We start from the raw sequence: 56,193 nt of genomic DNA, 5'->3' as shown, positions 1-56,193 counted from the left end.
GGGATCCGACCTCCCGCGAGTCCTCCCGCAGCCAGATGAGTGGGTTGCCCGCGAGGAGGTCCGTATCAGCGATCCCGAGATTGTACGTCAGCTCCTACAGTCACTGCTGTTTGTAACACAGGCGCAAAACACACCGATTGTGTCTGAAGACAGTTATAGCGAAGTTGAGGAAGCATTGATCGATACTGTGGTCACAGGACTGTTTGCCGATGAGTCGATGGCATCACAGCCTTGAGCGGCCAGTCATGCTTCCGTACAAAATTTATACTTTTGCACAGTTAGTCATCGAATATGAAATCCACGCGAAAAGGGCTTCGTGACGGTGACTTGATTAAAGACACATATGAGCGATTAAACTGCGCTGCATGTGAGATGGTGTTAAAGAAGAAGACCGATTCGGCTGAAGTGTTTTCCGTACGCACTTGTCCCGAGTGCGGTAGTGAGTTCAAAGACCTCCGTTGAGTACACTAAGTGGTCCCACACTCTGCCTCGGTGAGTTAACTAACCCGCGGTCGACGAGTCGGACGCGTCGAACGGCGCTTAGTGCCCGTCGAGCGCGCTGCCCGCCGCGATTAAGAACCCGGTGATCGCGGTGATCAACGCGACGGTGCCGATCGCGACCGCGCCGATACGGAACGTGTCCCCCGAGAGCCGGTTCGCGATCAACAGCATGAACACGGTCGTGACGAAGCCGATGAGCACGAGCGTGCGCCCGAGTCGGCCGACGTCGATGCCGGGTTCGCTAGACACGGTTGAGAAGCTCCTTGAGGACGCCCTCGTACTCGTCTTCGGTCGCGGCGTTGCCGAGCGAGTGGATCGACTGACAGATCCACAGCCCGGCGGTGAAGTTGATGAACGCCGCCATGGAAACGATGCCGAGCTGCCCTTCGACGAACAGGCCCGACACGACGGCCCCAACGAACCCCACCGCCATGAGGCTGTGCGTGACCAACGAGCGGGTGCCAAAGTCAGCGAGCTGTAGGGAAAGACTAGTGCCAACGGCCATAACCGTCGTTGTGGCCGCGGATGTAAAGAGGTAGCGAGTCACAAACACTTCGTGCACTCGTTCGCTCGCTGAGACCCGGTCATCACCTGGCCCGTGCTCGATTCAATTTCGGGACGCGACCGAGCGCAGCCGGACCGCTAGCGACCCCCGCCGTTTTCACCGCCGTCGGTGTAGAGACTCGTAGATGAGCGACAGCGACCGAACGCACGACATCGTGGTGTGGGGCGCGACGGGCGTCGCCGGGCGGTTCACCGCAGAGTACCTCACCGAGCGCTACGACTCGGCAGACCTCGAACTGGCGATCGGCGGACGGAGCCGAGAGCGACTCGCCGACGTCGCCGCCGACCTCACTCGCCGCAGCGACGGGTGGGAGGACGTGCCCGTCGTCGTGGGCGACGCGACCGACCCCGAGAGCCTGCGCGCCATCGCGGAAGACACCCGAGTCGTCTGCACGACGGTCGGTCCGTACACGACGTACGGCTCGAACCTCGTCGCGGCCTGCGTCGACGCCGGTACCGACTACTGCGATCTCACCGGCGAGGTGAACTGGGTCCGCGAGATGATCGACCGGTATCACGAGGCCGCCGTCGACGCCGGCGCCCGGATCGTCCACAGCTGCGGGTTCGACTCGGTGCCGGCGGACATCGGCACGCTGCTCGTCCAGTCGTTCGCGACGGAGGAGTTCGGCGCGCCGTGTGAGACGGTCCGGATCTACCTCGAAGGCGGAAATGGGAGCGTCAGCGGCGGGACGCTCGCGAGTTTCGGCGAACTGTTCGAGGCGGTCGCGACCGACCCGCTCGCCAGGGAGACGCTCCGGAACCCGTACTCGCTCGCGCCCGCGGGCGAGCGGAGCGGTATCGACCCCGGCGAACAGCGGGGGCCGCGCCGAGACCCGCTGCGCGGGTCCTGGACCGCGCCGTCGCCGATGGCAGCCGTAAACGAGCGCGTGGTCCGCCGGAGCAACGCGCTCCTCGGGTACCCGTGGACCCGCGAGTTTCGGTGTTCGGAGGTCGTCCCCACGGGAACGGGGCCCGTGGGCGCGGCGACAGCGGGCCTCGTCGCCGGCGGGCTCGGCGCGTTCACTGCCGCCATGTCTATCAGACCGCTGCGGTCGGCGATTCAAAAGTACGTCTTCCCCGATCCGGGTGAGGGGCCGACGCGATCGGAAGCCGAGGCCGGCAGCTTTTCGATTCGGGTGTTAGGGCGCGGCGTGGCCCCCGGCGGTCGCTTCACCGTCGAGGCGGAGTTCGGCGCCGACCGGGACCCCGGCTACGGCGCGACCGGGCGGATGCTCGGCGAGTCGGCGGTGTGTCTCGCGCGCGGCGACCTCGACTCGCCGCACGAGGGCGGCGTGTTGACGCCGGCGTCGGGGATCGGGCTCCCCCTCGCGGACCGGCTCCGAGAGGTCGGGTTCACCGCGTCGGTACGACAGGTGTCGGACGGTAGCGCGTGAATCGCCGCGAACGGGAAGGAAAGCATCGGGATAGGGTGGGAAGAAGCGCCGAGACAGAGCGAGAAGAAGCGCCGAGACAGGGTGAAAAGAACGGGCGAGCCGCTTCAGATCACATGTAGCCGAGGTCGCGCAGGCGCTCCATCAGGTCTTCCTTGTCCTGGGCGCGGCCGGCGCGCTCGGTGGTGTCTTCGAGGTTCTGCAGCCACGCGGGCTCCTCGGTCGTCTTCTCGGTACTGACCTCGCTGCCGAGCGAGCGGAACCCGGCGAAGTACTTCGGCGAGATGGGGATGTCCTCCTGGGCGACGCCCTCGGGCAGGTCGTCGTCGGCCTGCGGGATGTACCCCTCGTCGGGGAACGCCTCGACGGTGTCCGGTACGACGAAGTTCCAGAACGCCTCCCACACGTCGGCCTCGGCGAACTGCAGGATGGGCTGGATGCGGTCGTGCGGCGGGAACAAGTCGGGGTCGTGGCGCGGCGAGAAGAACGTCTCGTCGGCGCGGGCCTCCTGCTCGTCCCAGCGCACGCCGGAGATGACGCCGTCGATGTCGTGTTCTTCGAGGGCGTCGTTGAGCGCGACCGTCTTCAGCAGGTGGTTCCCGACGTAGGTGTCGAGCAGGAACGGGAACGAGTCTTCCTCGAACTCTAGTATATTTCGGATGTGGTGCTGGTTGTGCTCCGAGAGCGCGTCGACGGGGATGTCGTCGCCGGGTTCGAGGCCGTGTTCGTCGACGTACGCGCCGACGTCCTCGTTGCGGGCGTACACCAGTTCGATGTCCCACTCGTCGGCCCAGTGTTCGACGAAGTCGGTGATGTCGTCGAAGTGCTGGAAGTGGTCGATGAACACCGCGGTCGGCTTCTCATAGCCGTACTCCTCGGCGACCTGGTTGATGAAGTACAGCGTCAGCGTGGAGTCTTTGCCGCCGGTCCACATCACCGCCGGGTTGTCGTACTGTTCGAGTCCACGGCGGGTGACCTCGACCGCCTTCTCGATTTTGTGCTGGATCGACGGGTAGTCGTCGGGAGTCTCGCCCTCGCCGTCGGTGTAATCGACGTCGACGCTCGCCGGGAAGTCGTCGGTCATACGCCGGATATGTGTTCGCCGGTGGGAATAGGCCTTCTGAATCGGTACGGCTTGTCAGGAGCCCCAGATACCGGCGTCACTCGCCAGAACACAAGCGATTTGTCGGCACGAAGTCACGCTGTAGGCATGGGACTGTTCGATCGGCTCCGCGGCGACGACGACGAGCGCGTGGTCTTTCTCGGCATCGACGGCGTACCGTACGACCTCGTACAGGAACACCCCGACGTGTTCGAGAACTTGACCGACATCGCCGCCGCAGGCTCTGCGGGCCGGTTGGAGAGCATCGTGCCGCCCGAGTCGAGCGCGTGCTGGCCGAGCCTCACGACGGGCGTGAACCCCGGCGAGACGGGCGTGTACGGGTTCCAGGACCGCGAGGTCGACTCCTACGAGACGTACGTGCCGATGGGCAAACACGTGTCGGCGACGCGGCTCTGGGACCGCGTCACCGACGACGGTCGCGACGCGACCGTCCTCAACGTGCCCGTCACCTTCCCGCCGTCGAGCCGGATTCAGCGGCAGGTCTCCGGGTTCCTCTCGCCCGGCCTCGACGCCGCCGCGAGCGACGACGCGGTCAGGCAGGTCCTCGAAGACCGCGACTATCGGATCGACGTGAACGCGAAACTCGGGCACGACGACGACAAAACCGAGTTCATCGAGGACGCGCACGCGACCCTCGACGCACGGTACGACGTGTTCACCCACTACCTCGCGGCGGACGACTGGGACCTGTTTTTCGGCGTCTTCATGAGCACCGACCGAGTCAACCACTTTCTGTTCGGCGACTACGTCAACGACGGCGAGTACAAAGAGGAGTTCCTCGAGTTCTATCGACAGCTCGACGAGTACATCGGCGAGATCCGCGACTCGCTCGACGACGACACGACGCTGATCGTCGCGTCCGACCACGGCTTTACCGAGTTGAAGTGGGAAGTGAACTGCAACCAGTTCCTCGCCGACGAGGGGTGGCTCTCGTACGACGGCGACGACCACGACTCGCTTGCCGACATCGACGACGAGACCCGCGCCTACTCGCTCATCCCCGGCCGGTTTTACCTCAATCTGGAAGGCCGCGAGCCCGAGGGAGTCGTTCCCGAGGCGGAGTACGAGGCGGTCCGCGAGGAGCTGCGCTCCGACCTCGAATCGCTCACCGGCCCCGACGGTCAGCAGGTGTGTAAACGAATCGTGGACGGTGAGGACGCCTTCGACGGCGCCCGCGACGAGATAGCCCCCGACCTCGTCGTCATCCCCGCCGACGGCTTCGACCTGAAGTCCGGATTTAAAGGGAAGTCGGCCGTCTTCACCGAGGGGCCGCGGAACGGGATGCACAAGTTCGAGAACTCGCTCCTGTATTCGACCGATCCCGACCTCGATATCGAGGGCTCGAACCTCTTCGACGTGACCCCGACGATTCTCGACCTGATGGACGTCGACACCGACGCGGCGTTCGACGGCGAGAGTCTCCTCGCGGACTGAGCCGCAACCGCCTTTTTAAACCCGTTCCGTCGGCGTCGAACACCGCATACAGAGCACGTCGCTGCCGGCCCAGTTGACGTCGTTCGCGCCGCAGTTCGGACAGCGATGGGTCTCGTTGCCGTACTCGGTCGTCCCGCGCGGCGCCGCGAGGTGACCGTCCGCCACCGCCTTCTCGACGAGTCCCCCGAAGCGCTGTCTTTTAAACCGGGCGCGGTGCGCGAGGAACTCGCCCGGCTGCGACGGGTCGGAACCGTGGAGATCCTCCCACTTGATCGCTATCTCGCCGTTCGCCTGCCCGCGAGCGACCTGCTTGATCGTCGCGGCCGCGGCGCCGAACAGCGGCGTGGTCGCGAGCGCCTGCGGCGAGTCGATGGCGTCGCCCGCGTCCCCGTAGCGCTCCGCGGCGTCGTCGTACGCGTTCGAGGCGCCGTCGAGGCCGCCGGCGACGCGAAAGTCGGCGACGAACTCCGCGAGACACGCGCCCTGACCGGGCGCGTCGAGGACGCGCTGGAAGTCGCGCGTCGCGGCGATCCCTTCGACCGCCCGCTGCGTGGCGCGGGCGTCGGCGCCGGCGACGCGGTAGGCGACGGCGGCCGCGCACAGCTGTTGGAGTCCCTGTCCGATCCAGCCCTTCTCGTCGGGCGTGAAGGGGTCGAGGTCCTCGCGAGGGTCGGCGAGGACGCGGCGTCCGCCGCGCGTGTACCGGTCGCCGGCCGTCTCGTAGTCGCGGGCCGCGAGCGCGTCGACCGCCGCGTCGTAGTGTCCGCCGTGCTGCGTGTTCATACCCGACTGAGGGACTTCAGCAAATTAGTGTTGGCGGGGACGGGACCCGAGAGGGGTTCGCGCGTCGTCGCCTTACGCCGCCGCGGAGTCGCCCCGAATCGACCGGTAGAACGCGACGGAGTACGTGGCGTAGAACGCGCCGACCACCCCGGTCAGGAGGACGTATCCGAGCGCGACCGCGGCGAGGACCGCGGTCGTCGGCTCGACCGAGGCGACAGCCGCGAACGGGGAGTTCGGCGGCTGCTGCGGCCCGAAGAGGAGCGAGCCGCCCCCGGCCAACAGGCCGACGACGGCGCCGCCGACCGTGAGCAGGGCCGTGTAGCCGAACACGCTCAGGAGGTTCGACCGGACGAGCCCCGCGCTCCGGCGGAACCCGTCGACGAGTTCGGCGTCGTCGAGGACGACGGCGTGGGCGTAGAACTGGACGAAGAAGGCGACGAGGAGGTACGCCAACACGAACACGACCGCGACGACGGCCACGACCACGAGCAGCGTGGGGTCGAAGCCGAGGGTCGGCGCGTCGACGGCCGCGGCGCCGTCGCCGCCCATCCCGGCGACCGACCCGCCGATGACCACGATGAGCGCGCCCATGAACGCGATGAACCCGAAGATCATGTTCACCGCGAGCAGGACGAAGTAGCCCAAGAGCAGCGAGACGTAGTTCGCCTTCCCGGTCGCGACCAGCGTTCCGAGGCCCGTCCCGCCGTCGAGCGCCTCGTCGGCCATTCCGAGCAGGCCGCCCTGGAAGAACGGGAGCACGAGGACCAGCACGCCGAACGTGACGAGCGAGATCGCCGACGCGAGCACCGGGCTCGTCGACTGCACGAGCAGGTTCGGAAGCTGTGACACGCCGAACAGCGCCGTGACGAGCACCAGGATCGGATTGCGAACGATACCACCGACTGCCGGGCGGAGGGCGTGGAGGGCCGCCATACCCCGTGATTCTGTCCGGGAGTAATAAATCGAGGTGATGTGACAGGTGGAACTGCGCTACCAGGTGAGCCCCTCGTAGGTCAGCCCGTCGCGCCGCTCGACGATCCGGCGGCCGTCGATCACGACGGGGTCGGCCATGGCGTCGAACGCGTCGTCGAGCGCCGCGAACTCGTCCCAGTCGGTCACGACGAGCGCGGCGCTCGCCCCCTCGATGGCGTCGGCCGCCGAGTCGGCGTACGCGAGGTCAGGGAAGCGCTCGCGCATGGCGTCGGTCGCGACGGGATCGTAGCCGACGACCTCAGCGCCGCGCGCCTGTAACGCCTCGATAATCGGAATCGCCCGCGAGCTGCGCACGTCGTCGGTGCCGGGTTTAAAAGCGAGACCGAGGACGGCGACGCGCTCGCCCGCGACGTCGACGTGGGAGTCGAGCAGTTCGAGCATGCGCTCCGGTTGGCCGTCGTTCACGGCGACCGCGGCGTCCAGCATCGGCGGCTCGTAGCCGGCCTCGCGGGCCGCCGCCCTAATTGCATCGACGTCTTTCGGAAAACAACTCCCGCCCCAGCCGACCCCCGACCGCAGGAACTTCGCCCCGATCCGGTCGTCGAGGCCGACCGCGTCCATCACCTCGTAGGCGTCGATCCCGAACCGCTTGCAGATGTTTCCAAGGTCGTTCGCCAGCGATATCTTCGACGCGAGGAAGGCGTTGTTCCCGTACTTTATCATCACGGCCGTCTCGGGGTCGGTCCGGATCACAGATACATCCGTGTCGGCCGCGGCGACGAGCGGTTCGTACAGGCGCTCTAACCGCTCCGTCGCCCAGTCGGACTCGGCCCCAAATACTAATTTGTCCGGGTGTTGGAAGTCGTCGACGGCCGACCCTTCGCGGAGGAACTCGGGGTTGGTCGCGAGTTCGACGCGGTCGGCCGCGTCGCCGGCGCCCGCTTCGAGCGCTTCGCGGACCGCTCCGACACCCGGCGGCGTGATCGTGCTCTTGACGACGACGAGGTGACGGGCGTCGCCGTCTGCTGCTTTCAGCGCCTCTCCGGTCATCTCGGCGGCCGCGGTGAGCGCGCCGAGGTCGATGCTCCCGTCCTCGTTCGACGGGGTACCGATCGCGAGGAACGTCACGTCGGCGTCGGGAATGCCGTCGTACTCGGTCGTCGCGCGGAGGCGGTCGCCCGCGTGTTCGGCCAGCAGGTCGTCGAGGCCCGGCTCGTGGATGGCCGCGTGGCCGTCGTTGATCGCCGCGACAACGTCCGAGTCGATGTCGATGGCGGTGGTGTCGTGGCCCGCGTCCGCGAGACAGGCCGCGAGAGTCGTTCCGACGTAGCCGCTTCCGACGACGGTGGCTCGCATATCGGAGAAGCGACCCCCGCACAAAAGAGCGTTGTGCGTCTCGGCGTCTGCGACTGCCTCCGGGCGATACTTACCTCCGGGGCTCCGATCTGTGGTATGTCCGAGGAACCGGAATCGGAGACGGCGAGGGCACGGCGCCGGGCCGCGGCGGACCGCGGTGAGCGCGTCTCTCGCCGGGTGGGATGGCTCCTCGTCGCTGCGCTGCTCGCGGTCCCGATGGCGGTGATCCCCGGAGAGAACCTCACGATCGTGAGCCTCTGGGGGTTCCTCAGCACGTCCGGGCCGGGACTCTTCGCGGGCGGGTACCCCGTGTGGGCGTACTTCGTCGAGCAGCCGCGGCCGTTCGGCGCGCTCCCCCCGTCGATACGCGCGTGGCCGCTCGCGATCGGGTTCTACGCCTTGGCCGCGGGCAGCGCGACCGCCGGGGTGACCTTCGGGCGCGAGGACCGGCGCGTCACCGGGGGCCTGCTCGTGCTCGCCGCCGCCGCGAGCCTCTGGGTCTCCGTCGGGGTCGCGTTCCGGTTCGGCGTCGGGACCACGGCGGGGTGGCTCGCCGTGGTCCCGGTCGGCGCGCTGGCGACGCTGGCGGTCGCGATCGGGGTGTACGGGAACGACCTGCGCGGGATCGTCACGGCGTGACCGGCCACCGGTCCGCGGGGGTCCCGTCCCGAGTGGCTCGCCGCTCGGTTCGCGATCGGTTCACGAGCGCGTGTGTCTCGCAGGCGAAGTCACTCGCCGTCGCCGAGGGCCGCCCGTCGTCGCCGACCGTCACAGACGGTGACACCAAGATAGAAACGTTAATCCGATGGGTGACGATCTGGGCGGTGTAATGTCGACAACAGGTTCCCGCGATCCGACCTCCATCGGTAGCGTCCGCGCCGCTCGTCGGTGTAGACGCGGTACGGGAGGACGTATAGCGACGACCCGCGCAGCGAGAGCGAATCGACGAGCGCCGTCGCGAGCGCGCGTATCGGACTCGACCATGCTCACACAGCGCGGAGGGCGGCGATGAGCCTCTACGCCGTCGACGCGATCGACGACGCGATCGACGCGACGAAGTCGTTCCTCTGGCCGTTCGACCGGGGACGGTGGCTCCGCCTGGCGCTTATTCTCCTGTTCGTCGGGGGAAGCAGCGGATTCTCGCCGTTTCAGTTCACCGGGGGCACGCCCACGGGGACCGGCTCCGACGTTTCGCTCCCGTCTGCGGCCCCCTCGCCGGAGTTCGTCGCACCCGGTGGCGGCGAACTCCTCGTGATCGTGGCCATCTTCGCGCTGATCGCCGCCCTCGTCTTCGGCCTCCTCTTCGTCGGGTCGGTGATGGAGTTCGTCTTCGTCGAGTCGCTCCGACGAGAGGCGGTGTCGATCCGCCGATACTGGGGCGAGTACTGGCGGATCGCCACCCGACTGTTCGGATTCCGGATCCTCTTCGGCGCCGTCACGCTCGCGCTCGTCCTCGCGACGCTCGCGCTCGCGCTGTCGCCGCTCGCCTTTGGAAGCGGCGGCGCCGCGGTCGCACTGGTGATACTCGCCGTCCCGGTATTCATCGTCATCAGTATCGTCAGCGGGCTCGTCGGCGCGTTCACCACGAAGTTCGTCGTGCCGATCATGCTCGTCGAGAGCCGCGGCGTCCTCTCGGCGTGGCGTCGGTTCTGGCCCACGCTGGTCGGGCAGTGGAAGCAGTACGCCGCCTACGCCCTCATCTCGTTCGTCCTCCAGATCGCGACGGGTATCCTCACGGCCATCGTCGTCGTTCTCGGCGCCGTCGTGGCCGCGATCCCATTCGGTATCCTCGGGGTCGCCGGCGCCGCGCTGCTCTCGGTGAGCGAACTCGGCGGGGGGGTCGTGATCGCCGTCGCCGCGTTGCTGTTCGTCTGTGCGGTCGTCGCGCTCGGGCTGATCGTGGCCGTGCCCGTCCAGACGTATCTCAGGTACTACGCGCTGCTCGTCTTGGGCGACACCGAAGCGGAGTTCGACCTGATCGCCGACCGGCGGCAGGCGATCCGAGAGGAGTAGTCCGGCCCCCGATTCCTACTCGTTGTCCGGGCTGCTCGGGTGGTAGCCGGTGTCGTACTGGCCGGGGGTGCCGTCGACGCGGTCGGGGTTGATTCGGCCCGCGAGCAGCATGAAGTCGAGGACGGTGCAGTACAGCATCGCCTCGACGACCGGGACGGCCCGCGGCGGGAGGACGGGGTCGTGGCGGCCGACGACCTGGACCTCCTTCTCCTCGCCCGTCTCCCAGTCCGCGGAGCGCTGCTTTTTCGGGATCGAGGTGGGCGCGTGCCACGTCGCCTCGCCGTAGATGGGTTCGCCGGTGGTGATCCCGCCCTGGAGCCCGCCGTGGTCGTTGCCGACCGGGACCGGGTCGCCCTCCTCGCTTTCGACGTGCTCGAAGGACTCGCCGTCGTCGAACGTCCAGTCCTCGTTGCGGTCGCTGCCGGCGACGTCGGTCGCCTCGTTGCCGAGGCCGTACTCGACGCCCGTCGTCGCCGGAATCGAGAACATGGCCTGGCCGAGTCGCGCGGGGAAGCTGTCGAACCGCGGCGCGCCGAGCCCGCGGGGGACGCCCCGACACTCGAAGTAGATGGATCCGCCGATCGAGTCGCCCTGCTGTTGGTACTCCTCGATCAGCTCCTGCATCTCGGCGGCCGCCTCGGGGTCGGCACAGCGAACGTCGTTCTCCTCGCTGTTCGCGAGGAGTTGCTCGAAAGTCACCGGGTCGGCTTCGACGTCGCCGATCTGGTTGACGTGGGCTTTGATCTCGACGTCGTACTCGGAGGCGTCGAGGACCTGCTCGGCGACCGCGCCGGCCGCCACCCAGTTCACCGTCTCGCGCGCCGAGGAGCGGCCGCCGCCGCCCCAGTTGCGCGTGCCGAACTTCGCGGAGTAGGTGTAATCGCCGTGCGAGGGGCGCGGCGCCGTGACGTACGGCTCGTACTTGCCCGAGCGCGCGTCTTTGTTCTGGATCACCATGCCGATGGGCGTGCCCGTGGTGTAGCCGTCCTGCACGCCGGAGTTGACGACGACCTCGTCCGGCTCGCCCCGCGAGGTGGTGATCATCGACTGGCCCGGCTTACGCCGGTCGAGGTGTGCCTGGATCGCCTCCTCGTCGAGTTCGACGCCCGCGGGGACGCCAGAGACGGTCACGCCCATCGCGTCGCCGTGGCTCTCGCCGTACGTCGTCAGCTGGAAGAGCCGACCGAACCGGTTTCCGTTCATACGAGACCGTATGGCCGAGGGCATATAGGGGTTGCAATCCGCGCAACGGCGTTCCGGGTCGCGGCCGAACGACGCCCCGTACCCGAACGCCACTCCACGCCGCGCCGCGACCGATGGGCGTTTAAAAGCGGGCGTCGTTTGTGCGCCCGTGCGCGAACGTCTCACCTCCGATCTGGGCGTCTACTCCCTCTCCGGGCTGTTCTCGCTCGTCGTGTTCGCCGTGGCGTTAGCGCTGCTCTCACGGACGCTGCCGGACGGGCTCGGCTCCCGGCAACTCGTCGGGCTCGTGGTCGGCTACCTGCTCTTCATGGGCGTTTACACCGTCGCGTGGTACATCTACGCCGAGATCGAGAGCCGCGAACAGACCTGAGTCGGCGCGCGAGCCGGACGAACGTCCGCCGCCCCCGAGTGCCGGCTGCCGAACGGTTTTCACGCCGCCGCGAGACGGGGCCGTATGACAGGCGAGGCGATTACTCTCGACGTCGACGACGACAGCGGCATGGCGACGATCACCGTCGACCGGCCGGCACAGCTCAACGCCCTCACGGTCGACGCGCTCGAAGCACTCGGCGACGCCCTCGACGAGGCCGCGGAAGCGGGGGCTCGCGCGTTGGTGATCGCGGGCGCGGGCGACGAGGCGTTCATCGCCGGCGCGGACATCTCGTACATGGTCGACCTCTCGACGCCGGAGGCGCAGGCGTACGCCGAACTCGGTCACCGCGTCGCGAACGCGATCGAGTCGTTCCCGGCGCCGACGGTCGCCGCAATCGACGGGTACGCGTTCGGCGGCGGCGCCGAAATCGCCCTCGCGTGTGACCTCCGGGTCGCCGCCGAGCGCGCGGTGATCGGACAGACCGAGATCGACCTCGGGATCATCCCCGGCTGGGGCGGGACACAGCGGCTCCCGCGGCTCGTGGGCGACGAGACCGCGCGACGGCTCGTCTTCCTCGGCGAGCGGATCGACGCCAGCGAGGCCGCGGATATCGGGCTGGTCGGCGAGGTCGTCCCGGACGACGCGTTCGACGAGCGGATCGCGGAGCTGTCCCGAGAGCTGGCCGCAAAGCCCGCCGTCGCGACCCGCGCCGCGAAGGAGGCGCTCGACGCGGCCCGCGACGGGGCGACCGAGACCGGTCTCGCCTTGGAGCGGCGGGCGTGGGCGGGGCTCTTCGGCACCCACGACCAGCGTGAGGGGATGGCCGCGTTCGTCGAGAAGCGAGAGCCGGAGTTCGAGTAGGGAGTTCGAGTAGGAGACGTCGCACACCGACTCGGGAGGGGCGAACCGACTTCCGAGGCGACTCACGGGACGCCGGTCGCGGCCCGTGCCATCGGGGTTCACGGGGCCGGACAATCGCCACGCTTTATTAATCCCCCCGAGTACCGGCGACATGGACCAGTTGCGGCAGTCGCTCCTCGACGCGCCCATCATCGAGAAAGGCGAGTACCAGTACTTCGTTCACCCGATCAGCGACGGGGTTCCGATGCTCAAGCCGGAACTCCTCCGCGAGATCGTCATCCGGATCATCCGGAAGGCCGAACTGGAGAACGTCGACAAGATCGTCACCCCCGCGGCGATGGGGATCCACATCTCGACCGCGCTCTCGTTGATGACCGACATCCCGCTCGTCGTCATCCGCAAGCGCCAGTACGGCCTCGACGGCGAGGTTCCGTTATTCCAGGAGACCGGCTACTCGGAGTCGGAGATGTACATCAACGACGTCGAGGAGGGCGACCGCGTGCTCGTGCTTGACGACGTGCTCTCGACGGGCGGCACGATGAAGGCCATCCTCGACGCGCTCACCGACGAGGTCGGCGCCGACGTCGTCGACGTGGTCGCCGTGATCAAGAAGGCCGGCGACAACGAGCTCGACGAGACCGACTACAACGTGAAGACGCTCATCAACGTCACCGTCGACGACGGCGAGGTCGTGATCGTCGACGCGCAGGGCGACGACTGAGACGCCCCTTTTACTCGCTTCGTTTCCTGAGGTCCGCCAGCACGCCGGCGGTGCCGTCCATGTACGACGCCGACACCACGGTGTCCGCGGCGTCGCGCGCGGTCTCGTCAGCGTTGGCGACCGCGTACGACTCGCCGGCGACCGCGAACGTCGAGGCGTCGTTCTCGCTGTCGCCGACGGCGACGAACGCGCCGGGGTCGAGACCGAGCGCGTCGGCGACCCGTTCGAGCGCGCGGCCCTTGCTCACGCCGGTCGATTTGACGTGATACGCGTAGCCGGTGTCGACGACCTCTACGTCGTCGGTGCTCGCGGCGGCCGCGCGCAACAGCGACTCGTCGGCGTCGAGCGACACCGCGACCTCGGTCTCCCGCCAGCGGTTGACCGTGTCTTCGGGCCCCCAGATCGGGTCGCCGCCTCGCTCGCGGAACGCCTCGACGACGGCCCGCGAAGCGGTCGGGTCGCCGAGGACCGTCGTCTCGCCGTCGACGTGGACGACGCCGCCGTTCTCGGCGATGACGGTCTCCGCGCGGCCGAGAAAGTGCGCCAGCGCGACCGGGTAGGGGAACGACTTCCCGGTCGCGAAGACGATCGGCGCGTCCCAATCGGGCAACAGTTCGAAGACGCGAGCGTCGATCCGACCGCTCGCCGTCGTCAGCGTGCCGTCGATATCCAGCGCGAGGGGCGGAACCATACGCCAAATTCGCAGACGGGGCCGAACAGTCTTGCGCTCGCGGCCGTTCGGCGGCCGGAAAAAAGCGGAACAGCCCGCCGCCCTACCACGTCGGGCGGTCGAACAGCTCGCGGAACACGAGCGTCGGGAACCGCGGGACGAGCCGGCTCGGCGGTCGCCCCTTGCCGTCGCTCCGCTTCGCGGTCACGCGTTCGAGCAGCCCGGTGTCCGCGAGCTCGTAGAGCACCCGGCGGATCGTCGAGGCCGACAGGTCGACCGATTCGCGCGAGGCGATCGTCTCCGTCGCCGCGCTCACCGAGGCGCGCTCCTCGTCGGAGAGCCGCACGAGTTCGTAGAGGAGTCGCCCGCGGCTCTCCGAGAGCGCGAGGACTCGTCCGAGGACGACCCCAGGACGCGGGACCGCCTCGATGCCCGTATCGAGGTCCTCCGGGCGCACGGTGGAGGCGCGTGCGCGCTCCGCGGTGATCGCCGCGCCGGCGATGGCCGCCAGCGCGTCGTGGGCGTCGCCGTCGGCCCACTCGCTGACCTCTCGGATCTGGTCGTGCGTGAGCGCGTCGCGCCCGAGGCCGGTCGAACAGCGACTCGTCAGGAGTTCGACGAGCACGTGGCGACGGTACGGCTCGAACTGGACCGTCTCGTTCGGCTCCCACTCGATATCGTCCGGCGGGTCGCGTCCCAGACACACCGGCACGATCCGGTCGCTGAGGGCGGAGAGCCACTCGACGACGGTCGTCGCGCTCGGCGTCTCCGGCTCGTTCACGTGGTCGACGGCGACGACGAGGTCGTGGCGGGCGTCGACGGCGCCCCGCAGCGCCTCGACCAGTTCGTCCGTCCCGATTCCGTGTTCGGGGACGGTGTCGTCGCTGACCGCGGCGAACGCGGCGTGATAGAGCCGGAACCGCGTCGACGCGTGTCTGGCGTCGACGTACACGAATCCGGGCGGCGTCGGCTCGACTGCCCGCGTCGAGGTCTGGATCGCTCGCTGCGGGCCGCTGTGCGACGAGAGCCCGTCGAAAAGCGCCGACGTGATCGCCGACTTCCCCGACCCCTTCGGCCCGTGGATGTAGGCGTCCGCGGGGAGCGAGCCGGAAAACGCCGGCTCGAAGAGGTCGAGGAGCCGCTCTATCGCTGGCCCCCGCCCCACCGGCGAGTCGGTGTGTGACACCGGCGAGACGGCGTCGATATCGACGAGGACCCCCGCCCCGACGTCGTAGCCGAGCCGTCGCTCGATCCGGTCGTCGATGTTCACGGCTGTCCCTCCATCGTATTGAAATAAAACCCGCGTGAATCGCGGTCGCTACCGGGTCCCGCTGGCCGTCGGCCGCATCGCGTGTGACGTGTCATTGGTTCGTCCGGCGGCTTGGTCGTCAGCGTCGTGTCGTTGCGACCGCGTGGCGACTGGCCTGCGGTCGAAGCAGTTCGGAACGGCCGCGCCGATCGACGAGGCGCCGCGGTGGCGTTCGGTCCGCGTGGTGGTACCACGCCGTGACCGTCGGTGATCGGCCGGACCGCGTCGCGGGATCGCGTCGGTGCGATCCCGTCTTCAGATGTATCCCGCGTTCGGCAGGACGCCGATGATGGAGAGGATAGCCACCAGCACCATCGCGATGGCGATGGCCATCGCCGGCGGGTCCACGTGCGTGCCGGAGTGCGCGTAGAACATCCGCTGGGTGACCTCACCGATGAGGCCGCTGACCGCACCGAACACCCCGGCCGCGAGCAGCGCGACGACGCTGCCCGCGATGGGGTCGACCACCACGGCACCGACCGCGCCGATGAGCGTGATGTGGTGTGTCACCGGGATCTTCTCGACGCCCAGCTGGAGGAACAGCAGGCTGATCGCGGAGATCGCGTAGCCGAGGAAGATGCTCCCCGTCTGAATCCAGATGTAGCCGCCGAGGATACCGCCGACGAGACCGATGGCGGTGACGCCGGACCACTTGTACTGGTGCGGCAGCCACGGCTCGGTCGCCGGTCGCCCGGCGTGTTCGGCAGCGCCGCCGTCGGCCTTCGGGTGCGGCTCGTCGCGCTCGAACGGCGACATGTCGAGGAGGCCGTCGCCGAACGGGTTCCCGACGAGCGGGTAGCCGAAGGCGACCCGCGCGAGGAAGGCGCTCAGGACGACGGTCAGGGCGATGGTGTCGGTGACCGGGACGCCGGCGATGGCGATGAGGCCGCCGGCGACGCGGTTGATGAGGACGCCGATCACGCCGAAGACCGCACCCACCGCGAGGATGTCGGGCTTCGTACCGAACGCGTAGGTGATGTCCTTCCCGAAGTGGTAGCCCGCGTCGGCGGGGTTCATGTCCGGGTACTTCTTGCCGGCGTACGCCGAGGCGGCCACACCGCCCGCGAAGGCGATGTGCGGCCCGGTGATCGCACCGAAGCCGATGACGCCCGTGATGCCGGCCGCGAGCTCGCCGGCCGGGATGACCTCGAGTGCGCCGATCTGGCGCTGGAGGATCCCGATCCCCTCACCCAGGAAGACGACGAACCCGGTGAAGATGAACGCCGGGAGCGCGCCGATGGCGGCGCCGAACGCCCCGCCGGCCAGCGCGGTGATGAGGAGCAGCAGGAACGGCTCTACCTCCATCCCGATGATCGGGATCTGTAGGAGCAGCTCGTTCATTTAGGCTTCCTCCTGGGCCCAGTTCAGGGAGCGCTCGACCGCGTCGTCCCAGCGGTCGTACAGCTTGTCGACGTCTTCCTGCTCCTTCTCCGGGGAGAACTCCCGGTCGACCTGCCAGTTGTCGCGGAGCTCGTCGACGGTGTCCCAGTAGCCGACCGCGAGGCCGGCGGCGTACGCCGAGCCGAGCGCGGTAGTCTCGTCGACCTCGGGCCGGACGATGTCCGTCTGGATGATGTCGGACTGGAGCTGACAGAGGAAGTTGTTCTTGACCGCGCCGCCGTCGACGCGGAGGCTCGTCATCTCGACGCCGGAGTCGGCCTCCATCGCCTCCGCGAGGTCGCGGGTCTGGTAGGCGATCGATTCGAGCGTCGCGCGGACGATGTGTTCTTTCGTCGTCCCGCGGGTCATCCCGACGAGGGTCCCGCGAGCGCGGCCGTCCCAGTGCGGGGCGCCGAGCCCGGTGAACGCCGGGACCATGTAGACGCCGTCGGTCGAGTCGACCGACCGGGCCAGCTCCGCGGTCTGGGCCGCGTTGTTGATGAGGTCGATATCTTCGAGGAACTCGATCGCCGCGCCGGCGATGAAGATGGACCCCTCCAGCGCGTACTGGACCGGCTCGCCGGACATCTGGAACCCGACGGTCGTGAGCAGGCCGTTGTCGGAGGCGACGGCCTCCTCGCCGGTGTTCATCAGGTAGAACGCGCCGGTGCCGTAGGTGTTCTTCGCGTCGCCTTTATCAAAGCAGGTCTGTCCGAACAGCGCGGCCTGCTGGTCGCCGAGCGCGCCGGCGACGGGAACCTCTTCGCCGAGGAACCCGTCCGCGTCGGTGTGGCCGTAGTACTCCTCGTCGGAGGACGGCCGGACTTCGGGTACCATCTCTTTGGGCACGTCGAACTCGTCTAAGAGTTCGTCGTCCCACTCCATCTCCCGGATGTTGTACAGCATCGTCCGGGAGGCGTTGGTGACGTCCGTGATGTGGTTGCCCGTCAGGTTGTAGATGAGCCACGCGTCGATGGTCCCCATGAGCAGCTCGCCCTCGCGAGCGCGGTCACGGAGGTCGCCGCCGCGGGAGCTCTGCATCTTGAGCGGCTCCGCGTTGTCGAGGATCCACTCGGTCTTGGTCGCGGAGAAGTAGGCGTCACACTCCAGTCCGGTCTTCTCGCGGATCTCTTCGACTTTGCCCGCCTCCTGAATCTCCTCGACTCTGTCCGTCGTCCGCCGGTCCTGCCACACGAGCGCGTTGTGGACCGGCTTTCCGGAGTCTTTGTCCCAGACGATCGTCGTCTCGCGCTGGTTGGTGATTCCGAGTGCTTCGAGCTGGCTCGCTTCGAGGCCCGCGTCCGCCAGGCCGTCGAGAACGACTTGCTTCGTGTTTTCCCAGATCTCGATCGGGTCGTGTTCGACCCATCCCGGATTCGGGTAGATCTGTTCGTGCTGTTCGTACGCGTTCGCGACGACTTGTCCCTCATGGTCGAACACCATGAATCGGGTACCGGTCGTCCCCTGGTCTATCGCACCGACATACTGTGTCATGTATTGGATCCCTCGTGTGGCGCTGGTCCGCGTGCGACGCCGGCGACAGCCGCACGATAGTCGCCGACCGGGAGACCGTTGTGTCCCCCGAACAGCCGGTCACACCGCCGCAACCGGCCGCCCACCGATCGGGCGCGCCGTCGTGGCTCGATCGGTGAGGTCCTGTCGCCGCCGCCGCGACATATCTTCACGGAAGCTACCACGCCACTCGTGAACATAATGTACTACCATAATAATCTTGCTGTTAAAATCCGTCTCAACGAGCAAGAGAAAAACATTACTTATAAACAAACGTATTCCGGAAAGCGTTGTTCAACTTGAATGACCCTGATAGTTATGCTCGACACCCACTAGGAGGTAAAGTAAAGTGGACGGGGTCTATACCTGAAAGGTATGGACCAACAGGTGGACGTCGTCGTCGTCGGTGGGGGATCGACGGGCTGCGGCGTCGTCAGGGACCTCGCTCGACGGGGGCTCGACACGGTGCTCGTCGAGAAGGGGAATCTGACGCACGGCACGACGGGACGGATGCACGGGCTCTTACACAGCGGCGGGCGGTACGCGGTGTCGGACCAGAAGAGCGCGAAAGAGTGTATCGAGGAGAATCGCGTGCTCCGCGACATCGCCGCACACTGCGTCGAGGAGACGGGCGGCATGTTCGTCAAGCGTCCCGAGGACTCGGAAGAGTACTTCCAGGAGAAGCTGGAGGGGTGCCGCGCGTGCGACATTCCGGCGGAGGTCATCGACGGCGAAGAGGCGCGGCGACGCGAGCCGTACCTCGCGCGCGACATCGACAAGGCGATTGCGTTGCCCGACGGCGCGGTCGACCCGTTCCGGCTCTGCGTCTCCAACGCCGCGGACGCCCGCGAGCACGGCGCGCGGATCGAGACCCACGCCCCGGTGACCGACGTGCTCGTCGAGGACGGCGAGGTCGTCGGCGTCGAGATCGAACACGAGACCGGCCCCGGCAAGCGAGTCCACCGCGAACCCGGCACGAAAGAAGAGATCCGCGCGCGTCACGTCGTCAACGCGACCGGCGCGTGGGCGGGGAACGTCGGGGAGATGGCCGGCGTCGACGTGGAGGTGCGCCCCTCGAAGGGCGTGATGACGGTGATGAACACCCGGCAGGTCGACACCGTGATCAACCGCTGTCGGCCGAAGGGCGACGCCGACATCGTCGTGCCACACGAGACCGCCTGTATCCTCGGCACGACTGACGAGGAGGTCGACGACCCCGAGGACTACCCCGAGGAGGACTGGGAGGTCGATCTCATGATCGAGACGCTCTCCGAGCTGGTGCCCGCGCTGAAAGACGCCCGGACGCTCCGCTCGTTTTGGGGCGTTCGACCCCTCTACGAGCCGCCGGGAACCGGCACCGAGGACCCGACCGACATCACGCGCGACTACTTCCTCTTGGACCACGGCGACCGCGACGACCTGCCGGGGATGACGACCATCGTCGGCGGGAAGCTCACCACCTACCGCATGATGGCCGAGTCGATCAGCGACCACGTCTGTGACACGCTCGGCCACGAGGCGACCTGCGACACCGCCGACGCGCCGCTTCCCGGCTCGGAGAGCCCGGCGCGGATGGAGGAGCTGATGGACGAGTTCGGGCTCCGCTCGCCGGTCGCGCGGCGCTCGGGCCAGCGGCTCGGTTCGCGAGCGGACGACGTGCTCTCGACTGCCGACCCGAACCCCGTCGTCTGCGAGTGCGAGGGCGTCACCCGCGCGGAGGTGCGGAACGCGATCGACGAGGCCGGCAGCGACCTCAACGCGGTCCGCCTGCGCACGCGCGCCTCAATGGGGAACTGCCAGGGCGGCTTCTGTACGCACCGGATCGCGTCGGAGTTGGCCCAGGAGTACCCGGAGCCGGTCGTCCGGGACGCCGAGGACGAACTGTACCAGGAACGCTGGAAGGGCCAGCGCCACGCGCTGTGGGGTCGACAGCTCTCGCAGGCGATGTTGAACCACCTGCTGCACGCGACGACGATGAACCGCGACGGCGACCCGGCAGGCCTCGACGCCGACGTCGACTTCGCGGCGTTCGACACCGGGTCCGGAGGTGCGTCCCCCGGCTCAGGTGGTGGCGAGAGCGGGGCGGCCGCGGCCGATGGTGGCCGGGCAGCGAACGACGCGGGCACCGACGGTGGTCGGGCAGCAGACGACGCGAGCACCGATGGTGGCCGGGCAGCGGACGACGCGGCAACCGGAGGGTCCCATGGCGATAGATAGCGACGTACTGGTCGTCGGCGGGGGGCTCGCAGCCATCACCGCGGCCGCCGCGGCCGCCCGCGAGGGCGCCGACGTGCGCCTCGTCTCCCACAAGTCGAGCACGCTCAGACAGGCGTCCGGCCTGATAGACGCGCTCGGATACGTGCCGGCCACGGAGCCGGCACAGCCGCTCCGCGAGGGGCCGCCGACGGCGGGTCGCGAGCTCGACCCCGACGACTGGCCCGACCCGGAGGGGCCGCTCGCGGACCCCTTCGAGGCGATCGGTCGGCTGCCCGAGTCGCACCCGTACCGGACCGTCGGCGCCGACGCGCTCGGGGACGGGCTGTCCCTGTTCGACGAGTTGACCGGCGAGATGTATCGCGGGGGCCACACCGACCGCAACGCGCTGGTCCCGACGTTCGGCGGGAGCGTGAAACCCACGGCGCGCTACCCGGCGGCCGCCGAGGCCGGCATCGCGAGCGACGACCGCCCGACCCTGATCGTCGGGTTCCGGTCGCTCACCGACTACGACGCTCGCGCCTTCGCCGGCCGGTTAGAGGCGGCGGGCGTCCCCTTCGACGTCGCCGGCGCGGAAGTCGAGTTCGCCGAGGCGTTCCGGGCGGACACGAAGATCACCCGGCTCGCGAAGGCGCTCGACCACGACGAGGAAATCGACGGCGTTCCGGCGCGCGAAGCGCTGGCGAAGGCGGTCGCGCCGCATCTTCACGACGTGGTCGACGAGGCGGGCGGCGTCGACCGCGTCGAGCGCGTCGGGTTCCCGGCGTTCCTCGGCGATCAGCACGGCGAAGCGGTCCGCGAGGAGTTGGCCGACCGGCTCGGTGCCGACGTGTTCGAGATTCCGATGGGGCCGCCGAGCCTGCCGGGCCTCCGGCTCGAAGACCGGCTGTACGACGCTCTCGACGAGGCGGGCGTCCGGTTCGAGACCGGGAATCCGGTCGTCGGGATCGAGGCCCAGTCTGACGGCGCTATCGAGACGGTCTCGGTCGACCGGAAGGGCCGCGAGACACCCTACGGCGCCGACGCGTTCGTGCTCGCGACCGGCGGCCTCGTCGGCAAGGGGCTCGACTCGGACCGCGAGGGCGTCACCGAACCCGCGTTCGGGCTGCACGTCGAACAGCCGGCGGACCGCTACGAGTGGTTCGTCGACGACGCGTTCGGCGACCAGCCGTACGCGCGGTTCGGCGTGCGAATCGACGAGGACGGGCGCGCGCTTGACGCGGCCGGAGCGCCGGCCTACGAGAACGTCTTCGCGGCCGGCGGCGTCGTCGGCGGCGCGGACGTGGCACGCGAGAAGTCCGCGAGCGGGGTGTCGCTCGCGACCGGGGTAGTTGCGGGACGACGGGCGGCGAAAGAGGCAAGCCAATGACACGACACACGGACGACGACGGAGCGACCGACGAGACGAACGGGCCCCACGACGAGGCGACGCCGGAGCAGGCCGCCACCGACGGCGGCGTCGAGAGCGCGACGGGCGGGAGCGACTCGACCGAACTCGACCCGGACGCGTACGACCCGGTGGACGTGTTCCCCGGCGGCGACCTCGACCTCCGAGAGGGCGCCGACTCCTGTTATAAATGCACGAGCTGTGACACCTCCTGTCCGGTCGCCGAGGTCGACGAGGAGTTCCCCGGACCGAAGTTCCAGGGCCCCGAGCAGTGGCGGCTCAAGCGCAAGGAGGACCACGACATCGACGAGTCGATCACCTCCTGTTCGAACTGCATGCGCTGTGACGACGCGTGTCCCTCCTCGGTGCCGCTCTCGCAGATGCACAACGAGGCGCGCGGCCAGTACGTCGAAGAACAGATGGAGAAGCTGTCTGTGGAGTATATCCGCAACCGCGTGCTCGCGAACTACCGCACCTCGGCGCGGCTGGCGAGCGTCTTCCCGCGAACCGCCTCGTTCGTGATGAACTTCGGGCCGGTCCGCTGGGGGATGGAGAAGGCGCTCGGGATTCCCAAGGAGCGCGACTTCCCCGAGTTCGCCACCGAGACGTTCCGCGAGTGGTGGAAGGCACGCGGCGGGGCACAGGTACAGAACCCCGACAAGCGCGTCGCCTACTTCCACGGCTGCTACTCCAACTTCAACACGCCGGAGGTCGGCAAGGCGATGGTCCGGGTCTACGAGCACTTCGGCTACGAGGTGATGGTCCCGCCACAGAAGTGTTCGGGCACGCCGATGTTCGCGAACGGGATGTTGAAAGACGCGCGCCGGCACGCCGAGACGAACGTCGAGAGCCTCGTCAAGGCCATCGGCGAGGGCGCCGACGTGATCGCCTCTTGTACCTCCTGTTCGCTGTCGCTGCGACAGGAGTACCCCGAACTGTTCGACATCCACGGGATCGAAGACGTCTCCGAGCACACCTACGAAGCGCTCGAATACCTCCGGATTCACGAGGACCTCGATGGCGAGCTGGCGGAGAGCGAACTCGCGGACGAACAGTCGTTTGCCTACCACGCCCCGTGTCACGCGCGCAACCAGGGCCTCTCTCGGCAGGCGGTCGAGACGTTCCGCGACGTCGACGGCGTCACGATGGAGGACGTGGGCGACTCCTGTTCGGGGATCTCCGGGACCTACGGGTGGAAAGAAGAGAAGTACGAGAAGTCGATGAAGATCGGCGCCGAGATGTTCGAACACATGGAGGACGCGGACGGCGACGTGGGCATGACCGAGTGCCCGACCTGCGCGATGCAGATGGAACACGGGACGGGCTACGAGATCAAACACCCGCTGCAGTTGCTCGAAGACGCGGTCGGCGCGTAAGTCGCCGCTGACGGCAGTTTGTCGCCCGTTTTCAGCCTGATTCTCACCCGAGATAACCACGAAGGAACCCTTATGAAGGAAAGTAGCCACGTCCGGATACGTGACGCTCGCACAGTTCCTCGACCAGTTCGACGGGCCCGACAGGACCATCGTCGTGGTCAACCGCACCGACCCGGACCTCGTCTTGAACATGCTCGTCGACACCTTCGGAGAGAGCGCGGTGGACGTGGTCAGTGGAACCATGCGAACCGTCGACGACTCGAACGCGGAGCAAAACGAACGCGCCGACGGCGGGCAGTCCGGGCACAACCCCGGTGAACTGTCTGACTACGAGGACGGGCTCGCCACCGGCGAGCTGACGACCGAACGCATCGACTGCAGGACAGACGACCCCGTCGGTCCGACCGCCGACGAGGAGGGCGGCCGCGTCGCAGACGACGGGGGCGGACAGGTGTCGGCCGCAGGGGGGAACCGCCCCGTGATCGACGTCGAGGCGCTTCGCCAACACGACGACGTCCCCTTCGAGGGAGACGACCCCGAAACCTTAGAGAACCTCACGCTGCTCATCGAAGAGGACCGAGTGATCGCCGGGTCCACGCTGGACGAACTCAGCCAGGTGCTGCTGCTCGTGAACTCGGACCTCTACGTTACCGGGAGCCGACCGCTCAGCGAGGTCGAACTGCCGTCGGTGGTGAGCGGGCTCACCGACACCGCGTTCTCCCTGCGCGGGTATCCCGAGTCGAACCGACAGAAGCTCCTCCTCATCACCATCTCGCGGTTCATCGAGCGCGCCGCGTGGACGGCCGGCAGCGGGACGCTCCGCTCGTCGTTCCAGCGGCTCTCGCGGCTCAACGACGAGATCGGGACGCGCGAGGTGTACGAGCGCGTCCCTGAGGCCGGCGTCGACACGCACTTGTACGGCGTCGCGGACGAGTTGCCGACCGACCTCGACGCGGTGATCCACGCCGGCGACGGCCCGGACTTCACCGACAGCTGGTTCGTGGCGTTCCGCCCGGAAGGGGGAGCGAAACCGGTCGAGAGAGACGCCGGGAGCGACCTCGAACGCGGCGTCGAAGGCGGCGTGGCGCTGCTCGCGGTCGAGACCGAGCCGCGGACGTGGCAGGGGCTCTGGACCTTCGACGCCGACAAGGTCGCGTCGCTGAACCGCTACATCGAGCGGAATTTATAAGTGCCAGACGGGCCGGCAGCCGGCGCAGTTCCGAACCCCGTGAGCCGGCGCTACAGCCCCAACTCGCGGCCCAACACGACGTGTTGGATCTCGCTCGTCCCCTCGCCTATCTCCATCAGCTTCGCGTCGCGGTAGAAGCGCTGCGGCGCGAAGTCGGTGGTGTAGCCGTACCCGCCGAGCGTCTGGACCGCCTCCTCGGCCACCTCGCGCGCGGCCTCGCTGGCGTCGAGTTTCGCCAGCGCCGACTCCTTGGTGACCGATTCGCCGTTGTCGTACCGGGTCGCGGCCTTATACGTGAGCAGTCGGGCGCGCTCCGTCTGTCGGTGCATGTGGACCACCTTGTCGCGGATCGCGTCGAACTTCCCGATGGGCTTCCCGAACTGCTCGCGCTCGCCGGCGTACGATTTCGCGGCCTCGTAGGCGCCCTGCGCGAGCCCGACCGAGAGCGCGGCGATCGAAATCCGACCGCCGTCGAGCGTCTTCATCGTCTGTTTCCAGCCGTCGCCCTCCGCGCCGAGCAGCCGGTCCGCCGGAAGTCGCACGTCGTCGAGGGCGATCTCGCAGGTCGGCGAGCAGTTGAGCCCCATCTTGTCCCAGACCGTCGTCACCTCGAACCCGTCGTCGTCGGGCGAGACGATGAACGTCGAGATGCCGTCGTAGCCCGCGTCCGGGTCGGTGACGGCCTTCACCAGCACGCTGTTGGCGACGCTCGCGTTCGTGATGAACTGCTTCGTGCCGTTCAACACGTACTCGTCGGCGTCGGCGTCGTAGTCGGCGGTCGTGTCCATGTCGGAGGCGTCAGAGCCGCTTCCCGGCTCCGTGAGCGCCCACGCTCCGAGTTCGCCGCCCTCGGCGAGCGGGCGGAGCCACGTCTCCTTCTGTTCTTGGGTGCCGAACAGTTCGATCGGCTTCGCGCCGAGCGAGGTGTGAGCGGCGAAGGAGAGCCCGATACCCCCGGAGACGCGTCCGAGTTCCTCGGTGACGAGGGCGTACATGAGCTGGTCGCCGCCGAGTCCGCCGTACTCCTCGCTCACCGGGACGCCCATCATGTCGAGGTCGTTCAGGTCGGCGAACACCTCGTCCGGGAACCGGTGTTCGTCCTCTATCTCCTGGGCGATCGGTCGGATCTCCTCCTCGCAGAACTCGCGAACGGTGTCGCGTATCATGCGGTGTTCTGCGGGCAGCTCGAAGTCCATGGGCAAGAATTGCGACGCGAGGGCATAAACAATACGAACGACCATTATCGATTCGGCGGGAGACGGTGAGAAGGAGCCAGGACGCTCGTCGCGACCGAGCCTGCGGTTCCGAGGTGACCATTTATGAGTCGCGACCACTTCGGAGGGGGTATGGAGTTCCGTCGGATCGTGCGCGGTCGGGTCGACTGGCCCGACATCGAGCGGGTCGTCCGCGAGTTGGCCGACCGCTACGACCGCGACGGAATGCGCGTTCGCTTCCTCGACGCCGACAACTGGCTCTCCACGCCGATGGTCGTCGACGACGACCTGTTCGTGAAGGTGATCACCCGACAGAACACCCTCGTGCACGCGCTGTTTACCACCGGGCGGAACCTCGGCGCTTTTTCGGCCGGCACCGAGGGGTTCTTCGAGCGGTACGAGACGCCCTACGAGATGGCGCGCCACGAGTTGGAAGCGACAGAGAAGGTCCGCGAAATCGGGGTCAAAGCCCCCGAACCGATCGAGGCGTTCGAGGTCGGCGACCTCGGCGTCGTCGTGTTGGAGTACCTCCCCGAGTTCCGGACGCTCGGCGACCTCGACCCCGACACCGTCGAGTCCCTCGCGCCGCGGCTGTTCGAGACGCTCCGGACGATTCACGACGCGGGCCTCGCCCACGGCGACCTGCGCGCGGAGAACGTCCTCGTGCGCGACGGCGACCTCTACGTCATCGACGCGACGAACGTGAGCGAGGCGGGTCGCGAGTCGGCCCGCTCGTACGACCTCGCGAGCGCGCTCGCCGCGCTGGAACCGTTGATCGGCGCGCAAGGGGCTGTCAACGCCGCCCTCGACAGCTACTCGACCGACGAGATTCTGGCCGCCCGGCGGTTCCTCGACTTCGTCGCGATACGCCCCGACCACGAGTTCGACGCCACGGCCCTCACCGGCGAGTTAGAGAAGCGGGCGGCGTGAGGTCGGTCACTCCGCGGCCGTGTCGACCGCCTCGTCGGTCGGGCTCGCACGCTCCCGGCTCACGGTCCAGATACCGGCCGACATCAGGGCGGCGCCGACGACGAACCCGGTTCCGAGCGACTCGCCGAGCAGGGCCGCTCCGAGCGCGGACCCGACCGCGGGCTGGGCGAAGAAGAAGACGGCGACCGTCCCCGCGGGCACGTACTCTAAGCCTTTATACCAGAGGAACCACGCGGCCGCCGTCGCTCCCAGCCCGAGGTACGCGACGGCCGCGACCGACGCCGGCGTCAGCGGGATGTCGGTCGGCGACACGCCGAGGTACCACAGTTCGCCGACGGCGAGGGCGCCGAGCAGCGGGAGGCTCGCCAGTGAGGAGTACGTCGCCGCCCGCAGCGCGCCGTGACGCCGCACCGCGCGGACGCCCCAGACGGTGTAGCCCGCCCACGCCGCGCTCCCGATCAGGAGCAGCGCCACGCCGGCGGCGTTGCCCGCGGCGGTCGACGCCAGGTCGTACTGGCCGGCTAAGACGACGGCGGTGCCGACGCCGGCGAGGGTCATGCCGCCGGCCTTCGCCGCCGTGACGCGCTCCCCGAGGACGGCCGCCCCGAGCAGCACCGTGAACACGGGGGTCAGGACCGTCAGCAGCGACCCCTGGCTGGCGTTGGTCAGTTCCGTCCCGACGAACTGCGTCGCGACCGTCAGGGTCACCCAGCCGCCGAGCGCGACGAAGGTCGGCCACTCGTCGCGAGACGGCGTCGAGCCGCCGCGCCCGGCGACGACGAGAGAGAGCGCGCCGGCGCCCACGGCGACCCGGAGAAAGCCGAGCGTCACCGGCGGGATCAGCGCGAACCCCCACTTGCTGACGACGTACATCCCGCCCCACAGCGCGGCGGCTGCGAGGGGGGCGAGCGCGAACGCGTATCGGCCGATGCCGGACGCCATTCGAGAAGCGGTGCGAGAAGAGAGCGGTCGGGGTCTCAGCCGCCCAGGTACAGCTGTGAGACCTCCTCGTCGTTCAACAGTTCGTCCGGGGTGCCCTCGAAGCGGACGGTCCCCTGGTCGAGGACGTACCCGCGGTCGGAGATGCCGAGCCCCTTGGTCACGTTCTGCTCGACCATGAGGATCGCCGTGTCCATGTCGTTGACCTCTTGGACGTCCTCGAACACGTCGTCGGCGGTGTTGGGCGCGAGCCCCGCGGACGGCTCGTCGATGAGCAGCACGTCGGGCTCCATCACCAGGGCCCGCGCGAACGCCAGCACCTGTCGCTGGCCGCCGGAGAGCGTCCGCGCCTTCGCCTTCCGCTTCCGGTCGATGATCGGGAAGCGGTCGTACAGCGTCTCGATCACCTCGTCGAGCCCGCCGTCGCGGGCGACGCCGCCCATCCGGAGGTTCTCGTCTATCGTCAGCGAGCCGAACACGTTGTCGGTCTGGGGGACGTAGCCGATCCCCTCGCGGACGATCGCTTCCGGCGCCATCCCGCCGATCTCGCGGCCGTGGTACTCGACGCTGCCGACCCAGGGGGTCAGCATGCCGAACGCCGTCTTGAGGACGGTCGACTTCCCGGCCCCGTTCGGACCGACGAGACAGACGATCTCGCCCGGATCGAGCCGGATCGAGAGGTCGTCGAGCACCTGCACCTCGCCGTACCCGCTGTCGACGCTCGACAGCGAGAGGACGGGATCGGTTCCGCCGTTGGCCCCCGCGGGCGCTGTGGGTTCGTCGCTCATGCGCCACCTCCGAGATACGCGTCGATGACGCGCTCGTCGTTGCGGACTCCGTCGGGAGTCCCCTCAGTCAGGACGTGTCCCTGGTCTAAGACCACGATCGGGTCCGCGAGATCCATCACGAACTCCATGTCGTGTTCGATGAGCAGGAACGTCGTCCCCTGTTCGTTGAGCCGCCGAATCTGCGTTTTCAGTTTCTTCGCGAGCGTCGGATTCACCCCGGCCACCGGCTCGTCCAGCAGGAGGACTTCCGGCTCGGCGAGCATCGCGCGTGCGAGCTCGACGAGTTTCATCTGGCCGCCGGAGATGTCGGTCGCCGGCTGCGTCGCGAGGTGGTCGATCTCGAAGTCCTCCAAGATCCGCTCCGCCTCGGCGAGGTTCGCCGACTCGGCCTCGTCGACCGCGCCGGGCGAGGTGAAAAGCGAGACGAACGACTCGCCGGGCTGTTCCCGCGGTCCGACGAGCATCGCCTCGCGGACGGTCATCCCTTCCAGTTTCCGCGGCGTCTGGAACGTCCGGATGAGCCCGTGGTCGGCAACCTCGTACGGCTCCATGCCGGTCACGTCGGTCCCGTTCACTTCCACGGTCCCCCCGTCCGGCTCGTAGAAGCCGGAGATGAGGTTGAACAGCGTCGATTTACCGGCGCCGTTCGGACCGATGAGGCCGGTGATCGTTCCGCGCTCGACCTCGAACGTCGCGTGGTCGGTCGCCGCCAGCCCGCCGAACGACTTCTGGAGGTCGTCGACGCGCAGGACGACGTCGTCTTTCGGGAGGGCACCCTCACTCATCGTCCCCACCCCCTTTCTGTTCGCGGACGCCGCTCTCCGGTCGTTCCGGCGCCCCGCGATCGTCTATCGCGTTCGGCCAGATCAGCTCCCGCTGTGGCGGGAGGACACCCTGTGGCCGGTATCGCATGACCGCGACGATCACGACCCCGATCAACAGCAGCCGAAGCGGCGCGGGGTCGATCACGGGCACCTCGTTCAGGAAGCGCGTCCCCTCGCGGATCGTGACGATGACGATGCCGCCGAAGAGCGCGCCGCGGTTGGAGCCGCTGCCGCCCAAGATCACCGCGACCCAGGCGTAGAACGTCGTGATCGGGTCCAGATCGCCCGGTCCGACGTACAGGTTCAGGTGCGTGTAGAACACGCCCGCGAGCGCCATGATCAGGCTGCCCAGAATGAACGACTGCATCTTAAACGAGTAGGTGTTCTTCCCGAGCGCCCGCGCGAGGTCCTCGTCGGACCGAATCGTGCGCAGCACCCTCCCCCACGGCGAGCGGTGGGCCCGCCGCAAGACGAGGTAGGTCCCGCCGGCGAACGCGAACACGAGCAGGACGTTCAGCGACGCGCGCCAGAACGACGTTTCGAGCAGTATCGGCGATCCGGGTATGATCACCAGCCGCAGCCCCGGCATCGTCTCCGGGAACGACGAGAGCACCGGCCATCCTTTAAAGAAGCCGGGGATACCGCGGAGGCCGGCGCTCCCGTTCGTCAGCCAGCGCTCGTTGAGCACGATCAGCCGCACGACCTCCGCGAGGCCGAGCGACGCGATCGCGAGGTAGTCGGCGCGCAGCCGAAGCGTCGGAATGCCGATCAAAAGCGCCAACACGAGCGCGACCACGAGCGCGACCACGAGGCCGATGATCGGGTTGAGTCCGCCGGCGATCGGCGAGCTGTCGGCCGTCATCAGCGCCGAGCCGTACGCGCCGATACCGAAGAACGCGGCGACGCTGAAGTTGATCAGGCCCGTAAAGCCCCACTGGGCGTTGAGGCCGAAGGATAACAGCGCGTACATCCCGGCCAGTCCGACGAGGAACAGGAAGTACGCCGGGCCGAGCGCGCCGGTGACGAGCGCGCCGAACAGGAACACCATGAACGCGACGCTCACGCCGAGCACCCACTTCTCCGGGCGGCTCAGGTCCGAAAGCGTCTCTTTCGGGTTCGCGAGGAGGCTCATGTCGCCCCCTCCCCGGCGATGCCGTTCGGCCGGACCAACAGCACGAGAACCATTATCACGAACGCGATCGCGTTCGCGTACTCGATGCTGACCAGTCCCTCGGCCACTCGCGCGAGCCACCCCGGCCAGATCGGAAGCGCTTCCACGACGTTGGAGAAGAACGGCGTCAGTTGGTTTATCATGCCGATGAGGAACCCGCCGGCCATCGCCCCGTAGACGGAACCGATCCCGCCGAGGATCACCGCCGCGAAGATCACGAGCAGGAGGTTAAAGCCCATCCGGGGCGCGAGCTGGTTGAACAGCCCGAGGAACACGCCGCCGGCCCCGGCGAGGCCGGCGCCGATGACCCACGTCCAGAGCTTGATCCGCTTCGTCCGGATGCCGCTGACGCGCGCGAGATCGGGGTTGTCCGCCATCGCGCGCATCTTCCGTCCGAGGTCGGTGTACTGAAGCAGGACGTGGAGTCCCACGACGAGGATCACCGCCGAGACGACGATGGCGACATCGTGGAGCGTCACTCGGATGCCGTACGGCAACAGCGCGTCGATCGGCCGCAGCGCCTGGATGTCGAAGTCGGTCGACTCCGAGCCGAACCGGATCTGGATCACCGCGCGGTAGATGAACGCGATGCCGATCGACGTGATGAGCAGGCCGATCGAGTCGATGTCGAGCGGCTCGTAGATCAGCTTCTCGGTGCCGACGGCGACGAGTGCGGCCACCGCGATCCCGGCGACGAGCGCGACGAAGAAGCCGTACGGCAGCCCCAACACCGCGCCGCCGAGGCCACCGATGGCGCCGAACGTCACCAGCGACGTGTACGCGCCGATGGTCATCGTGTCGCCGTGCGCGAAGTTCGCGAAGTCGGCGATGCTGTACACTAAGGACAGCCCGATGCTGCCGAGGACGATGATGCTACTGAAGACCAGCCCGTTAGCCAAATATCCGAGAACGGTCATCGGTCGGGATCAGCCTTCGACGAAGTCGATCCCTTCGTATGCGTGGTCCTGTACCTCGAGCACCTGCAGGAACCCGACCGGGTCGCCGGCGTCGTTGAAGTCGATCGGACCGCTGACTCCCTGGTAGTCGACGTCGTCCGGGCCGCCGCCGTCGGCGAGGATCTCGCTTGCGGCCTCGAAGGAGGTCACGGTCTCGCCCTCGGGACCGGAGACGCGCCGGACGGTGTCCTGAAGCGCCGCCCCGGTGAACTCGTCTGCCGCCTGAATCGCGAGCGCGGCGTTGATCACGCAGTCGTAGGCGTACGCGGCCCACGAGGTCGGCTCTTGGCCGTACTCGGACTCGAACGTGTCTCTGAACGACTGGTAGTTCTCCTCTTCGACCGGCGCGGAGGGGACAACGATCTTCATCCCGTCCATGCTGCCCTCCGGCGTGTTCTCGATGACGTTCGCTCCCTGCACGGAGTCGGCGCCGTAGAACTGGGCCTCGTACCCCGAGGAGAAGACCTCGTTGACCATCGTCGAGAACTCCGCCTGGTAGGTGATGAACAGCCACGCGTCCGCGTCCGAGCTGTTCATCTCGGAGATGACGCCCGAGTAGGACGCCTGGTCCTGGTCGTGCGGGTTGTTGTACGCGATGTCGCCGTCCCACGCGTTGACGAACGCGTCGGTGAGGCTCTGTCCGTAGTCGTTGTTGACGTACGTGATGGCGACCGAGTCGTAGCCGTCCTCCGCGATGATGTTCGAGAGCGCGAGCGACTGGCTGCGGCCGGACGGTGACATCCGGAGCAGTCCGGGGAAGTTTGTGAGGTTGAGCCCCGTCGAGTTCTGGCTCAGCTGGACCACGTCGGTGTCCTGCACGACGCTCTCGTAGATCGCGAGCGAGACGCCGGAGCCGACCGCGCCGATGAGGAACGGGACGCCGTCCTGATTGACGAGCTTCTGGGCGGCAGCGATCCCGCCCTGGTTTTCGCTCTCGGAGTCCTCGACGGCGATGTTGAGCTCGCGTCCGCCGATGCCGACCTCGTTGACCTGCTGTAAGGCGAGGTCGACGCCGCGTTTGTTCCGCTGCCCGAACGCCGACAGCGAGCCGGTGAGGGAGTTGACCATCCCGATCTCGTACGGGCCGGAGTCGCCGCCGTCGGACCCGTCGGACCCGTCGCTGCTGTCGGAGCCGTCCGAGCCGTCCGAGCCGTCCGATCCATCCGACCCGTCGCTGCCGTCAGATCCGTCGCCACCGTCGTCGGTGGTGCTCAGGCAGCCGGAAAGCGCGGCGACGCCCGCGCCGCCGGTCAGTTTCAGCAACGTTCTCCGATTGGCCAAGTCCGTGCTATCTCGTGACATATATAGCCTAGTAGATTTTGTGGACGTAAGGGTAACTGAAACCCGACCCGTCCATGGTCGGCTAAGGGCAAATTCACGCCGCCCGTGTGACACGTTGGAGCCGTGTGAAATAAAATTCAACCAAATTCAGTGAAATAATTGGTCGGGTGCCCTTATATACGGGACGGGTGTTGAACGTGTGCTATGATTCCGCCTATCGCGAGCAACTTCGTCGCTGGAGAGACACCAGAGGCGGCGCTCGAACACGTCGAACGGCTGAACGACCGGGGCGTGGCCGGCATCTTGAACCTCCTCGGCGAGCACTACGAGGAGCGCCCGCCCGCCGACGCCGACGCCGACGCGTACGTCGACCTCGTCGAGATGATCGCCGAGCGCGACGTTGACAGCTGCGTCTCGGTGAAATCGAGTCAGATCGGCCTCGACATCGGCGACCACGTGTTCGAGGAGAACCTCGCTCGCATCGTCGAGGCGGCCAACGACGGGGACGGAGACGGGACCTTCGTCTGGATCGACATGGAGGACCACGAGACGACCGACGTGACCCTCGACGCGTTCGAGCGACACGCGGTCGAGACCGACGGCAACGTCGGCGTCTGCGTTCAGGCCAACCTCAAGCGCACGCGCGAGGACCTCGAACGACTCGCCGACCTGCCGGGGAAGGTCCGACTCGTCAAGGGCGCGTACGACGAGCCCGCGGAGCTATCGTATAAAAAGAAGGCTCGGGTCGACGAGTCGTACCGGGACTGTCTCGCGTACATGTTCGAGGCGTTCGACGACGGCATCGCGGTCGGCAGCCACGACCCCGCGATGATCGAGTACGCGGCCGACCTGTACGACGAGTACGGCACGCCCTACGAGGTCCAGATGCTCACCGGCGTGCGGGAGTCGGCGCAGTTCGACCTCGCCGCCGACCCCGACGTCGACGCCGAAGTGTATCAGTACATCCCGTACGGCTCCAAGTGGTTCTCCTACTTCTACCGGCGGATCAGAGAGCGCAAGTCGAACGCGCTGTTCGCGCTGCGAGCGATCGTCGGGAACTGAGCGGCCTCTCGACCGGGTTGCCGTTATTTTACGGGTCGAGGAGTTTCGACTCCGCCTTCCGGAGGTGTTCGAGCAGCGTCGTCTTCGAGACGTCGAGGCCCTCCGCGAGCTCGCGGGTCGACGCCTCCCGCGGCCACTCGTAGTAGCCGGCCTCGCGGGCGTGCTCGTACACCTCGCGCTGTGTCGTGGTGAGCGTGTCGAGGCGCTGCTCGCGAGGCGACCGCGTCGGATCGCCCGACGACGACATCGACTGGACGCTCACTTCGGCGCCGGACCGATCCTGGACCGCGTCGAGCGAGTCGCGTATCTCCGTCCGCTCGCCGACGAAACACACCTGCCACTCCTCGCGGCCGTCTTCGATCCGCACCGGGGCGCTGTGGACGAACCCGTGTTCTAAGAGCGTCGGACACACCATGTCCGCCGGGTCGTACTCCAAGAAGAACTCGCGCACGACGTTGCCCGGCGCGTCCCGAGCGCGGCCGAACCGCTCCTGCAGTTCGAGGAGGTTGCCCGCGCGGTTCGACGCGCGGATGGCGTCGAGCAGCTCCTCGACCTCCTCGTTCGTGTCTCCGAAGGCGGTGAACAGCCCGTTCACCGAGTTCGGCGCGTCGCTGTCCGCCTTCGGAGTGTTATAAATGGCGTGGGCGAGGACGCCGCCGTTGGTCCGGTCGGTCGCCTCGATCGCCCAGCAGTTCGGGTGCCACAGATCGAGCGTGAGCCGCGTCCCCGACCAGCCGTCGACGCCGCCCGCGTCAGTTGAAGCCATTGTTGGCTGTCCCGTGGCATTGCATCGCAAAGAGTCTGCCGACCATGGTCGGGAGGGATATTTGGACACATCGGCGACTGTGCTGATCCATGTCGGACACGTACCAACACTACATCGACGGTGAGTGGGTCTCGGGCACTGGCTCGGAGACCTTCGAGAGCGAGAACCCGGCGACCGGCAAGACGCTGGGCACGTTCGAGCGCGGAACGCCCGAAGACGTCGAGTCGGCCGTCGACGCCGCCGACGAGGCGTTCGACGAGTGGCGCGAACTCTCCCGCATCCAGCGCGCCGAGTACCTCTGGGACGTATACCACGAGCTTCGCGAGCGAACCGACGAGCTCGGCGAGGTCGTCACGAAGGAGTGCGGCAAGGAGATCTCCGAGGGCAAAGCCGACGTGGTCGAGGCCGCACACATGGTCGAGTGGGCCGCCGGCGACGCCCGCCACCCGTCGGGCGACATCATCCCCTCCGAAATCCCGTCGAAGGACGCCTACATGCGCCGGGCCCCCCGCGGCGTCACCGGCTGTATCACCCCGTGGAACTTCCCGGTCGCGATTCCGTACTGGCACATGGCCATCGCGCTGGTCGAGGGCAACACCGTCGTCTTCAAGCCGGCCGAGCAGACGCCGTGGTGCGCCCAGATCATCGCGGAGATGTTCGACGACGCCGGCATCCCCGACGGCGTGTTCAACATGGTCCAAGGGTTCGGCGACGCCGGGAACGCGATCGTCGAACACGACGACGTCGAGACGGTCCTCTTCACCGGGTCCGCCGAAGTCGGCCACCACATCCAGGACAAACTCGGCGGCGTCCCCGGCAAGCGCGCGGCCTGCGAGATGGGCGGGAAGAACGCCATCGTCGTCACCGAGGAGGCGGACCTCGACGTCGCGGTCCACTCCGCCGTGATGTCCTCGTTCAAGACGACGGGCCAGCGCTGCGTCTCCTCCGAGCGACTCATCGTCCACACCGACGTGTACGACGAGTTCAAGGAGCGCTTCGTCGAGGTCGCCGCGGACGTCTCCGTCGGCGACCCGCTCAATGAGGAGACGTTCATGGGGCCGGTCATCGAGGGCGAACACTTCGAGAAGATCTCGGAGTACAACGAACTCGCCCGCAAGGAGGACGTGAACGTCCTCGTCGACCGAACGAACCTCGACGACGACGAGATTCCCGACGGCCACGAGGAGGGCCACTGGATCGGGCCGTTCGTCTACGAGGCCGACCCCACCGAGGACCTTCGGTGTACCCACGAGGAAGTGTTCGGCCCCCACGTCGCGCTCTTGGAGTACGACGGCGACATCGAGCGCGCGGTCGAGATCCAAAACGACACCGACTACGGGCTCGCCGGCGCCATCATCTCCGAGGACTACCGGCAGATCAACTACTACCGCGACCACGCCGACCTCGGACTCGCGTACGGGAACCTCCCCTGTATCGGCGCCGAGGTTCAGCTGCCCTTCGGCGGCGTCAAGAAGTCCGGTAACGGCTTCCCCTCGGCGCGGGAGGCCATCGAAGCGGTCACCGACCGCACCGCGTGGACCCTCAACAACTCCAAGGACATCGAGATGGCCCAGGGGCTCTCCGCGGACATCAAGACCAAGGAAGACTGAGCGACGCCGCGTCGCGCTGTTTTGCGTTTTTAAATCGATTCGAGCGCATCGACCGCTTCCGCCGCCGCCGTCGCGTCGGCCAGCGCGCCGCGAGCGACGAGTCGGTGCCGAGGGCGACCGACCGGCTGTGTCACCGACTCGGTCGCGACGACCCCGGCGTCGAGCAGGGCGCGTTTTATCCGAGTGAACGTCGCCGCGCTGCCGAGCCCGGCGTCCTCACAGGCCCGTCGGAGGTCGCGGTCGAACGCGCCCTCGCGCGCGCCGGCGGCGTACACCCGACGGCGAGCCGCGCCGCGGTCGAACGGCTCGGCGTCGTCCCCGGCGTCGAGCAGCCGAATCGCCTCGTCGGCGACCGCGCTCCCGCATCGCCCGGCGAGCGCACCGTAGAGCGCGTGCCGACTCGGGGTCCGCAGGCGGACGGGCTCGCTCTCCGAGACGAGCGCGTCGTAGCGCTCGCGGAGCGTCGCGTCGGCGCCGACGCGACACCACGGTCCGGCGGCGTCGCTCGCTTCGTTCCCGTCTTCGCCCCCGGCGACGAGGACGCAGCCGTCCGACTCGCCCGCGAGAACGGGGTTCGGCTGCGCCGCGTCGAGCGAGCGTAGCTCCAGCGTTCCCGCTTCAACGAGCGCCGCGAGCCGACTCGCCGGGTGGTAGCGCCCGACCAGCGCGTCGACGACGGCGTCGGCCGCCACGACGGTCAGCGTCGGGAGCGTCGGGTGCGTCGCCCCCGGCGAGAGCGGGTCGCCGTCCGCACCGGCGGCGTCGCGCAGCGCGTCGAGGGAGGGGTCGACCGCGGTCGGTGCGGCGTCTCGGTACGCGTCGACGACCGCCGCCAACAGCGGGCGAGTGGGGTCGACGAGGACCGGATCGGTGAACGAACCGATCGAGAGGGACCCGTCGACGAGCGGGAGCCGCGGCAGCGAGACGCGAGTCACTGACGGATCTCTCCGGCTCGGCCGGCATAAGCGTGGTGACGCGGGCGATTACACCGCGTCCAGCCGCGACCGGAGCTCCGCGTCCGCACGGTCGACGAGCGATTCCAGCGGCTCGTCGAGGTGCGTCCTCCACTGGTCGATAAACCCCGACCGACCGAGCATCCGGACCACCTCGTACACGGGGCGGCGCTCGGCGAAGCCCGGCGGGAGTCCGCCGGCGCGGTCGCGGTACCCCTTATAAAGAGCGGCGGCGTATCGCGCCGGGCCGCGGGTGTCGAACCCGTTGAGAAGCTGGTCTTCCGCTCGGACGAGGTCGCGCACGGGGTCGCCGACGTGGGCGAGCTCCCAGTCGATCGGCACGATCCCGTCGGGGCCGGCCCGGCCCGAGGCGCCCGCTCGCTCCGAGGGCTCGCGGTCGCACACGAAGAGGTTCGGCTTCGCCACGTCGCCGTGGAGCAGGGCGGCGGGCGCCGCTTCGAGCCGGTCGCGGTTCGCTTCCACGCAGTCGAGGACGGCGTCGTAGTGGTGCGCCAGCCGCTCGGAGGTGCCGATCTCGCGAGTGCGCTCGACGGTCGACCGGAGCACGTCCGGCCACGGCGCCGGGTCGCACGGGAGGCCACGTTGCGGTTCGACCGCACTGGTGTTGGGGGCCGTCTGACCGGGTCCCTCGCCGACGATCTCGCCGTGATCTTCGAACGGGACCGCGTGGAGCGTCGCGAGGGTCGCGCCGACGCGCCGGAGGAGCGCCTCTCGGCCGGTCGGTCCCGTCGTCTCCCACAGGTCGAACAGTTCCTCGCCCGGCGCGGGCGCGGTGACGAGGTAGGGGACCGCCGCGTCCGGGTCGGCCGCCAACACCGCCGGCCCCGAGACCGACCGCTCCGCGTCGAGGTACCGGAGGACGGCCAGTTCGCGGGCGACCCGGCTCCCGTCGCCGCCGGCGGCGACCTTACAGAACGCCCGAGTCCCGTCCGCGAAGGCGACGCCGACCGTCTCGTTGGCGCCGTTCCACGATGGGCCGACGCCGAACGTATCGCTGACGGACCGGTTCGGAAACGCCGCACCGAGGGCGGTCGCGACCCGCGATTCCATACCCGTGTGTCACGGTCGAGGGATGATAATTGTACTGTCACGCTATGGCACTCCGACGGCGGATCCCCTTCGAAACGTCCCGTATCTCCTACCTTAGAGAAAATCCGACACACTCATACTTATTGGTAAAATATCATAACACGTGACTGATGATGGGGTAGACGGACGGATCGGGTTCGAAACCGACGGGGAGACCCTCCGGATACGCGACGCGCTGGAGGGCGAGGAGTTCCTGCTCGAACTCGACCGGGAACCGGCGTTGGAACCCGCGTTGGGCGACCTATTTCTCGTCCCCATCGATCACGCCGTGAGTTTCGAGGTCGAATCGGTCGCGATACCGTCCTGTTCAGACGCCGCAGTCCGCGACGCTGACGGGAACCTTATCCAGTGGCTCTACGAGTCGACGGAGTTCAATCGCGGGACCTACTTCCTCGACCTCAGCGGCGTGATGAAGGTGTTTCTGCGGGTCGCTCATACGGGGTTCTCCGCAACGGGGCTGGGCGATTCGGAGACGATTTCCCTGACATTCGAACGCCCGACGACCGTCACTATCGGCGCGCGCTCGCTGCATACCAGCCCCGAGGCGACGATCACCGTCTCCGAGGATCCGGCCGCCATCGCCGAGGCGGTGTCGGTGCTCGGCTCCTCGATCAAGGAGTTCACCCCGGAGCGGTCGTGGCCGACGCTCCGCGGGCATCCGCCGCGGATTCGAATCGGCGAGGAACTCGACATCCCCAGCCCGCTCGTCGCACCTGAGACCGGGGTCGAGGTGGTCGTGAGACCGACGTACGCCGACGTGTACCGCCTCTCGACGCTGTCGTTCTACCTCGGTGCGAGGATGGTCGTGGGAGACGAGCCGGCGATACGGTTCGAAAACGGGTTCGTTGAACCGCTTCCGACCGACGGCGTCGCGCTGGAGGAGCGCGCCGAGGAGTTGCTCCGGACGTGGTTCTTCCTCGACACGCTCGCGCGGACGGAGGGGTACTTCAAGTCCGACCGCTACGAGTACGAACAGGTGGGCTCGGAACTCCCATTTTACCCACCAAATCTGGCCGACAGTTCGATGAGCGAACGGTTGATGGAGTATCTCGAAGTGACACCCGAGACCGTCGCGCCGTACACGCCGGCGTGGTCGACCGAGGCGGTGGTACGCCCGGTCCCCGAGGCCGCGGAGCTGCTCCCGTACTTTGCCAACGCACTCGCACCCGTCAGGGTCCGGGGAACAGACGACCCAGCGGTAGACGCACCCATCGCGCTTGCGACGTCTCCGTGGGCACACTGGCGAGACGACGAGACTGTATCGAACGACGTGCCGTCACCAGACGAGACCCCCGTTCCGGCGGGCACAGCGGTACTGACGACAGACGTGTACGAGAACCAACTCACGAGAATAAACACGGCACGCGGAAAGCTCCGACTCGTCGCGTTGGCCGCGTCGGAAGCGCGCGCGACCGAACTGCGTCAAGCGCTCTCCGAGCCGGAAGTGCCGGGCGGGGTCGGTTCCTGGGAAGTGATCGAGAACCCGGATGGTGACACGGTAGCGAGGCTATTCGCCGACCCCGACGTGGACATCCTGTACTGCGCGCTACCGACCGAAGGAGCGGACGGTGTCGTCACCGCAACAGGGACCGTCTCGATCGACAAACTCGACGACGCGCCGGCGCTCGTCTTCGTCGAGGGAATCATTGACCCGTCGGTCGGGGGTTCGATTATCGAGGCTGGCGGGCAGTCGGCAGTGTTCACCGAACACGCACTCACGCCGGAGTCGTTCAGATCGCTGAGTGGCCTGTTAGCCATTGGACTTCCGGTCGGAGCGAGCATCAGCCTCTCTGGAGTCGACTCCGCGACTCAAACGCGGATCGTCGGCGATCCGGGCAGCGGAATCACCTCGCAGACTTCCGTGGGAATGCGTGTACACCTGGTACGCTCGGAATCACCGACGACTCACTATGTCGAATACACGTCGATTCCGTTGGACTCGCCGCTGGTTGGGATGGAACACCAGAGCCTGTTGGACGAGTACCAGTCGCTGACCGAGTTAGTCGGCACGGGAGCGACCGACGGTCCGACGATCGAAACCTCAGAAATTTTTGACATACTCGAAGAAGGCGACTCCATCGTCCACTTCAACGGCCGAATCCTCCTCCCCGAAGATGTCGACACGGAGGCCGACATCGAGCGCTTGGCCGAGGAGTCGCTCGCCGAAGACGACGACGCACAGGAACAACGACCGCCCCGTTCCGAGTGACCCGGTCGCCGCGGACGCCGTTACTCCTGATACGCGACTCTGACCTGCTCCCACTTGCCGACCGATTCGAGCTGCGCCTGTAGCTCGTCGGCGTACTCCTGGACGAGTCGCTCGGCCGCTTCGAGCTCCTCGTCGGAGGGGCCGTCGTTCCCGCCGCCACCGAGGCCGAGCGCGCCTTTGATCGAGTCGACGAGCCCGCCGCCGGACCCGCCCCCGCCGCCCGCGCCGCCGCCCGGCGCCCCGCCCATCGCCGCCATCTGCGACCGGACGTTCTCCAGTTCCGGCATGATCGCCGGCAAACTGGAGGTGTCCGCGACGATCCGCGCCTCGTCGGGGTCGTCGGGGTTTTCGATCTCGAACTCCGTCGCCGTCATGATCAGCCCCCACTCCTGGCTGGAGAACTGCGAGGCCGACACGCGGTCGTTGAACTGGTTGTCGACGGTCATGCGGTCGCCGACGATGGCGTCTGTCCACTCGCTCATACGCACACGTTCGGCGGTGGCGGTAAAAGCGTCTTCCCTCGGGCCGTGGGGTCGGTAGCCGCCGCGTCGCCGGCGGTCGGCCGCGGCGGTTCGCGAGGGGATTTATACCGTCCGTCGCCTCGATCCGGTATGACCGACCATTCGCGCCGCGAGGCGCTCGCGGCGACGGGGGCGTTCGCCGTGACCGGGCTCGCGGGCTGTGTCGACGCCCTCGTGCCGGGCGGCGGCGAGGAGGGGAGTTCGGAGCCGGTAGACCGGACGGGCGAGGAGCGGGTGACGGTCGCCGTCGGCGCGGGCAGCGGGTTCGCGTTCGCGCCCGCGACCGTCGTGGTCGACATCGGAACGGAGGTCCGCTGGGAGTGGACGGGCGCCGGCGGCGTCCACAACGTGATCGACAGGGGCGGCGCGTTCGAGTCCGGGCTCACGGCCGAGGCGGGCCACGTCTTCGCGCACACGTTCGACGAGCCGGGACGCTTCGAGTACGTCTGTACCCCGCACCAGACACGCGGCATGGTCGGCACGGTCGACGTCGTCGAGTGAGCGGTCGCCGGCGGGCCGGCTTCCTTTTTAAGTGATGGCGGCCGGCGGCCCCGCTACGGGAGGTCGGCGAAGGCGTCGCCGGCGAGACCGGGACCGCTCGGCACCGACGCTTCGCCCTCGCCGATCCGGCAGGGGTCGGCCGCGAGGTCCGTATCGAGCAGCGACCCGGTGGCGAGCCCGCAGGCGGCGACGTCGGGGACCGCGGCGGCGACGTGGACCGCCGCCGTGCGCGCGACGACGGCGTCGACGGTGGTGGTGACGACCGGCTCGACGCCGGCGCGTCGGGCGCGGATCGCCGCCGCCACCGCTCGGTCCGGCCCGCCGAGCGCCATCGGCTTGAGGACGACGGCGTCGGCCGCCGCCGCGTCGAGAACGGCGCCGATCCCGTGGGTCGAAAGCGACTCGTCGAGCGCGATCGGAACCGGCGGGTCGCCGTCTGCGGTCTGCCCGCCCGCTCGCCGGAGCGACCGGAGCGCCGCCGCCCCGTCCAGGTCGTCGGCCGGCAGGGGCTGTTCGAGGTACGCCAGGTCGAGCGGCGCGAGGCGGGCGACGGCCTCCCTGGCGGTCGGTCGGTCCCACGCCCCGTTCGCGTCGGCTCGCAGGGCGACGGCGTCGCCGACGGCGCGCCGAACGGCGCCGAGCCGCTCGACGTCGGCGTCGAGCCCGCGCGCACCGACTTTCACTTTTAAGCAGTCGAAGCCGCGGGCGACCGCGCGCTCCGCCGCGTCGACGGTCGCCTCGGGGTCGCCGTCGCCGATCGTGGCGTTGACCGGGACCGTCGCCGCGGGCGTCGGGAGGGACGCCTCTCGGGCGAGCTGCTCGGCGAGGGAGCGGCCGCCGGCGCGCGCCTCGGCGTCGGCGAGCGCGAGCGAGAGGCCGTGACGCGCCGCGGGCGTCTCGGCGGGGTCGAGCCGCGAGCGCGCGTCCGGCAGGAGGGCGCCTCCGTCGGCTCCGCCCGTCGCCTCCCGGAGCGCGTCCCGGCAGGCCGAGCGGGACTCGGTCCAACCGGGGAGCGGCGTCGCCTCGCCGAGACCGGGCGCGGGGGCGGACTGACCGTCGGCGTCGGGGCTCACGCCGACGAGAAACCCTTCGCGTCGGTCGATCGCGCCGCGGGCGGTTTCGAGGGGGCTCGACAGGTCGAGCGAAAATGGTTGAACGCGCATCGGTCAGACCGCGAGGCCGACGGCGAACGCCACCGCGTACGCCCCGAGCAGTTTGCCGGTCGATTCGAGCGCGGGGTTGAGCGCCTCGCCGCCCGTCTCGGTCACCACGGTGCGCGCGATACCGACCGCGAGCGGGAGCGTCACCAGCGGGAGGAGCGGGGCGAGGCCGTCGCCGGTGGCGAAGAACCACAGCGGGGTGAGGTACGCGAGCGCGAGCAGCGCGAGGAACTGGGCTCGGGAGAACCGGTAGCCGAACCGGACCGCGAGGGTGCGTTTCCCCGTCTCGGCGTCCTCGGCCACGTCGCGGACGTTGTTGACGACGAGGATGTTCGTCGAGATGGCGGCGACCGGCAGGCTCGCGATCACGGCCGCGAGCGTCACCGTCCCGTCCGGGACCCACAGGGGGAACCCCCCGCCGACGAGCGCGGCGGCCTGCACGTAGTAGGTCCCCGTGACGGCGATCACGCCGAAGAAGACGAAGACGAACAGGTCGCCGAGTCCGTGGTATCCCAGGGGGTAGGGGCCGCCCGTGTACGCGATGCCGGCCGCGACGGACGCGAGCCCGATGACGAGAATGGGGACGCCGCCCACGTACACGAGGAAGGTCCCGACGAGTATCGCGGCCGCGAAGGTCAGCCACATCGCGCGTTTGACCTCGGCGGGCTCGATGAGGCCGCTGGCGACGACGCGGGTGAACCCCTCGCGGTCGTCGGTGTCGGCGCCCTGGATCGCGTCGTAGTAGTCGTTCGCGAAGTTGGTACCGATCTGTATCAACGCCGCGCCGACGAACGCCGCGAGCGCGGGCAGCGGTGTGAACACCCCGTCTCGGACCGCGAGGCCGACGCCGACGATCACCGGCGCGGCCGCCGCGGGGAGCGTCTGGGGGCGCGCGGCGATCACCCACGCCCGGCGTCGCGACACTTCGGTACTCATTGGCTTCAATAGGGCGGTGTCGTCCCTTAACCTTGCCATCCGTCGGGCGGCTGACCGACAGATACGACAGGGATCGGCCCGTACCGTTCGTATGGACGAGACGGGGTCCGAGCGGAACGGCGTCGAAGCGCGCTACGAGGAGACCGACGGCGAGCGCCGACTCACCTTCGCGGCCGGCGGCCGGGAGGCGACCGTCGCACAGAACGTCGACGGCTACGCGATGTTGAAGGTCAGGCCGGGGCCGACCGGCGACGAGTTAGAGCGGTACTACGGGTTCGACATGGCGCTCGACCACGCCGCCGAACTGTTGGGCGTCGCCGTCGCCGACCTGCCGGTTCCGGAGCCGGCCGCCGACATGGGGATGTGACAGTTCAGATCCCGAACGTCGCGCGCAGCATGTCGCGGCTGCCGGGGCCGAGCCCGACCGCGAGGACCGTGATGAGGAGCAACAGCGTGTACCGCGGCGACTCCTCGTAGAGCTCGCCGTTGAACACCCAGACGACGAACGTCGCCGCCACGAGTTTCACCAGCAGGAACGGCCACGCGTCCCCGGTCACGGAGACGATGGACTGCGGGAGCAGCCGGCCGGTCCAGTCGACGATCAGCGCGTTGACCACGTGTTTCGGGACGAGGTTCGCCGTGCCCGTCAGCGCCGGCATCCAGTTGAGCCCGATCACGTTGGCGACGCCGTCGATGGCGTGCCCCCAGATGATGACGATGCCGGCGACCCCGGTCCCCTTGCGGATGTCGGGCACGTACCTGGTCGCCAGCGCCCACGTGACCGCCGTCGCCACGGTCGAGATGCCGAGCGTCAGCGCGAGGATGATCGGGTAGAAGTCGACGTAGTCGGTCGCGGCCGAGAGGTACGAGAGGTAGCCGAACGACGCCGCGAGCGCGACGGCGCCCATCGCGAACAGCGGGCGCGCGTAGTCGTCGACCACGCCCCGGTCGGCCAGCGAGTACGCCGTGAGCACGCACGCGAGCGTGATCCCGAAGACGGTGAAGTAGATGAACGGGCTGATAAGGAGCGCGCTTGCCGGGAACGGGATGAGCGGCTCCACACCGGCCCGCATCGCGGCGATGCCCGAGTCCTCGACAGTGCGGAGGGCGCCGCCGAGCAGCATGAAGGGGAACAGCGCGTAGAAAAAGCGCATCTCTCGGCCGATGTCCAGCCGGCGCAGGAGGAAGACCACGCCGATAAGCATCGCCAGCAGGATGACGACGTAGCTGACGGTCGACACCGTCGTGTATCCGGGGAACGCGACGACACTGCCCGCCTCGACCGCCGTGGTGCAGGCCGCGGAGCTCCCGAGCAGTTCGGTGCCGCCCGCGTCGCGAACGGCGCACTGTCCGCCCTGCCCGTCGGCCGCGACCGGCCCCCAGAAGTACTGCCAGAGGAAGCGGTCGTACACGATCCGCGGGAAGACGGCCGATCCGACCGCGAGGAGGGCGGTGACCGCGCCGACGACCGCGGCCCACGCGCGCTCCGGCGACAGCCCGAACCGCTCTTCGACCGGTGTGCTCATGCTCTCCGATGAGGGAGTCCCCAAATTGAGGGTTCCGGTCCCGCGTCACCCCGCGCCCGACGCGGGCGTTCAGACGGCCGGCCCGTGGGCCTCGTAGTCGGTGCCGAGGATGATCATCGTCTGTGACCGCGAGAAGCCGTCCATCTCCGCGATGCGCTCGAACATGAGGTCGCGGAGGCTGTCGGTGTCGCTGGCGACGACCTTGAGCAACACGTCCCACTCGCCGGTGGTGAGGTGGATCTCGCGGACGCCGCTGATCTCGCGGAGCCGCTTCAAGGCGTCTTCCTCGCGGCCCTGCTCGACGCGGAGCCCCACGAACGCGCTGACGCCGTACCCGACCGATCGGGGGTCGATCGACGCGTGGTATCCATCGATCACTCCCGCCTCTTCCATGCGACTCACCCGATCGTGGACGGTCGCGCTGGACATGTCGATGCGCCGGGCGACCTCCGAAAACGGCGTCCGGGCGTCCTCCTGGAGGATGCGGAGGATTTCGCGGTCCGTTTCATCGAGTTCCATGTCGCATTCACGGCGGCAGCGCTCTTTTCACTTCCGGCGCTCACACCCCAAATCGTCAACGAGCAGACTCGTCGACCGGGTTCTCGCCGTTTTGGGCGGCTCCGTCCGAGACGCCTCCGCCGGCGGGTTCCGTCTCGGCGCCGAACGACCCCTCGCGGATCGCCGCCTCCGCCTTCGCGAGCGCGTCGTCGGCGTCGAACGCGTCGATCGCGTCGCGCTGCGCTCCGGACCCGGCCTCGGCCAGCGCCCGCGCGTGCGCCGTGACGTTCGGGACCGCGCGGATCAGGTTGTCGACGATCGGGATGTCGGCGGTCCGCGGCGACCGGCTACCGGGGTTTACGTCGATGACGATCTCCGTCTTTCCCATCGCGTCTAACGCCTCCGCGCGGTCGCCGTCTTCGAGCGGGACGACGACCACGTCCGCCGCCTCGATGCCGTCGGCGTCGACGGTCCCGCGAGCGTGGTCGAGACCGGGGATCTCGCCGTCGGCGGCGAGTCCCTTGACCTCCTCGGCGCCGTGGTCGCGGAGGTGGTCGGCGATCCGCCGGACCCGCTCGTCGGTGTGGTTGAACAGGTTCACCTCGATGTCGGCGTCGACGGCCTCGGCGAGTTCGACCGTCTCTTCCGGCGCCAACGCCGCCACGTTCCCGTTCACCGAGACGACCGGGTGGTCGGCGAGAAGCAGGGTGGCGGCGGCCGCCCGCGCGGCGGCGTCCGCGCTCGGGAGCGTTCGCTCGCCGAGGAGGTAATCGAAGGACTCGCCGCGCCCCTGCGCGATGAGGCCCTGTTTCGAGGTGATCCCGTTCTCGACGCCCGCCTCGATCCGGTGGCGCGTCACGAGCGACGCGTAGCGCGGGTGATCCTCCGGGATCTCCGTCTCCGTCATACCCGGAGAAGGCGACGGGACGATTAAAATGGACCGCTTGCGGCCGGCAGCGCCGCGGTATCACGGCGTGCCAAACAATTAATGGCTAACGCGTCAACTATCGAACGATATGGACCGAACTGGCAAGTACACCATCGTCGATGCGTGCAACGACCACGGGGCGATCACGCTCCGTGAACATCCGCGCAACGGGACGTTGTACGTCGTCGAGTACGACGGCCCGGACATCGAGTCGACGCTGACGTCGCTGGACGCCGGGTCGGTCGTCGAACTCGACCTCCGGCGCGCGGGTCGACGCGGGAACGCCTGGCGCGCGGAGTCGGCGCGCCCCGTCGAGACGGCGTAACCCCACGGTCCACGTCCTTTTTACGCGACCCCGATGCGCTCCCGGTAGCTCCCGTGTGCCGCCTCGAAGACGTCCATGATCTCGCCCATCGTCGCGTACGCCTTCACCGCCGTCACGACCGCCGGCATGGTGTTCTCGCCGGCGTCGACCGCCGCCCGGAGTTCGTCGAGCGCCGCCTCGACCGCCGCGTCGTCGCGCTCCGCCTTCACCGATTCGAGGCGCGCGAGCTGCCGCTCGCGGGTGGTCTCGTCGATGTGGAGCAGGTCCGGGCGCGTGTCGTCGTCGGTCTCGTAGGCGTTGACGCCGACGACGGTCTCCGCGCCCGAGTCGACCCGCTCTTGGTACTCGTAGGAGGACTCCTGTATCTCGCGGTGGAAGTACCCCTGTTCGATGCCGCGGAGCACGCCGTCGCGGACGGAGCCGTCGCCCATCTCCCGTATCTCCTCGATGTACGCCGTCGCCTCGGCCTCGATTTCGTCGGTGAGCGCCTCCACCGCGAACGAGCCGCCGAGCGGGTCGACGATGTCGGCCGCGCCGGACTCCTCGGCGATGATCTGCTGGGTGCGGAGCGCGACTCGCACGGCCTGCTCGGAGGGCAGCGCCAGCGCCTCGTCGAAGGAGTTGGTGTGGAGGCTCTGGGTGCCGCCGAGGACGCCCGCCAGCGCCTGCAGCGTCACCCTGACGACGTTATTTAAGGGCTGCTGGGCCGTCAGCGACTGGCCCGCGGTCTGGGTGTGGAACTTCAGCCGCTTCGCGGCGTCGGCCTCGGCGTCGTACCACTCGCCCATGATCCGCGCGTAGATCCGGCGGGCGGCGCGGAACTTCGCGACCTCTTCGAAGATCGAGTTGTGTGAGTTGAAGAAAAAGGAGAGCTGCGGGGCGAACGCGTCGACGTCGAGCCCGCGGTCGAGGCAGGCCTCGACGTACGCGAAGCCGTCGGCGAGGGTGAAGGCGAGCTCTTGTGCCGCGGTCGATCCGGCCTCGCGGATGTGGTAGCCCGACACCGAGACGGGCTTGAAGTTGGGCGTCTCCTCGACCGCGAACTCGATGGTGTCGGTGACGAGATCGAGGGATGGCTCCGGGGGGATCACCCACTCTTTCTGCGCGATGAACTCCTTCAGCATGTCGTTTTGGAGGGTCCCCCGAAGCGCCTCGCGCGGGACGCCCTGCTGGTCCGCGATGGCGACGTACATCGCGTAGATCACCGGCGCGCTCGGGTTGATGGTGAACGAGGTGGACACCTCGCTCACGTCGATGCCGTCGAACAGCACCTCCATGTCGCGGAGGGTGTCGACGGCGACGCCCTCCTTGCCGACCTCGCCGAGCGACATCGGGTCGTCGGAGTCGAGTCCCATCAGCGAGGGCATATCGAAGGCGGTCGAGAGCCCGGTTTGCCCCTCGTCGATGAGGTACTGAAACCGCTCGTTCGTCTCCTCGGCGGTGCCGAAGCCGGCGAACTGCCGCATCGTCCACGTTCGCCCGCGGTACATCGTGGGGTAGACGCCGCGCGTGTACGGCTCCTCGCCGGGGAGCCCGAGGTCGGCGTCGTAGTCGAGGTCGGCCACGTCAGCGGGGGTATATAAGCGATCGACCTCGTGGTTCGAGACCGTCGCGAACCGGTCGCGCCGCTCGCCGTGGCGGTCGAGGGTCGGGCCGAGCGTCTCCGCTTTCCACTCCGCGTGGGCCTCGCGGAGCGCGGAGAGGTCCTCATCGTCGTACATATCGACAGATACCCGCCCGTTGCGTATAAATATTCATTATATTTATATCGAGACTCCACGGGCGCAGACCGCTTGGTGCGGCTCCGCTGCGGGCGGCGCTCGCCGCCGGAGTTCGTCGATCGTCGATGTGTCGGCAGACAGTAGTGGTAGTACCAGTACTTTTTGATACCCGGTGTGTTGGCCCGGACGTGAAAGCCGTTCAATTCGCCGAGCACGGCCGGAGAGACGTTCTCGAATACGACGACTTCGACGACCCGGAGATCGATCGCGACGAGGTGCTGGTCGACGTGAAGGCCGCGGCGTTGAACCACCTCGACGTCTTCACGCGGATGGGTCTCGGCGCGCTCAGCCGCCTCGAATTGGAGATGCCGCACATCCCCGGCAGCGACGCCGCCGGCGTCGTCGCGGAGGTCGGCGAGGACGTCGAGCGGTTCGAACCGGGAGACGGGGTCGCGGTCTCGGCGGGGCTGTCCTGCGGGCACTGCGAACACTGCCGCGACGGGAACCCGACGATCTGTACCGAGTTCCAGATCATCGGCGAGCACGTTCGCGGCGTCCACAGCGAGCAGGCGGCGGTCCCCGCGGAGAACCTCGTGCCCGTCCCGGAGGGCGTCGACTGGGAGACGGCGGCCGCCGCCCCCCTCGTCTTCCAGACGGCGTGGCGGATGCTCGTCACCCGCGCGGAACTCAAGCCGGGCGAGTCGATCCTCGTGCTCGGCGCGAGCGGCGGCGTCGGGCACGCCGCCGTCCAGATCGCCGACTACATCGGCGCGGAGGTGTACGCGACCGCCAGCACCGAGGAGAAACTGGCGTACGCCGCCGACCTCGGCGCGGACCACACGATCAACTACGACGAGACGAACTTCGCCGACGCGATCGCCGAGGCGACCGACGGCCGCGGCGTCGACGTGGTGGTCGACCACATCGGCAAGGCGACGTGGCGGGACTCGCTCGACAGCCTCGTGAAGGGCGGCCGAGTGGTGACCTGCGGGGCGACGACGGGCCGCGACCCCGAGACGGATCTCAACAGCATCTTCTGGAACCAGCTGGAGATCTACGGCTCGACGATGGGGGCTCCCGGCGAGGTCGACGACGTGCTCGAACTCGTCTGGGAAGGCGCGTTCGAACCCCAGATCCGCGAGACCCTCCCGATGAGCGAAATCGACCGCGCCCACGAGATCATCGAAGAGCGCGAGGGCTTCGGAAAGGTCGTCGTCGTCCCGGACAGCGAGTTATAAGCCGGGCCGGCCGCCGACCGGTGCGGCCCGCGTTCGAGGGGCTTCGGCCCTGTCGGCAGACTCGCCGACCGACCGGAGCCGGATGCAGAGGAGAGCGGATGCGGTCACGCGAGGACTGCGCGATGTCCTCCAGGCGACTCCCGAACCCCTCGATAGGGCCTGCGCGCTCATCGACCGTACAGGACGAACGACGAGCCGACGAAGGCGGCGACGGCCCCGGCGACGAACACGCTCAGTAGCACAGCAGGCGACGACGGCAGCACGGAGTCGAGCCCGATCACCGAGAGCGCGCCGGCGACGACGGAGAGGACGACGAAGAACGCCCCTGTCTGCCATTCTTCGATGAACTCCACCGCGCTCTGTTCAGCCATACGTCACGTACGGAAGCGCATCCGATAACGATTGTGCCGGTCGGACACTCCCCGTACCGACCGATCCGAGTGCCGTCTATCGTGGGTGGCTGTCCGGGTCTTTTTTCGCAGCGACCATCTCCCTGAGCTCCGCTTTGCTGAGCGGGGTGATCGTGCTCCGGGTCCCGTCCGCCGTATAGAAAATCGACGCGGAGACCGTTCGGTCTGGGTACTGGTCGGCGACGACGTGGTAGTAGACGCTGAGCTGCTTCTGATACTCGGACGCTGCATGAGTCGTCCGGTCCGTCTTGTAGTCGATTATCGCCGCCTTCTCGGACGTCACGTGGAGCAGGTCGATGATCCCGCCGATCGAGACCGATTCGCCACCGACCGTCAGCGGCAGGTACGCGTCGATCTCCGCTTTCGTCTCACCCTGTAGCGAGTCTAAGAACGTCTTCACGTGTCGTTCGTCGGTGTTGTCGGCCGTCACGGATTCGTCGAGGGCGTACCGCTCTGCGAACTCGTGGACGGCCGACCCGAACGCCATGCCTCGCCCGCCGGTGTCGCCCTCGAACACGGCGTCGTCGACGAACGTGTGCGGCGAGTAGCTCGCCGGGCCGGCAGGCTCCGGGATGTCGACGACGAATGGCGCGTGCTCGCTCGGGGACGGCTCGAAAGCGGACAGGTCTGGCTCGACGGTCTCGATGGAGACCGGGAGCGATTCGAGGAACGCGTTCGGGTTGGGGCCGCTCGTGAACACGACGTGGCTCTCGGCGCGCGTGATAGCCACGTAGAGGAGCCGGCGCTCTTCGTCGTACTGCTGGGGGAGACACGCGTTCAACACGTCCGTCTGCCAGTTGTCGTAGACGTACGGCACGTCGTGTACGTCGTCGCGGTACAGCCTGCGCTGTCTGAGGCCGATCGGGTCGGCGTACTCGATTGTGCTCCCGCCGCCGCCCGTCGACGGGAACGTGTTGGCGTTCATGTTCGCGAGGATGACGATGGGATATTCGAGCCCCTTCGTCGCATGGATCGTCTGTACGGTGATCGCGTCCGTACCGGCGCCGCCCGCGACCTCGTGGGTGCTCCCGTCGGCGATCGCGTCCTCGATGAACTGAATCACCTCTCCGCGAGTGAACGTGGTCGTCCCGTGGACGGATTGGACCGTTTCGAGCACGACATCGGCGGTCGGGCCGCTCAGGCCGTACCGGTCGAACACGCGGCGGGCGACGCCCCCGAGCGTCGGTAACTCACGAAGGTCGTCGCGGAACGCCGTCATGGCGTCGGGGTACGACCCGCGGTCGAGGAAGGCGTTCGTCTCGTCGATCGTGTATCCCGCCGCTTCGAGGACGAGCGCCCAGCCACGGGCCGCGTCGCGTTCGAGAATCCGCAGCCACGCCAACAGAAGCTTCGCCGCGTCCGTACGGAACACCTCCATCCCGCCCTCGTACGCCATCGGGAGGTCGTAGTCGGCCGCCGTTTCGAGCAGCTCGCGGCCGAAGTCGCGCGTCCGGGTCAACACCGCAATATCGCCGTACTCTGGCGGCTCGTACGTGCCCTCGTCGCCCTCTACCGCGTACTCGGGATTGCCGACGACGTCGTCGATCTTCGCGAGGATAGCCTCGTGTTCGTCCTCGCTCGCGAGCGCCTCGATGCGGCTCTCGTCTCGGTCCGTCGCCGCGTCGAGTGCGGTCACCGAGCTCGCGACCGCCTCCGCGTCGAGCGACTCGCGGTTCGTCGCCTTGGCCGTGAGCGCGTCCGTCGAGAAGTCGAGGATGGATTGCGTAGAGCGGTAGTTGCGAGTGAGTTTCTTCGTCGTGATCGGCGCCGTCGGGAACTGCACCCGGTCGGCGCCGTCGTTGAGCTCCGCGGCGAAGGTCTCCAGCCGGTCGCCGAATTCGCGGATGTTGTCGACGTCGGCGTACTGGAAGCTGTAGATGCTCTGTTTCCAGTCACCCACGACACAGAGGTTGTCCGTGCCGGCCAAAAGCAGCATGAGCTTGAACTGAATCTCACTGGAGTCCTGGAACTCGTCGACCATCACGTACTCAAAGCTGAGTCGCTCGCGCAGCTCGTGGTCCTCACACAGCAGCACGAACGCGAACAGCTGGAGGAAGCCGAAGTTCAGGTAGTTGCGCCCCAGCGCGAACTCGAGATACGAGTGATAGAGGTCGTGGACGAACGCTTTGAGCGCCGTTCGATCGCGCTCGAAGGCGCGCTCGGCGGTGTCCGGCGGGACCCGTTTGCCGTCGCCGCGAAGGTCCCACTTTTCGGGCGCCGCCGGGAGGTACGTCTTGTCTTTGCCGTATCGGTACAGCTTCGATCGGAGTTTCGACTGCTTGCTGCCGCCGTTTCGCGGCTCGTTTAGGTCGTCGAACAGCGACGCGAACGCGTCGAACTCCCCGTCGAGGTGCGATTCGCCGTTCCGGTACCACCCCGTTTCCGTCGGGAAGACGCCCTTGGCCGAGAGCTCCGTGATGAGCGACAGCAGCTCGGTGGGGTCGTCGACCGCCGCGAAGAACGGCTCGTACGCGGGGTGGGCGTCCGTAAACTGGCCGATGAACTCGCGGAACAGCGACCGCTCGATGATCTCGTCTTCGACGATTCGCGTCGACCCGGTGATCGGCTCGTCGATCCCGAGGTGCGTCGGCGCGTCGTGCCCGTGCTCGGTGAGGATGTCGTGTGCCAGCGAGTGGAAGGTCTGAATCGGCGCGTCCGCGAGCGCTCGCATCCCGTACGCGCTCTGGCGCACGATCCGGTCTCGCATCTCTTCTGCTGCATTGTTGGTGAACGTCACCAACAGGACGTCTGTCGGGTCGATCTCGTCTTGGCCGACGATGTTCGCGTAGCGGCGGGTGACGGTGAACGTCTTCCCGGTGCCCGCCCCGGCGTCGACGAGATACAGGCCATCGAGCGAGGTGATGAGGTCCTGCTGTTCGGGATTTGGAGAGAACTCGCTCATCGCTCGCCCTCCAACAGCAAGTCCCGATTGTCCACGCGTCGGTAGTTCGGCTCGCCGCTCGGGCCGGCGACGGGGAACGGCTCGGCGCCGGTGCGGCGGTGATTGAGATCCGTCAGTTGCGCGTCGACGAACGATTCGAACGCGTCGAGGTCGGATTCGAAAAAGGCAGACCGCTGTCGGTCCGCCATCGAGCGCATCGCCTGCTTGCTGCCCGTCGTCACGTACTTGTAGTCGCCAATTTCGGCTTCGAGCCGGTCGATCATCGTCTGGCCGAACCCCGACTCGATGAGTTCGTCGCTGTCGGTCGTTTCGACGAACGGCGCCGCATCGAACAGCGCCGCGTACGTCGGGTACTCTATCTTCGAGAGGATCTTGCGGCACTTTCCCGACCCCTCCTCGCGGAGGTGTTCGAAGAACGCCTTTCGTTGGACGTGTTCCGTCGGCGATTCCGGATAGTAGCTGACCGTCGTGAGCGCCTCGTCGAGGTCGGCGTCACCGGTGATGACGTCGTCGACGAGTTCGGTCACGTAGAAGAACGTGAACGAGAGCGTCTCGTCGGGCGTCTGCGAGCGCCAGTAGGTGAGATAGAGCGGGGCTTGGAAGTCGGGCGTGTCGGTCGGGTCGTCGCTCGCGGCGTTTTTCACGATGGCGTTCGCGGTGTCTTTGCTCCCGCTTTTGTAATCGAGGAGGCCGCTGGGCGATTCGACGAGGTCGATCATCCCGTCGATGTGGCGGTCCGCGTCGACGAATCGCCGTTCGGTGGCCGGTGAGTCGACGGCCATCTCGAAGTGGTCGGCGATGGCGTTTTCGCCCCCGCTCGACGGTGTCAGGAAGGCGCCGTCTGCGGGCGGGTTCGCGTCGAGATACGCCGCGATCGTCTCCAAGGCGGCGCGGTACTCAGTGCGGCGCGTCTGCTCGTCGGCTGCGCGAACGAGCGGCCGGACGCGCTCGCTCAGCAGCTCCACGATTTCCGTGAGCGCCGCGTCGTCGACGGCCTCGGGATGTGTCGCGTAGAACTCGGCGAAATCGTGCAGCAGGGTGCCCTCGGTGAGATACGATCTCTCGGGGCCGTCCACGACCCGGCTGAAGTAGTAGTCGCGAGGCGAGTTGACGTAGGTGTTGAGACTCGATTTGCTGATCGTCTCGATCGGTTTGGCGGGCACGTCCGTGGGGCGTCGCTCGAACCCGGCCGCGTCCGCTCGGGTGGTGGCCGTCCGGTGAGTGGTCGACGGCAGGTCTGTGAACCGGTCGATGTCTGCGTCGAACAGCTCTTCGAAGTACAGCGACGGCGTCACCGGCGACCCACCGGCCGCGTCCTGGACGAGGTAGTGCTGCTGGTTCCCGCTTTGAACCAGCAGTTGGAAGCTGTTGAGGTTTCGCTCGAACTGGGCGTCGTGATCGACCCACGGGCGGCGGGGCGCCGCGTGCGTCCACCCCTCGTCGAGTCCGAGGTGGAACACGACCTCCCGCCCGACGTAGGACGCGGACTTCGCGTCGGCGAGCAACACGCCCTCGTTCTCGCGGTCGACCGGCACCTCGTACGTCTGGAGGTAGTACGCGAGTTCGTCGAGGCGGCGCTCGGTGAGCGGCTCGTCGGCGATGCCGAGCGTCGTGAGCTCCGCTTCGAACGCGTCGAGCGTGGTGTCCGTCCGGCGCTCGAAGGCCGCGAGCGCTTCGCCGAAGGTGTACGCAGAGATGTCGCGACAGACGCCTTTCAGCCACGCGAGGTCGTCCGTTTCGAGCTCGTGGAGGCGTTTGTTCGCGTCGCGATCCGCGACCGTACAGCCGAGCGCCGTGAGCAACGAGCGAATCTGGGTGAGTCGGGTGTCGGTGCCGCGATACGCGGTCCGGAGGAACTGCAGAAACAGTCGGTGCTCGCTCCGGTCGGTGAATCCGGGACCGCCGAAAAACGGAATCTCCGCCGATTCGAGCGCCGATTCGATGAGTGGTGAGTACTCGCTCCGCTGATCGAGGACGATCCCGACGGTCTCGGCCGTCTCCTTCGAGATCGCGTCGACGACCGTCTTGACGATCGCCGTCGGCGACTCGTGGATCCGGAACGGCGGCAGCGAAAACGCTTCGTCGGTGAAGAGGCTGACCGTGTCGTACGCCGCAGGGAGGTACGACCGTTCGAGGTGCGTGAGCATCGCCGGTTCGACCACGACGACGTCGTGTGTCGGGTCGATCGTCTCGGTTGTGAGCCTCATCGAGGCGGTGTCCAACTGCGCGATGCGCTCCACCGCGCGCGTCGTCGCGTCGTCGACGTACGCGTCGTACTCGAAGATCGCCTCGTGTGACCCCTGATGCTCCCAGCACTGGAGGATGTTCCCGACGGCGTACGCACAGCGCTTCCAGGGGATGTCCTCCTCGGCGATGATGTCGAGAAACGCGAGGCGGTCCTCGGAGGCCTGCCGCCGGCCAGCGGCCAATCGGCGTGGCGGGATGGCGAAGGGGCCGAGATGCGAACGGTCGAGCTGTCGGTTGATCGCGCTTGCGAGAGGGCCGTCCGGGGTTATCACGCGGTCGCACGAGCGGACCTCGCGATAGAGCCGGCGCGGCGATTTCGCACGGGGAAGTGGCACACCTCACGAGGTGGTGGGCGCGAGTTAAACCTTTGTCACGAGGTGTGGGTGGAGAACCGGTCGGCCGCGAACCGATCGATCGGATGGTCGGTCTCGCCGTCGATCGCTAAGTCGGCGAGGATCTCGCCGACGACGCTCGCGAACTTGAATCCGTGTCCGCTGAACCCGCAGGCGACGACGACGTTGTCGTGTGAGGGGTGGTGGTCGACGATGAACTCCTTATCGGGCGTGTTCGTGTAGAGGCAGGTCGACAGCGACAACGGCGGCCCGTTCGCCGTCGGTAGCCCGTCTGCCAGCCACTCTCGGAGGGCGGCTTCGTCATCGCTCCGGGGCTCGCGTGCCATCTCGTCCGGGGCTGCGTCCTCTCCGAAGTGATAGTGTTTGCCGACCTTCACGCCCGGTATGTGGAACTGCGGGAAGCCGTAGTAGAGGTCGTCCGCGTCGCGTTCGATGATGTAGACCGGCATCGACTCGGGATGGAAGTTCGCGGGCTCGGCGGGCTGGAACCAGCCGAGAACCTGCCGCTGTGGCTGCAGTACGGCGGCGAGTTCGGGCAGCACGTTCGGCGCCCACGCCCCGGCGGCGACGACGAGTTTTTCGGCCGTGTAGGTGTCTCGGTCCGTGACGACGCGCACCGACTCGTCGGTTGCTTCCCACTCGGTCACCCGCTCGCGAGCGCGGATCGTCCCGCCCTCGCGATGGGTCGCGTTGACTTGCGCGACGATACACTGCTCTGACCACAGGAAGCCGCCCTCAGGCTGGTAGATGCCAACGAACTCGTCCGGAAGGTCGAACCCCGAGAATCGCTCGTTGATCTGGGCCGCAGCCAACCGCTCGTA

53 protein-coding genes (2 of these 53 running past the window's edge) are annotated in these 56,193 nt (G+C 67.9%); 21 read left to right on the top strand and 32 right to left on the bottom strand.

Annotated features, from left to right (window positions below; translation table 11 throughout):
* Positions 1-235 carry the 3' end of a TetR/AcrR family transcriptional regulator gene (locus DOS48_RS18800; protein ID WP_244629367.1) on the top strand. 575 nt of this gene lie to the left of the window's left edge, so the window shows 235 of its 810 coding nt (coding positions 576-810); the start codon falls outside the window, past its left edge; the stop codon is at positions 233-235.
* Between the two features lie 56 nt (positions 236-291).
* Positions 292-462, top strand: coding sequence for an HVO_0758 family zinc finger protein (locus DOS48_RS29580; RefSeq protein WP_303652392.1), 171 nt, complete (start codon positions 292-294; stop codon positions 460-462).
* A 78-nt stretch (positions 463-540) separates the two neighbouring features.
* On the opposite strand, the gene DOS48_RS18795 is transcribed toward DOS48_RS29580, so the two are convergent.
* The gene (locus DOS48_RS18795) at positions 541-750 is read right to left on the bottom strand and encodes a hypothetical protein (protein WP_127117217.1); all 210 of its coding nucleotides are present in this window, start codon (positions 748-750) and stop codon (positions 541-543) included.
* Entirely contained in the window at positions 743-907 is a 165-nt protein-coding gene (locus tag DOS48_RS29320) for a hypothetical protein (RefSeq protein ID WP_244629366.1), read from the bottom strand. The genes DOS48_RS18795 and DOS48_RS29320 overlap by 8 nt, the downstream gene beginning before the upstream one ends.
* A gap of 283 nt (positions 908-1,190) precedes the next feature.
* Here DOS48_RS29320 and DOS48_RS18785 point away from each other — a divergent pair, with 283 nt between their 5' ends.
* Positions 1,191-2,459: a trans-acting enoyl reductase family protein gene (locus DOS48_RS18785; protein ID WP_127117215.1), complete on the top strand. Its 1,269-nt coding sequence runs from the start codon at positions 1,191-1,193 to the stop codon at positions 2,457-2,459.
* Positions 2,460-2,568: 109 nt separating this feature from the next.
* Here the strand turns inward: DOS48_RS18785 and DOS48_RS18780 are convergent, their stop codons facing one another.
* Positions 2,569-3,540: a phosphoadenosine phosphosulfate reductase family protein gene (locus DOS48_RS18780; RefSeq protein WP_127117214.1), complete on the bottom strand. Its 972-nt coding sequence runs from the start codon at positions 3,538-3,540 to the stop codon at positions 2,569-2,571.
* A 126-nt stretch (positions 3,541-3,666) separates the two neighbouring features.
* On the opposite strand from DOS48_RS18780, the gene DOS48_RS18775 reads away from it, so the two are divergent.
* Entirely contained in the window at positions 3,667-5,013 is a 1,347-nt protein-coding gene (locus DOS48_RS18775; protein ID WP_127117213.1) for an alkaline phosphatase family protein, read from the top strand.
* 15 nt (positions 5,014-5,028) lie between these two features.
* On the opposite strand, the gene DOS48_RS18770 is transcribed toward DOS48_RS18775, so the two are convergent.
* The 3 genes from DOS48_RS18770 to aglM form a co-directional block, all read right to left on the bottom strand.
* On the bottom strand, positions 5,029-5,796 hold the full coding sequence (locus tag DOS48_RS18770) for a hypothetical protein (protein WP_127117212.1): 768 nt from the start codon (positions 5,794-5,796) through the stop codon (positions 5,029-5,031).
* A gap of 72 nt (positions 5,797-5,868) precedes the next feature.
* Positions 5,869-6,729: a hypothetical protein gene (locus DOS48_RS18765; protein WP_127117211.1), complete on the bottom strand. Its 861-nt coding sequence runs from the start codon at positions 6,727-6,729 to the stop codon at positions 5,869-5,871.
* Positions 6,730-6,786: 57 nt separating this feature from the next.
* On the bottom strand, positions 6,787-8,085 hold the full coding sequence (aglM, locus tag DOS48_RS18760) for a UDP-glucose 6-dehydrogenase AglM (RefSeq protein ID WP_127117210.1): 1,299 nt from the start codon (positions 8,083-8,085) through the stop codon (positions 6,787-6,789).
* A gap of 96 nt (positions 8,086-8,181) precedes the next feature.
* Here aglM and DOS48_RS18755 point away from each other — a divergent pair, with 96 nt between their 5' ends.
* Complete coding sequence (locus DOS48_RS18755; RefSeq protein WP_127117209.1) at positions 8,182-8,724, top strand: TIGR04206 family protein; 543 nt, start codon at positions 8,182-8,184, stop codon at positions 8,722-8,724.
* Between the two features lie 369 nt (positions 8,725-9,093).
* A complete protein-coding gene (locus DOS48_RS18750) occupies positions 9,094-10,098 on the top strand; it encodes a hypothetical protein (protein WP_127117208.1) in 1,005 nt (334 codons plus the stop codon).
* Between the two features lie 15 nt (positions 10,099-10,113).
* On the opposite strand, the gene aroC is transcribed toward DOS48_RS18750, so the two are convergent.
* On the bottom strand, positions 10,114-11,301 hold the full coding sequence (gene aroC, locus DOS48_RS18745; RefSeq protein WP_127117207.1) for a chorismate synthase: 1,188 nt from the start codon (positions 11,299-11,301) through the stop codon (positions 10,114-10,116).
* 148 nt (positions 11,302-11,449) lie between these two features.
* On the opposite strand from aroC, the gene DOS48_RS18740 reads away from it, so the two are divergent.
* The 3 genes from DOS48_RS18740 to hpt all read left to right on the top strand — a co-directional run bounded on the left by DOS48_RS18740 (position 11,450) and on the right by hpt (position 13,256).
* Entirely contained in the window at positions 11,450-11,671 is a 222-nt protein-coding gene (locus DOS48_RS18740; protein WP_127117206.1) for a hypothetical protein, read from the top strand.
* Between the two features lie 84 nt (positions 11,672-11,755).
* A complete protein-coding gene (locus tag DOS48_RS18735) occupies positions 11,756-12,535 on the top strand; it encodes an enoyl-CoA hydratase/isomerase family protein (RefSeq protein WP_127117205.1) in 780 nt (259 codons plus the stop codon).
* A 151-nt stretch (positions 12,536-12,686) separates the two neighbouring features.
* Complete coding sequence (gene hpt / locus DOS48_RS18730; protein ID WP_127117204.1) at positions 12,687-13,256, top strand: hypoxanthine/guanine phosphoribosyltransferase; 570 nt, start codon at positions 12,687-12,689, stop codon at positions 13,254-13,256.
* A 10-nt stretch (positions 13,257-13,266) separates the two neighbouring features.
* Here hpt and DOS48_RS18725 read toward each other — a convergent pair whose 3' ends face one another.
* From DOS48_RS18725 to glpK, 4 genes are all read right to left on the bottom strand, one after another.
* Positions 13,267-13,947 (bottom strand): HAD-IIB family hydrolase, encoded by a 681-nt coding sequence (locus DOS48_RS18725; protein WP_127117203.1) that lies wholly within the window; start codon positions 13,945-13,947, stop codon positions 13,267-13,269.
* Positions 13,948-14,029: 82 nt separating this feature from the next.
* Positions 14,030-15,196, bottom strand: coding sequence for a Cdc6/Cdc18 family protein (locus DOS48_RS18720; protein WP_127117202.1), 1,167 nt, complete (start codon positions 15,194-15,196; stop codon positions 14,030-14,032).
* 294 nt (positions 15,197-15,490) lie between these two features.
* The gene (locus DOS48_RS18715; protein ID WP_127117201.1) at positions 15,491-16,576 is read right to left on the bottom strand and encodes a hypothetical protein; all 1,086 of its coding nucleotides are present in this window, start codon (positions 16,574-16,576) and stop codon (positions 15,491-15,493) included.
* Positions 16,577-18,109, bottom strand: coding sequence for a glycerol kinase GlpK (glpK, locus tag DOS48_RS18710; protein ID WP_127117200.1), 1,533 nt, complete (start codon positions 18,107-18,109; stop codon positions 16,577-16,579).
* A 393-nt stretch (positions 18,110-18,502) separates the two neighbouring features.
* Between glpK and glpA the strand changes: the two genes are divergently transcribed.
* From glpA to DOS48_RS18690, 4 genes are all read left to right on the top strand, one after another.
* Positions 18,503-20,344, top strand: coding sequence for an anaerobic glycerol-3-phosphate dehydrogenase subunit GlpA (gene glpA / locus DOS48_RS18705; protein ID WP_127117199.1), 1,842 nt, complete (start codon positions 18,503-18,505; stop codon positions 20,342-20,344).
* Positions 20,331-21,710: a glycerol-3-phosphate dehydrogenase subunit GlpB gene (glpB, locus tag DOS48_RS18700; protein WP_127117198.1), complete on the top strand. Its 1,380-nt coding sequence runs from the start codon at positions 20,331-20,333 to the stop codon at positions 21,708-21,710. The genes glpA and glpB overlap by 14 nt, the downstream gene beginning before the upstream one ends.
* The gene (locus tag DOS48_RS18695) at positions 21,707-23,104 is read left to right on the top strand and encodes an anaerobic glycerol-3-phosphate dehydrogenase subunit C (protein ID WP_127117197.1); all 1,398 of its coding nucleotides are present in this window, start codon (positions 21,707-21,709) and stop codon (positions 23,102-23,104) included. Before glpB ends, DOS48_RS18695 begins: the two co-directional genes overlap by 4 nt.
* Before the next feature lie 100 nt (positions 23,105-23,204).
* Complete coding sequence (locus DOS48_RS18690) at positions 23,205-24,293, top strand: hypothetical protein (RefSeq protein WP_127117196.1); 1,089 nt, start codon at positions 23,205-23,207, stop codon at positions 24,291-24,293.
* A gap of 50 nt (positions 24,294-24,343) precedes the next feature.
* On the opposite strand, the gene DOS48_RS18685 is transcribed toward DOS48_RS18690, so the two are convergent.
* Entirely contained in the window at positions 24,344-25,489 is a 1,146-nt protein-coding gene (locus DOS48_RS18685) for an acyl-CoA dehydrogenase family protein (RefSeq protein ID WP_127117195.1), read from the bottom strand.
* A gap of 150 nt (positions 25,490-25,639) precedes the next feature.
* Between DOS48_RS18685 and DOS48_RS18680 the strand changes: the two genes are divergently transcribed.
* Entirely contained in the window at positions 25,640-26,437 is a 798-nt protein-coding gene (locus tag DOS48_RS18680) for an RIO1 family regulatory kinase/ATPase (RefSeq protein WP_127117194.1), read from the top strand.
* Between the two features lie 6 nt (positions 26,438-26,443).
* On the opposite strand, the gene DOS48_RS18675 is transcribed toward DOS48_RS18680, so the two are convergent.
* Genes DOS48_RS18675 through DOS48_RS18650 form a run of 6 tightly spaced genes read right to left on the bottom strand, consistent with a single transcriptional unit; the run spans position 26,444 to position 32,417 of the window.
* Positions 26,444-27,379: a DMT family transporter gene (locus DOS48_RS18675; RefSeq protein ID WP_127117193.1), complete on the bottom strand. Its 936-nt coding sequence runs from the start codon at positions 27,377-27,379 to the stop codon at positions 26,444-26,446.
* A gap of 35 nt (positions 27,380-27,414) precedes the next feature.
* Positions 27,415-28,164: an ABC transporter ATP-binding protein gene (locus DOS48_RS18670; protein ID WP_127117192.1), complete on the bottom strand. Its 750-nt coding sequence runs from the start codon at positions 28,162-28,164 to the stop codon at positions 27,415-27,417.
* Positions 28,161-28,949, bottom strand: a complete 789-nt coding sequence (locus DOS48_RS18665) for an ABC transporter ATP-binding protein (RefSeq protein ID WP_127117191.1) — start codon at positions 28,947-28,949, stop codon at positions 28,161-28,163. The genes DOS48_RS18670 and DOS48_RS18665 overlap by 4 nt, the downstream gene beginning before the upstream one ends.
* The gene (locus DOS48_RS18660; RefSeq protein ID WP_127117190.1) at positions 28,942-30,120 is read right to left on the bottom strand and encodes a branched-chain amino acid ABC transporter permease; all 1,179 of its coding nucleotides are present in this window, start codon (positions 30,118-30,120) and stop codon (positions 28,942-28,944) included. The genes DOS48_RS18665 and DOS48_RS18660 overlap by 8 nt, the downstream gene beginning before the upstream one ends.
* Positions 30,117-31,076: a branched-chain amino acid ABC transporter permease gene (locus DOS48_RS18655; protein ID WP_127117189.1), complete on the bottom strand. Its 960-nt coding sequence runs from the start codon at positions 31,074-31,076 to the stop codon at positions 30,117-30,119. Before DOS48_RS18655 ends, DOS48_RS18660 begins: the two co-directional genes overlap by 4 nt.
* Before the next feature lie 9 nt (positions 31,077-31,085).
* Positions 31,086-32,417 carry an ABC transporter substrate-binding protein gene (locus DOS48_RS18650; protein ID WP_127117188.1) on the bottom strand — a complete coding sequence of 444 codons (1,332 nt, stop codon included), beginning with the start codon at positions 32,415-32,417 and terminating at the stop codon, positions 31,086-31,088.
* A 183-nt stretch (positions 32,418-32,600) separates the two neighbouring features.
* Between DOS48_RS18650 and DOS48_RS18645 the strand changes: the two genes are divergently transcribed.
* Positions 32,601-33,458 carry a proline dehydrogenase family protein gene (locus tag DOS48_RS18645; protein WP_127117187.1) on the top strand — a complete coding sequence of 286 codons (858 nt, stop codon included), beginning with the start codon at positions 32,601-32,603 and terminating at the stop codon, positions 33,456-33,458.
* Between the two features lie 28 nt (positions 33,459-33,486).
* On the opposite strand, the gene DOS48_RS18640 is transcribed toward DOS48_RS18645, so the two are convergent.
* Entirely contained in the window at positions 33,487-34,224 is a 738-nt protein-coding gene (locus tag DOS48_RS18640) for a helix-turn-helix domain-containing protein (RefSeq protein WP_127117186.1), read from the bottom strand.
* A gap of 89 nt (positions 34,225-34,313) precedes the next feature.
* On the opposite strand from DOS48_RS18640, the gene DOS48_RS18635 reads away from it, so the two are divergent.
* Positions 34,314-35,834 carry an aldehyde dehydrogenase family protein gene (locus DOS48_RS18635; protein WP_127117185.1) on the top strand — a complete coding sequence of 507 codons (1,521 nt, stop codon included), beginning with the start codon at positions 34,314-34,316 and terminating at the stop codon, positions 35,832-35,834.
* 29 nt (positions 35,835-35,863) lie between these two features.
* On the opposite strand, the gene DOS48_RS18630 is transcribed toward DOS48_RS18635, so the two are convergent.
* The gene (locus tag DOS48_RS18630; RefSeq protein WP_127117184.1) at positions 35,864-36,769 is read right to left on the bottom strand and encodes a DUF5821 family protein; all 906 of its coding nucleotides are present in this window, start codon (positions 36,767-36,769) and stop codon (positions 35,864-35,866) included.
* Between the two features lie 48 nt (positions 36,770-36,817).
* On the bottom strand, positions 36,818-37,858 hold the full coding sequence (locus DOS48_RS18625; RefSeq protein WP_127117183.1) for a phosphotransferase family protein: 1,041 nt from the start codon (positions 37,856-37,858) through the stop codon (positions 36,818-36,820).
* A 142-nt stretch (positions 37,859-38,000) separates the two neighbouring features.
* On the opposite strand from DOS48_RS18625, the gene DOS48_RS18620 reads away from it, so the two are divergent.
* Positions 38,001-40,106 carry a hypothetical protein gene (locus DOS48_RS18620; protein WP_127117182.1) on the top strand — a complete coding sequence of 702 codons (2,106 nt, stop codon included), beginning with the start codon at positions 38,001-38,003 and terminating at the stop codon, positions 40,104-40,106.
* 20 nt (positions 40,107-40,126) lie between these two features.
* Here the strand turns inward: DOS48_RS18620 and DOS48_RS18615 are convergent, their stop codons facing one another.
* Positions 40,127-40,588 carry a DUF5799 family protein gene (locus tag DOS48_RS18615; RefSeq protein WP_127117181.1) on the bottom strand — a complete coding sequence of 154 codons (462 nt, stop codon included), beginning with the start codon at positions 40,586-40,588 and terminating at the stop codon, positions 40,127-40,129.
* Between the two features lie 129 nt (positions 40,589-40,717).
* Here DOS48_RS18615 and DOS48_RS18610 point away from each other — a divergent pair, with 129 nt between their 5' ends.
* On the top strand, positions 40,718-41,128 hold the full coding sequence (locus DOS48_RS18610) for a halocyanin domain-containing protein (protein ID WP_127117180.1): 411 nt from the start codon (positions 40,718-40,720) through the stop codon (positions 41,126-41,128).
* Positions 41,129-41,181: 53 nt separating this feature from the next.
* Here the strand turns inward: DOS48_RS18610 and DOS48_RS18605 are convergent, their stop codons facing one another.
* Positions 41,182-42,291, bottom strand: coding sequence for a mandelate racemase/muconate lactonizing enzyme family protein (locus tag DOS48_RS18605; protein WP_127117179.1), 1,110 nt, complete (start codon positions 42,289-42,291; stop codon positions 41,182-41,184).
* 3 nt (positions 42,292-42,294) lie between these two features.
* A complete protein-coding gene (locus DOS48_RS18600; RefSeq protein WP_127117178.1) occupies positions 42,295-43,224 on the bottom strand; it encodes a 1,4-dihydroxy-2-naphthoate polyprenyltransferase in 930 nt (309 codons plus the stop codon).
* 91 nt (positions 43,225-43,315) lie between these two features.
* Between DOS48_RS18600 and DOS48_RS18595 the strand changes: the two genes are divergently transcribed.
* Complete coding sequence (locus DOS48_RS18595; protein WP_127117177.1) at positions 43,316-43,591, top strand: hypothetical protein; 276 nt, start codon at positions 43,316-43,318, stop codon at positions 43,589-43,591.
* Between the two features lie 4 nt (positions 43,592-43,595).
* Here DOS48_RS18595 and DOS48_RS18590 read toward each other — a convergent pair whose 3' ends face one another.
* From DOS48_RS18590 to DOS48_RS18580, 3 genes are all read right to left on the bottom strand, one after another.
* Positions 43,596-44,750 carry a DUF63 family protein gene (locus DOS48_RS18590; RefSeq protein ID WP_127117176.1) on the bottom strand — a complete coding sequence of 385 codons (1,155 nt, stop codon included), beginning with the start codon at positions 44,748-44,750 and terminating at the stop codon, positions 43,596-43,598.
* 69 nt (positions 44,751-44,819) lie between these two features.
* Positions 44,820-45,269: an Lrp/AsnC family transcriptional regulator gene (locus tag DOS48_RS18585; protein ID WP_127117175.1), complete on the bottom strand. Its 450-nt coding sequence runs from the start codon at positions 45,267-45,269 to the stop codon at positions 44,820-44,822.
* Positions 45,270-45,324: 55 nt separating this feature from the next.
* The gene (locus DOS48_RS18580) at positions 45,325-46,155 is read right to left on the bottom strand and encodes a 4-phosphopantoate--beta-alanine ligase (RefSeq protein ID WP_244629365.1); all 831 of its coding nucleotides are present in this window, start codon (positions 46,153-46,155) and stop codon (positions 45,325-45,327) included.
* Between the two features lie 109 nt (positions 46,156-46,264).
* Here DOS48_RS18580 and DOS48_RS18575 point away from each other — a divergent pair, with 109 nt between their 5' ends.
* Positions 46,265-46,501, top strand: coding sequence for a hypothetical protein (locus DOS48_RS18575; RefSeq protein ID WP_127117174.1), 237 nt, complete (start codon positions 46,265-46,267; stop codon positions 46,499-46,501).
* 20 nt (positions 46,502-46,521) lie between these two features.
* Here the strand turns inward: DOS48_RS18575 and DOS48_RS18570 are convergent, their stop codons facing one another.
* Complete coding sequence (locus DOS48_RS18570; protein ID WP_127117173.1) at positions 46,522-48,222, bottom strand: methylmalonyl-CoA mutase; 1,701 nt, start codon at positions 48,220-48,222, stop codon at positions 46,522-46,524.
* A 188-nt stretch (positions 48,223-48,410) separates the two neighbouring features.
* On the opposite strand from DOS48_RS18570, the gene DOS48_RS18565 reads away from it, so the two are divergent.
* On the top strand, positions 48,411-49,460 hold the full coding sequence (locus tag DOS48_RS18565; RefSeq protein ID WP_127117172.1) for a zinc-binding dehydrogenase: 1,050 nt from the start codon (positions 48,411-48,413) through the stop codon (positions 49,458-49,460).
* Positions 49,461-49,627: 167 nt separating this feature from the next.
* On the opposite strand, the gene DOS48_RS18560 is transcribed toward DOS48_RS18565, so the two are convergent.
* From DOS48_RS18560 to solA, 4 genes are all read right to left on the bottom strand, one after another.
* Positions 49,628-49,831: a hypothetical protein gene (locus tag DOS48_RS18560; protein ID WP_127117171.1), complete on the bottom strand. Its 204-nt coding sequence runs from the start codon at positions 49,829-49,831 to the stop codon at positions 49,628-49,630.
* 76 nt (positions 49,832-49,907) lie between these two features.
* Positions 49,908-52,772, bottom strand: a complete 2,865-nt coding sequence (locus DOS48_RS18555) for an exodeoxyribonuclease V subunit beta (RefSeq protein ID WP_127117170.1) — start codon at positions 52,770-52,772, stop codon at positions 49,908-49,910.
* Positions 52,769-55,354 carry a PD-(D/E)XK nuclease family protein gene (locus tag DOS48_RS18550; protein ID WP_127117169.1) on the bottom strand — a complete coding sequence of 862 codons (2,586 nt, stop codon included), beginning with the start codon at positions 55,352-55,354 and terminating at the stop codon, positions 52,769-52,771. Before DOS48_RS18550 ends, DOS48_RS18555 begins: the two co-directional genes overlap by 4 nt.
* Positions 55,355-55,389: 35 nt before the next feature.
* Positions 55,390-56,193: the 3' portion of an N-methyl-L-tryptophan oxidase gene (gene solA / locus DOS48_RS18545; RefSeq protein WP_127117168.1), read on the bottom strand. The gene runs 363 nt beyond the window's last position; only the last 804 of its 1,167 coding nucleotides appear in the window; the start codon falls outside the window, past its right edge — the gene reads right to left on this strand; it ends in the stop codon at positions 55,390-55,392.

The organism is Halorubrum sp. PV6, assembly GCF_003990725.2.
Lineage (GTDB): Archaea > Halobacteriota > Halobacteria > Halobacteriales > Haloferacaceae > Halorubrum.
The sequence above is the reverse complement of the archived record's forward strand: the minus strand, read 5'-3'. Positions and strand labels throughout refer to the sequence as shown.

Excerpts from the sequence above, each read along its gene's own strand:
- DOS48_RS29580 (WP_303652392.1), top strand. The coding sequence starts at position 292 with ATGAAATCCACGCGAAAAGGGCTTCGTGACGGTGACTTGATTAAAGAC.
- DOS48_RS18785 (WP_127117215.1), top strand. The coding sequence starts at position 1,191 with ATGAGCGACAGCGACCGAACGCACGACATCGTGGTGTGGGGCGCGACG.
- DOS48_RS18780 (WP_127117214.1), bottom strand. The coding sequence starts at position 3,540 with ATGACCGACGACTTCCCGGCGAGCGTCGACGTCGATTACACCGACGGC.
- DOS48_RS18775 (WP_127117213.1), top strand. The coding sequence starts at position 3,667 with ATGGGACTGTTCGATCGGCTCCGCGGCGACGACGACGAGCGCGTGGTC.
- DOS48_RS18770 (WP_127117212.1), bottom strand. The coding sequence starts at position 5,796 with ATGAACACGCAGCACGGCGGACACTACGACGCGGCGGTCGACGCGCTC.
- DOS48_RS18765 (WP_127117211.1), bottom strand. The coding sequence starts at position 6,729 with ATGGCGGCCCTCCACGCCCTCCGCCCGGCAGTCGGTGGTATCGTTCGC.
- aglM (WP_127117210.1), bottom strand. The coding sequence starts at position 8,085 with ATGCGAGCCACCGTCGTCGGAAGCGGCTACGTCGGAACGACTCTCGCG.
- DOS48_RS18755 (WP_127117209.1), top strand. The coding sequence starts at position 8,182 with ATGTCCGAGGAACCGGAATCGGAGACGGCGAGGGCACGGCGCCGGGCC.
- DOS48_RS18750 (WP_127117208.1), top strand. The coding sequence starts at position 9,094 with ATGAGCCTCTACGCCGTCGACGCGATCGACGACGCGATCGACGCGACG.
- aroC (WP_127117207.1), bottom strand. The coding sequence starts at position 11,301 with ATGAACGGAAACCGGTTCGGTCGGCTCTTCCAGCTGACGACGTACGGC.
- DOS48_RS18735 (WP_127117205.1), top strand. The coding sequence starts at position 11,756 with ATGACAGGCGAGGCGATTACTCTCGACGTCGACGACGACAGCGGCATG.
- hpt (WP_127117204.1), top strand. The coding sequence starts at position 12,687 with ATGGACCAGTTGCGGCAGTCGCTCCTCGACGCGCCCATCATCGAGAAA.
- DOS48_RS18725 (WP_127117203.1), bottom strand. The coding sequence starts at position 13,947 with ATGGTTCCGCCCCTCGCGCTGGATATCGACGGCACGCTGACGACGGCG.
- DOS48_RS18715 (WP_127117201.1), bottom strand. The coding sequence starts at position 16,576 with ATGAACGAGCTGCTCCTACAGATCCCGATCATCGGGATGGAGGTAGAG.
- glpK (WP_127117200.1), bottom strand. The coding sequence starts at position 18,109 with ATGACACAGTATGTCGGTGCGATAGACCAGGGGACGACCGGTACCCGA.
- glpA (WP_127117199.1), top strand. The coding sequence starts at position 18,503 with ATGGACCAACAGGTGGACGTCGTCGTCGTCGGTGGGGGATCGACGGGC.
- glpB (WP_127117198.1), top strand. The coding sequence starts at position 20,331 with ATGGCGATAGATAGCGACGTACTGGTCGTCGGCGGGGGGCTCGCAGCC.
- DOS48_RS18695 (WP_127117197.1), top strand. The coding sequence starts at position 21,707 with ATGACACGACACACGGACGACGACGGAGCGACCGACGAGACGAACGGG.
- DOS48_RS18685 (WP_127117195.1), bottom strand. The coding sequence starts at position 25,489 with ATGGACTTCGAGCTGCCCGCAGAACACCGCATGATACGCGACACCGTT.
- DOS48_RS18680 (WP_127117194.1), top strand. The coding sequence starts at position 25,640 with ATGGAGTTCCGTCGGATCGTGCGCGGTCGGGTCGACTGGCCCGACATC.
- DOS48_RS18675 (WP_127117193.1), bottom strand. The coding sequence starts at position 27,379 with ATGGCGTCCGGCATCGGCCGATACGCGTTCGCGCTCGCCCCCCTCGCA.
- DOS48_RS18670 (WP_127117192.1), bottom strand. The coding sequence starts at position 28,164 with ATGAGCGACGAACCCACAGCGCCCGCGGGGGCCAACGGCGGAACCGAT.
- DOS48_RS18665 (WP_127117191.1), bottom strand. The coding sequence starts at position 28,949 with ATGAGTGAGGGTGCCCTCCCGAAAGACGACGTCGTCCTGCGCGTCGAC.
- DOS48_RS18660 (WP_127117190.1), bottom strand. The coding sequence starts at position 30,120 with ATGAGCCTCCTCGCGAACCCGAAAGAGACGCTTTCGGACCTGAGCCGC.
- DOS48_RS18655 (WP_127117189.1), bottom strand. The coding sequence starts at position 31,076 with ATGACCGTTCTCGGATATTTGGCTAACGGGCTGGTCTTCAGTAGCATC.
- DOS48_RS18650 (WP_127117188.1), bottom strand. The coding sequence starts at position 32,417 with ATGTCACGAGATAGCACGGACTTGGCCAATCGGAGAACGTTGCTGAAA.
- DOS48_RS18645 (WP_127117187.1), top strand. The coding sequence starts at position 32,601 with ATGATTCCGCCTATCGCGAGCAACTTCGTCGCTGGAGAGACACCAGAG.
- DOS48_RS18640 (WP_127117186.1), bottom strand. The coding sequence starts at position 34,224 with ATGGCTTCAACTGACGCGGGCGGCGTCGACGGCTGGTCGGGGACGCGG.
- DOS48_RS18635 (WP_127117185.1), top strand. The coding sequence starts at position 34,314 with ATGTCGGACACGTACCAACACTACATCGACGGTGAGTGGGTCTCGGGC.
- DOS48_RS18625 (WP_127117183.1), bottom strand. The coding sequence starts at position 37,858 with ATGGAATCGCGGGTCGCGACCGCCCTCGGTGCGGCGTTTCCGAACCGG.
- DOS48_RS18615 (WP_127117181.1), bottom strand. The coding sequence starts at position 40,588 with ATGAGCGAGTGGACAGACGCCATCGTCGGCGACCGCATGACCGTCGAC.
- DOS48_RS18610 (WP_127117180.1), top strand. The coding sequence starts at position 40,718 with ATGACCGACCATTCGCGCCGCGAGGCGCTCGCGGCGACGGGGGCGTTC.
- DOS48_RS18605 (WP_127117179.1), bottom strand. The coding sequence starts at position 42,291 with ATGCGCGTTCAACCATTTTCGCTCGACCTGTCGAGCCCCCTCGAAACC.
- DOS48_RS18600 (WP_127117178.1), bottom strand. The coding sequence starts at position 43,224 with ATGAGTACCGAAGTGTCGCGACGCCGGGCGTGGGTGATCGCCGCGCGC.
- DOS48_RS18595 (WP_127117177.1), top strand. The coding sequence starts at position 43,316 with ATGGACGAGACGGGGTCCGAGCGGAACGGCGTCGAAGCGCGCTACGAG.
- DOS48_RS18590 (WP_127117176.1), bottom strand. The coding sequence starts at position 44,750 with ATGAGCACACCGGTCGAAGAGCGGTTCGGGCTGTCGCCGGAGCGCGCG.
- DOS48_RS18585 (WP_127117175.1), bottom strand. The coding sequence starts at position 45,269 with ATGGAACTCGATGAAACGGACCGCGAAATCCTCCGCATCCTCCAGGAG.
- DOS48_RS18580 (WP_244629365.1), bottom strand. The coding sequence starts at position 46,155 with ATGACGGAGACGGAGATCCCGGAGGATCACCCGCGCTACGCGTCGCTC.
- DOS48_RS18575 (WP_127117174.1), top strand. The coding sequence starts at position 46,265 with ATGGACCGAACTGGCAAGTACACCATCGTCGATGCGTGCAACGACCAC.
- DOS48_RS18570 (WP_127117173.1), bottom strand. The coding sequence starts at position 48,222 with ATGTACGACGATGAGGACCTCTCCGCGCTCCGCGAGGCCCACGCGGAG.
- DOS48_RS18560 (WP_127117171.1), bottom strand. The coding sequence starts at position 49,831 with ATGGCTGAACAGAGCGCGGTGGAGTTCATCGAAGAATGGCAGACAGGG.
- DOS48_RS18555 (WP_127117170.1), bottom strand. The coding sequence starts at position 52,772 with ATGAGCGAGTTCTCTCCAAATCCCGAACAGCAGGACCTCATCACCTCG.